This window comes from Cellulophaga sp. F20128, assembly GCF_023015805.1.
Taxonomy (GTDB): domain Bacteria; phylum Bacteroidota; class Bacteroidia; order Flavobacteriales; family Flavobacteriaceae; genus Cellulophaga.
The window spans coordinates 173,014-229,984 of the sequence record NZ_JALKBA010000006.1 but is presented as its reverse complement, the minus strand read 5'-3'; the positions used below and the strand labels follow the sequence as shown (position 1 = coordinate 229,984).

General features: G+C 34.8%; 58 protein-coding genes and 1 other RNA gene (2 of these 59 running past the window's edge). 22 read left to right on the top strand and 37 right to left on the bottom strand.

All coding sequences use genetic code 11. From position 1 onward, the window contains the following. The 6 genes from secA to MWU65_RS08615 form a co-directional block, all read right to left on the bottom strand. Positions 1 to 217: the 5' end (the start) of a preprotein translocase subunit SecA gene (secA, locus tag MWU65_RS08640; protein ID WP_247077028.1), read on the bottom strand. The gene continues 3,146 nt to the left of window position 1, outside the view; 217 of the gene's 3,363 nt are visible here — the first part of the coding sequence; it begins with the start codon at positions 215 to 217; the stop codon falls past the left edge of the window. 203 nt (positions 218 to 420) lie between these two features. Beyond that, the gene (locus MWU65_RS08635; RefSeq protein ID WP_013551418.1) at positions 421 to 645 is read right to left on the bottom strand and encodes a DUF2795 domain-containing protein; all 225 of its coding nucleotides are present in this window, start codon (positions 643 to 645) and stop codon (positions 421 to 423) included. Between the two features lie 135 nt (positions 646 to 780). Then, positions 781 to 1,356, bottom strand: a complete 576-nt coding sequence (locus MWU65_RS08630; RefSeq protein WP_247077027.1) for a cob(I)yrinic acid a,c-diamide adenosyltransferase — start codon at positions 1,354 to 1,356, stop codon at positions 781 to 783. A 191-nt stretch (positions 1,357 to 1,547) separates the two neighbouring features. Continuing rightward, positions 1,548 to 2,030: a hypothetical protein gene (locus MWU65_RS08625; RefSeq protein WP_247077025.1), complete on the bottom strand. Its 483-nt coding sequence runs from the start codon at positions 2,028 to 2,030 to the stop codon at positions 1,548 to 1,550. Between the two features lie 10 nt (positions 2,031 to 2,040). Continuing rightward, positions 2,041 to 3,915, bottom strand: coding sequence for an ABC-F family ATP-binding cassette domain-containing protein (locus tag MWU65_RS08620; RefSeq protein ID WP_247077023.1), 1,875 nt, complete (start codon positions 3,913 to 3,915; stop codon positions 2,041 to 2,043). Positions 3,916 to 3,928: 13 nt separating this feature from the next. Next, complete coding sequence (locus MWU65_RS08615) at positions 3,929 to 5,065, bottom strand: DUF4105 domain-containing protein (protein ID WP_247077021.1); 1,137 nt, start codon at positions 5,063 to 5,065, stop codon at positions 3,929 to 3,931. A 234-nt stretch (positions 5,066 to 5,299) separates the two neighbouring features. Here MWU65_RS08615 and MWU65_RS08610 point away from each other — a divergent pair, with 234 nt between their 5' ends. Next, positions 5,300 to 6,064, top strand: a complete 765-nt coding sequence (locus tag MWU65_RS08610; RefSeq protein ID WP_247077019.1) for a CDP-alcohol phosphatidyltransferase family protein — start codon at positions 5,300 to 5,302, stop codon at positions 6,062 to 6,064. Positions 6,065 to 6,137: 73 nt separating this feature from the next. On the opposite strand, the gene lptB is transcribed toward MWU65_RS08610, so the two are convergent. From lptB to MWU65_RS08595, 3 genes are all read right to left on the bottom strand, one after another. Further along, positions 6,138 to 6,878: an LPS export ABC transporter ATP-binding protein gene (gene lptB / locus MWU65_RS08605; RefSeq protein ID WP_247077032.1), complete on the bottom strand. Its 741-nt coding sequence runs from the start codon at positions 6,876 to 6,878 to the stop codon at positions 6,138 to 6,140. A 109-nt stretch (positions 6,879 to 6,987) separates the two neighbouring features. Continuing rightward, positions 6,988 to 7,836: a twin-arginine translocase subunit TatC gene (gene tatC / locus MWU65_RS08600; RefSeq protein ID WP_247077017.1), complete on the bottom strand. Its 849-nt coding sequence runs from the start codon at positions 7,834 to 7,836 to the stop codon at positions 6,988 to 6,990. Continuing rightward, positions 7,836 to 8,801 carry a KpsF/GutQ family sugar-phosphate isomerase gene (locus MWU65_RS08595; protein WP_247077015.1) on the bottom strand — a complete coding sequence of 322 codons (966 nt, stop codon included), beginning with the start codon at positions 8,799 to 8,801 and terminating at the stop codon, positions 7,836 to 7,838. Before MWU65_RS08595 ends, tatC begins: the two co-directional genes overlap by 1 nt. Before the next feature lie 194 nt (positions 8,802 to 8,995). Between MWU65_RS08595 and recQ the strand changes: the two genes are divergently transcribed. Beyond that, entirely contained in the window at positions 8,996 to 11,197 is a 2,202-nt protein-coding gene (gene recQ / locus MWU65_RS08590) for a DNA helicase RecQ (protein ID WP_247077013.1), read from the top strand. An 81-nt stretch (positions 11,198 to 11,278) separates the two neighbouring features. On the opposite strand, the gene MWU65_RS08585 is transcribed toward recQ, so the two are convergent. The 3 genes from MWU65_RS08585 to MWU65_RS08575 are packed head-to-tail and all read right to left on the bottom strand — an operon-like array spanning position 11,279 to position 12,194. Next, complete coding sequence (locus MWU65_RS08585; protein ID WP_247077011.1) at positions 11,279 to 11,593, bottom strand: CCC motif membrane protein; 315 nt, start codon at positions 11,591 to 11,593, stop codon at positions 11,279 to 11,281. Between the two features lie 10 nt (positions 11,594 to 11,603). Continuing rightward, positions 11,604 to 11,930, bottom strand: a complete 327-nt coding sequence (locus MWU65_RS08580; RefSeq protein WP_247077008.1) for a CCC motif membrane protein — start codon at positions 11,928 to 11,930, stop codon at positions 11,604 to 11,606. Between the two features lie 15 nt (positions 11,931 to 11,945). Next, on the bottom strand, positions 11,946 to 12,194 hold the full coding sequence (locus MWU65_RS08575; RefSeq protein ID WP_247077006.1) for a DUF2752 domain-containing protein: 249 nt from the start codon (positions 12,192 to 12,194) through the stop codon (positions 11,946 to 11,948). Positions 12,195 to 12,355: 161 nt separating this feature from the next. Between MWU65_RS08575 and MWU65_RS08570 the strand changes: the two genes are divergently transcribed. Next, complete coding sequence (locus MWU65_RS08570) at positions 12,356 to 12,901, top strand: Smr/MutS family protein (protein WP_247077031.1); 546 nt, start codon at positions 12,356 to 12,358, stop codon at positions 12,899 to 12,901. 19 nt (positions 12,902 to 12,920) lie between these two features. Here MWU65_RS08570 and MWU65_RS08565 read toward each other — a convergent pair whose 3' ends face one another. After that, a complete protein-coding gene (locus MWU65_RS08565; protein ID WP_247077004.1) occupies positions 12,921 to 13,418 on the bottom strand; it encodes a hypothetical protein in 498 nt (165 codons plus the stop codon). A 112-nt stretch (positions 13,419 to 13,530) separates the two neighbouring features. On the opposite strand from MWU65_RS08565, the gene MWU65_RS08560 reads away from it, so the two are divergent. After that, positions 13,531 to 14,679 (top strand): cysteine desulfurase family protein, encoded by a 1,149-nt coding sequence (locus tag MWU65_RS08560; RefSeq protein WP_247077002.1) that lies wholly within the window; start codon positions 13,531 to 13,533, stop codon positions 14,677 to 14,679. A gap of 12 nt (positions 14,680 to 14,691) precedes the next feature. Here MWU65_RS08560 and MWU65_RS08555 read toward each other — a convergent pair whose 3' ends face one another. Genes MWU65_RS08555 through MWU65_RS08545 form a run of 3 tightly spaced genes read right to left on the bottom strand, consistent with a single transcriptional unit; the run spans position 14,692 to position 19,516 of the window. Beyond that, complete coding sequence (locus MWU65_RS08555; RefSeq protein ID WP_247076999.1) at positions 14,692 to 15,342, bottom strand: hypothetical protein; 651 nt, start codon at positions 15,340 to 15,342, stop codon at positions 14,692 to 14,694. Between the two features lie 10 nt (positions 15,343 to 15,352). Further along, positions 15,353 to 17,818 (bottom strand): carboxypeptidase-like regulatory domain-containing protein, encoded by a 2,466-nt coding sequence (locus tag MWU65_RS08550; RefSeq protein ID WP_247076997.1) that lies wholly within the window; start codon positions 17,816 to 17,818, stop codon positions 15,353 to 15,355. Between the two features lie 6 nt (positions 17,819 to 17,824). Next, entirely contained in the window at positions 17,825 to 19,516 is a 1,692-nt protein-coding gene (locus MWU65_RS08545; protein WP_247076995.1) for a M23 family metallopeptidase, read from the bottom strand. A 196-nt stretch (positions 19,517 to 19,712) separates the two neighbouring features. On the opposite strand from MWU65_RS08545, the gene MWU65_RS08540 reads away from it, so the two are divergent. The 4 genes from MWU65_RS08540 (at position 19,713) to rny (ending at position 22,097) form a co-directional block, all read left to right on the top strand. After that, entirely contained in the window at positions 19,713 to 20,003 is a 291-nt protein-coding gene (locus MWU65_RS08540) for a hypothetical protein (RefSeq protein WP_247076993.1), read from the top strand. A gap of 16 nt (positions 20,004 to 20,019) precedes the next feature. Further along, positions 20,020 to 20,316, top strand: a complete 297-nt coding sequence (locus MWU65_RS08535; RefSeq protein ID WP_247076991.1) for a cell division protein ZapA — start codon at positions 20,020 to 20,022, stop codon at positions 20,314 to 20,316. Between the two features lie 57 nt (positions 20,317 to 20,373). Further along, positions 20,374 to 20,483: non-coding RNA, 6S RNA (gene ssrS / locus MWU65_RS08530), on the top strand. 42 nt (positions 20,484 to 20,525) lie between these two features. After that, on the top strand, positions 20,526 to 22,097 hold the full coding sequence (gene rny, locus MWU65_RS08525; RefSeq protein WP_247076989.1) for a ribonuclease Y: 1,572 nt from the start codon (positions 20,526 to 20,528) through the stop codon (positions 22,095 to 22,097). 47 nt (positions 22,098 to 22,144) lie between these two features. Here rny and MWU65_RS08520 read toward each other — a convergent pair whose 3' ends face one another. The 10 genes from MWU65_RS08520 to MWU65_RS08475 all read right to left on the bottom strand — a co-directional run bounded on the left by MWU65_RS08520 (position 22,145) and on the right by MWU65_RS08475 (position 34,052). Beyond that, positions 22,145 to 22,393: a DUF6095 family protein gene (locus tag MWU65_RS08520; RefSeq protein WP_247076987.1), complete on the bottom strand. Its 249-nt coding sequence runs from the start codon at positions 22,391 to 22,393 to the stop codon at positions 22,145 to 22,147. A 6-nt stretch (positions 22,394 to 22,399) separates the two neighbouring features. Next, complete coding sequence (locus MWU65_RS08515) at positions 22,400 to 23,215, bottom strand: DUF4249 domain-containing protein (RefSeq protein WP_247076985.1); 816 nt, start codon at positions 23,213 to 23,215, stop codon at positions 22,400 to 22,402. A gap of 5 nt (positions 23,216 to 23,220) precedes the next feature. Further along, the gene (locus MWU65_RS08510; RefSeq protein WP_247076983.1) at positions 23,221 to 25,596 is read right to left on the bottom strand and encodes a TonB-dependent receptor; all 2,376 of its coding nucleotides are present in this window, start codon (positions 25,594 to 25,596) and stop codon (positions 23,221 to 23,223) included. Between the two features lie 128 nt (positions 25,597 to 25,724). After that, positions 25,725 to 27,935, bottom strand: a complete 2,211-nt coding sequence (locus MWU65_RS08505) for an NADP-dependent isocitrate dehydrogenase (protein WP_247076981.1) — start codon at positions 27,933 to 27,935, stop codon at positions 25,725 to 25,727. Positions 27,936 to 28,591: 656 nt separating this feature from the next. Then, positions 28,592 to 28,942 carry a 50S ribosomal protein L19 gene (gene rplS, locus MWU65_RS08500; RefSeq protein ID WP_247076979.1) on the bottom strand — a complete coding sequence of 117 codons (351 nt, stop codon included), beginning with the start codon at positions 28,940 to 28,942 and terminating at the stop codon, positions 28,592 to 28,594. Between the two features lie 140 nt (positions 28,943 to 29,082). Next, positions 29,083 to 29,403 carry a hypothetical protein gene (locus tag MWU65_RS08495; protein ID WP_247076977.1) on the bottom strand — a complete coding sequence of 107 codons (321 nt, stop codon included), beginning with the start codon at positions 29,401 to 29,403 and terminating at the stop codon, positions 29,083 to 29,085. Continuing rightward, the gene (gene trmD, locus MWU65_RS08490; RefSeq protein WP_247076975.1) at positions 29,396 to 30,076 is read right to left on the bottom strand and encodes a tRNA (guanosine(37)-N1)-methyltransferase TrmD; all 681 of its coding nucleotides are present in this window, start codon (positions 30,074 to 30,076) and stop codon (positions 29,396 to 29,398) included. The genes MWU65_RS08495 and trmD overlap by 8 nt, the downstream gene beginning before the upstream one ends. 229 nt (positions 30,077 to 30,305) lie before the next feature. After that, the gene (locus MWU65_RS08485) at positions 30,306 to 30,923 is read right to left on the bottom strand and encodes a tRNA (guanine-N1)-methyltransferase (protein WP_247076973.1); all 618 of its coding nucleotides are present in this window, start codon (positions 30,921 to 30,923) and stop codon (positions 30,306 to 30,308) included. Positions 30,924 to 31,080: 157 nt separating this feature from the next. Then, the gene (locus MWU65_RS08480) at positions 31,081 to 32,529 is read right to left on the bottom strand and encodes a glyceraldehyde-3-phosphate dehydrogenase (protein WP_247076971.1); all 1,449 of its coding nucleotides are present in this window, start codon (positions 32,527 to 32,529) and stop codon (positions 31,081 to 31,083) included. Positions 32,530 to 32,651: 122 nt separating this feature from the next. Continuing rightward, a complete protein-coding gene (locus MWU65_RS08475) occupies positions 32,652 to 34,052 on the bottom strand; it encodes a trypsin-like peptidase domain-containing protein (protein ID WP_247076968.1) in 1,401 nt (466 codons plus the stop codon). A 118-nt stretch (positions 34,053 to 34,170) separates the two neighbouring features. On the opposite strand from MWU65_RS08475, the gene dapF reads away from it, so the two are divergent. The 4 genes from dapF to MWU65_RS08455 all read left to right on the top strand — a co-directional run bounded on the left by dapF (position 34,171) and on the right by MWU65_RS08455 (position 37,322). Further along, positions 34,171 to 34,944, top strand: a complete 774-nt coding sequence (gene dapF / locus MWU65_RS08470; protein ID WP_247076966.1) for a diaminopimelate epimerase — start codon at positions 34,171 to 34,173, stop codon at positions 34,942 to 34,944. Then, a complete protein-coding gene (locus tag MWU65_RS08465; RefSeq protein ID WP_247076964.1) occupies positions 34,938 to 35,462 on the top strand; it encodes a GNAT family protein in 525 nt (174 codons plus the stop codon). The genes dapF and MWU65_RS08465 overlap by 7 nt, the downstream gene beginning before the upstream one ends. After that, on the top strand, positions 35,462 to 36,505 hold the full coding sequence (mltG, locus tag MWU65_RS08460; RefSeq protein WP_247076962.1) for an endolytic transglycosylase MltG: 1,044 nt from the start codon (positions 35,462 to 35,464) through the stop codon (positions 36,503 to 36,505). The genes MWU65_RS08465 and mltG overlap by 1 nt, the downstream gene beginning before the upstream one ends. A gap of 160 nt (positions 36,506 to 36,665) precedes the next feature. Next, a complete protein-coding gene (locus tag MWU65_RS08455; protein WP_247076959.1) occupies positions 36,666 to 37,322 on the top strand; it encodes a hypothetical protein in 657 nt (218 codons plus the stop codon). Between the two features lie 55 nt (positions 37,323 to 37,377). Here MWU65_RS08455 and MWU65_RS08450 read toward each other — a convergent pair whose 3' ends face one another. From MWU65_RS08450 to dnaA, 3 genes are read right to left on the bottom strand one after another with little or no spacing between them, the layout of a single operon-like run. Then, complete coding sequence (locus tag MWU65_RS08450) at positions 37,378 to 38,100, bottom strand: SAM-dependent methyltransferase (RefSeq protein WP_247076957.1); 723 nt, start codon at positions 38,098 to 38,100, stop codon at positions 37,378 to 37,380. Then, a complete protein-coding gene (locus tag MWU65_RS08445) occupies positions 38,093 to 38,557 on the bottom strand; it encodes a low molecular weight protein-tyrosine-phosphatase (protein WP_247076955.1) in 465 nt (154 codons plus the stop codon). Before MWU65_RS08445 ends, MWU65_RS08450 begins: the two co-directional genes overlap by 8 nt. An 8-nt stretch (positions 38,558 to 38,565) precedes the next feature. Further along, positions 38,566 to 39,990, bottom strand: a complete 1,425-nt coding sequence (dnaA, locus tag MWU65_RS08440) for a chromosomal replication initiator protein DnaA (protein ID WP_247076953.1) — start codon at positions 39,988 to 39,990, stop codon at positions 38,566 to 38,568. Positions 39,991 to 40,192: 202 nt separating this feature from the next. Here dnaA and MWU65_RS08435 point away from each other — a divergent pair, with 202 nt between their 5' ends. Continuing rightward, a complete protein-coding gene (locus MWU65_RS08435) occupies positions 40,193 to 40,603 on the top strand; it encodes a thioesterase family protein (protein WP_247076951.1) in 411 nt (136 codons plus the stop codon). Here MWU65_RS08435 and MWU65_RS08430 read toward each other — a convergent pair. From MWU65_RS08430 to ribD, 4 genes are read right to left on the bottom strand one after another with little or no spacing between them, the layout of a single operon-like run. Beyond that, positions 40,600 to 41,214: a YigZ family protein gene (locus tag MWU65_RS08430; protein ID WP_247076949.1), complete on the bottom strand. Its 615-nt coding sequence runs from the start codon at positions 41,212 to 41,214 to the stop codon at positions 40,600 to 40,602. The two genes, MWU65_RS08435 and MWU65_RS08430, sit on opposite strands and share 4 nt — an antisense overlap. After that, entirely contained in the window at positions 41,214 to 42,077 is an 864-nt protein-coding gene (locus tag MWU65_RS08425) for a DMT family transporter (RefSeq protein ID WP_247076947.1), read from the bottom strand. The genes MWU65_RS08430 and MWU65_RS08425 overlap by 1 nt, the downstream gene beginning before the upstream one ends. Further along, positions 42,074 to 42,682 carry an HAD family phosphatase gene (locus tag MWU65_RS08420; protein ID WP_247076945.1) on the bottom strand — a complete coding sequence of 203 codons (609 nt, stop codon included), beginning with the start codon at positions 42,680 to 42,682 and terminating at the stop codon, positions 42,074 to 42,076. The genes MWU65_RS08425 and MWU65_RS08420 overlap by 4 nt, the downstream gene beginning before the upstream one ends. Continuing rightward, positions 42,675 to 43,727 carry a bifunctional diaminohydroxyphosphoribosylaminopyrimidine deaminase/5-amino-6-(5-phosphoribosylamino)uracil reductase RibD gene (ribD, locus tag MWU65_RS08415; RefSeq protein WP_247076943.1) on the bottom strand — a complete coding sequence of 351 codons (1,053 nt, stop codon included), beginning with the start codon at positions 43,725 to 43,727 and terminating at the stop codon, positions 42,675 to 42,677. The genes MWU65_RS08420 and ribD overlap by 8 nt, the downstream gene beginning before the upstream one ends. 41 nt (positions 43,728 to 43,768) lie before the next feature. Here ribD and MWU65_RS08410 point away from each other — a divergent pair, with 41 nt between their 5' ends. Genes MWU65_RS08410 through MWU65_RS08395 form a run of 4 tightly spaced genes read left to right on the top strand, consistent with a single transcriptional unit; the run spans position 43,769 to position 48,509 of the window. Beyond that, positions 43,769 to 44,254 carry a GNAT family N-acetyltransferase gene (locus tag MWU65_RS08410; RefSeq protein WP_247076941.1) on the top strand — a complete coding sequence of 162 codons (486 nt, stop codon included), beginning with the start codon at positions 43,769 to 43,771 and terminating at the stop codon, positions 44,252 to 44,254. Positions 44,255 to 44,314: 60 nt separating this feature from the next. After that, entirely contained in the window at positions 44,315 to 45,181 is an 867-nt protein-coding gene (prmC, locus tag MWU65_RS08405; protein WP_247076939.1) for a peptide chain release factor N(5)-glutamine methyltransferase, read from the top strand. Positions 45,182 to 45,234: 53 nt separating this feature from the next. Continuing rightward, the gene (ligA, locus tag MWU65_RS08400) at positions 45,235 to 47,229 is read left to right on the top strand and encodes an NAD-dependent DNA ligase LigA (RefSeq protein WP_247076937.1); all 1,995 of its coding nucleotides are present in this window, start codon (positions 45,235 to 45,237) and stop codon (positions 47,227 to 47,229) included. A gap of 29 nt (positions 47,230 to 47,258) precedes the next feature. Continuing rightward, the gene (locus tag MWU65_RS08395; protein WP_247076935.1) at positions 47,259 to 48,509 is read left to right on the top strand and encodes a sodium:proton antiporter; all 1,251 of its coding nucleotides are present in this window, start codon (positions 47,259 to 47,261) and stop codon (positions 48,507 to 48,509) included. A gap of 1 nt (position 48,510) precedes the next feature. Here MWU65_RS08395 and MWU65_RS08390 read toward each other — a convergent pair whose 3' ends face one another. From MWU65_RS08390 to fdhD, 4 genes are read right to left on the bottom strand one after another with little or no spacing between them, the layout of a single operon-like run. After that, positions 48,511 to 50,397 carry a hypothetical protein gene (locus MWU65_RS08390; protein WP_247076933.1) on the bottom strand — a complete coding sequence of 629 codons (1,887 nt, stop codon included), beginning with the start codon at positions 50,395 to 50,397 and terminating at the stop codon, positions 48,511 to 48,513. Positions 50,398 to 50,434: 37 nt separating this feature from the next. After that, entirely contained in the window at positions 50,435 to 52,744 is a 2,310-nt protein-coding gene (locus MWU65_RS08385) for an FdhF/YdeP family oxidoreductase (protein WP_247076931.1), read from the bottom strand. Next, positions 52,737 to 53,111 (bottom strand): hypothetical protein, encoded by a 375-nt coding sequence (locus MWU65_RS08380; protein WP_247076929.1) that lies wholly within the window; start codon positions 53,109 to 53,111, stop codon positions 52,737 to 52,739. The genes MWU65_RS08385 and MWU65_RS08380 overlap by 8 nt, the downstream gene beginning before the upstream one ends. 29 nt (positions 53,112 to 53,140) lie before the next feature. Next, a complete protein-coding gene (fdhD, locus tag MWU65_RS08375) occupies positions 53,141 to 53,977 on the bottom strand; it encodes a formate dehydrogenase accessory sulfurtransferase FdhD (protein WP_247076927.1) in 837 nt (278 codons plus the stop codon). A gap of 121 nt (positions 53,978 to 54,098) precedes the next feature. On the opposite strand from fdhD, the gene MWU65_RS08370 reads away from it, so the two are divergent. From MWU65_RS08370 to coaBC, 5 genes are all read left to right on the top strand, one after another. After that, a complete protein-coding gene (locus MWU65_RS08370) occupies positions 54,099 to 54,635 on the top strand; it encodes a hypothetical protein (protein ID WP_247076925.1) in 537 nt (178 codons plus the stop codon). A 50-nt stretch (positions 54,636 to 54,685) separates the two neighbouring features. Continuing rightward, positions 54,686 to 55,576, top strand: a complete 891-nt coding sequence (dapA, locus tag MWU65_RS08365; protein WP_247077030.1) for a 4-hydroxy-tetrahydrodipicolinate synthase — start codon at positions 54,686 to 54,688, stop codon at positions 55,574 to 55,576. 142 nt (positions 55,577 to 55,718) lie between these two features. After that, positions 55,719 to 56,531 carry an outer membrane protein assembly factor BamD gene (gene bamD / locus MWU65_RS08360; RefSeq protein ID WP_247076922.1) on the top strand — a complete coding sequence of 271 codons (813 nt, stop codon included), beginning with the start codon at positions 55,719 to 55,721 and terminating at the stop codon, positions 56,529 to 56,531. 13 nt (positions 56,532 to 56,544) lie between these two features. After that, positions 56,545 to 56,877, top strand: coding sequence for a DNA-directed RNA polymerase subunit omega (locus tag MWU65_RS08355; protein WP_247076920.1), 333 nt, complete (start codon positions 56,545 to 56,547; stop codon positions 56,875 to 56,877). Positions 56,878 to 56,879: 2 nt separating this feature from the next. Then, positions 56,880 to 56,971, top strand: partial view of a bifunctional phosphopantothenoylcysteine decarboxylase/phosphopantothenate--cysteine ligase CoaBC gene (gene coaBC, locus MWU65_RS08350; protein ID WP_247076918.1) — the start only. The gene runs 1,114 nt beyond the window's last position; the window shows 92 of its 1,206 coding nt (coding positions 1–92); the start codon lies at positions 56,880 to 56,882; its stop codon lies off the right edge, out of view.

Genomic DNA, 56,971 nt, shown 5'->3' with positions numbered 1-56,971 from the left:
CCTTTTTTAGGACCTCTATCTGGTCATTTAAGTCTTTGCAATCTGCCTGTAGTTTCTTTTTAAAACTATCCGTTTTAAGCCTGAGTTCATCAATACTTATGCTTTCTAAGTTTTGTTCAAAAGCCTTTATTTTATTAACTAAAGGTTGTAGAAGCTTAACATCTTTTTTTGCTTTATCACCCACAAAGGTTTTAAGCACGGAATTTAAAAAATTCATATGTTTTGTAATTTATAAAGTCTGCCATAAAAACTAATCAAGTGCAAACTGTTTAGATTAATTTCCGTATAGAGCGGAATATAATTGTTTATGCAAAAGGTATTCCAGTTTTAAAATAGAAGGAAATACAATTTATTACTGCCAAAATTACATAAAAAAAAAGCCTCCGAGGAGACTTTTTTAATGTAATTCTTTATAAAATATTAATATTCATCCTCGTTCCAGAGGTAATCTTCTTCTGTTGGGTAATCTGGCCAAATTTCTTCAATAGACTCATAAATTTCCCCACCTTCTTCTTCCATGGATTGTAGGTTTTCTACAACTTCTAATGGAGCACCGGTTCTTATGGCGTAATCTATTAATTCGTCTTTGGTTGCTGGCCAAGGTGCATCACTTAAATAAGATGCTAATTCTAAAGTCCAATACATGGTAATAGTTTAATTTTAATTTTTTGCAAAAATAAATTTTTAACCGAGAATGGCAAGCTTTTTTATGCTTATTTTATTTATTTTTTTAAAATAGTTGATATTCAGTACATTGATAACGAACTAAAAAGTGAATTATTAGACTTTTTTTTCAGGAAGCCATTTTATTTCGGCTGCATCCAAATCTTTTGATAACTTTCTAGCTAATACAAAGAGGTAGTCGGAAAGTCTATTGATAAATGACAAAATAGAAGCTTCAAAGGGTTCATTCTCGTTTAAATGAGATGCCAAACGCTCTGCTCTACGGCAAACCGTTCGGGCAATATGACAGTATGACACGGTTGTATGTCCGCCTGGAAGTATAAAATGTGTCATTTCCGGTAATTCTTCATTCATAGCGTCCATTTCTTTCTCTAAAAGTTCAATGTCCGCAGCACTTATTTTGTCAATATTTAACCTTTCCTTGCCATTTTTTAAAATCATTTTTTTAGGATCTGTTGCTAAAACGGCACCAACAGTAAATAGCTTATCTTGGATAATGGCAATAATATTTTGGTAATGCTTGTCTATCTTTTGATCGCGTATTAAACCCATCCATGAATTAAGTTCATCTATGGTACCGTAAGATTCTATGCGTAAATGATGTTTGGCTACTCTTGTACCCCCAAATAAGGCTGTGGTACCCTTGTCTCCTGTTTTTGTATATATTTTCATCTTGTGAGTATATTCGATATGAATTTAATCCTTTTTACGTTTATAGTGGTCCATAAATTTGCGCGATTTCCTTATTCTAGATTTTTTCTTGGTCATGATATTAATGGCAATAAAAATAACCAGGGCAACTCCACAAATTTTAATTAAGGTATAGTCCATAGGAAGTAAATTATATATTTAAAAATACAGTATTAAATTCTAATAGTAAAATGTTCTTTAGCTTGTTCCTTTCTAAAAAAAACTATAGCGAAATAAAATAGGTCTACCGTAACCCTAATAGTGTCTAAATTTTTTATTGCCTCCCACTGTATTTCAGTTTGCCTAGTGTTGTGAATATTATCTATAAAAACCACGGTATTATTATGGTATTTAATTGCTTTTAGCTTTGTAAGGCTGGGGCCTGGAAAATAAACGAAATCTGCAATTTCATTGGTGTAACTAAGATGGGGGTGTGTTTTTTCTAGCCTTATTGTTAAATCAGGGTATTTGATGTCAACGGCTGAAACATTAAAATAATCTATAGTTTTTAACAATGCGTTTTCACTTTTACCGGTACTTAAACGCTCCTTTGTATACAGACATTTAGTTATGTAGTTGTATATAAAAGGGGAGTGCACCCCATGGTGATTGGTTGCTATCACTAAAAATTTTAAGTATGCAATTGGCCTGAACATTTTTTTAAGATTAGCCTTCAACAATTGCAGACAGCGCAAACCAGCGTTCTGTTTTTGTTTCAATTTCATCTAAAACTTCTTGCAATTCCTTTGAAAGTTTATCAATGTCTTCGCCAGAAAGACTTGTGTCAGAGAATTTGTTCTGAAGGGAAATTTTTTGCTCTTCTAATTTTTTAATTTTATTTTCTATAGTATTATACTCCTTTTGTTCTTGAAAGGTTAAGGTTTTGGTTTTCCCTTCGGTCTTCCATGTTTTCTTCTCTGCTTTAACCTCTTTTTCTTTAGATTCTCTATTTTCTATAAGAACACTGTCTTCATAGGTTCTAAAATCGGAATAGTTGCCTGGAAAATCTTCCACCACAGCATCACCTCTAAAAACAAAAAGGTGGTCTACAATTTTATCCATAAAATAGCGATCATGCGAAACTACAAGCAAACACCCTGGGAAATCCATTAAAAAACTTTCCAAAACATTTAGTGTCACGATATCTAAATCGTTTGTTGGTTCATCTAAGATCAGGAAATTAGGGTTTTGGATTAAAATTGTACACAAGTATAGTCTTTTTCGTTCTCCACCACTCAATTTGTCTACAAAGTCATATTGCTTTTTTCGATCAAATAAAAAGCGTTCTAAAAGTTGTTGTGCAGAGATCTGTTGGCCTTTTTTTAGTGGAATATAATCACCAAACTCTCGGATAACATCTATGACTTTCTGACCTTCTTTTATTTGTATTCCTTTTTGAGTGTAATATCCAAATTTAATGGTTTCTCCAATAATTACTTTTCCACTATCGGGTTTATCTTCTCCTGAAATAATGTTCAAAAAGGTAGATTTTCCGGTACCATTTTTACCAATGATACCGATGCGTTCGCCTCTTAAAAAATTGTATTCAAATTTGTTTAAAATTGGTTTATCGGGGTACGATTTTGATACTTTAGCAAGCTCCACAATCTTACTTCCCATGCGCTCCATATTAATTTCCAACTCTACTTGGTGCTCTTTTCTGCGCTGGTGTGCCTTGGCTTTTATATCGTTAAAGTCGTCTATACGCGATTTGGATTTCGTAGTACGAGCCTTGGGTTGCTTGCGCATCCAACCCAATTCTTTTTTATATAAAATTTTAGATTTATGGTGTTCTACGGCTTCTTGCTCAATACGAGCTTCTTTTTTTTCTAAATAATAAGAGTAGTTGCCTTTGTAGGGGTAGAGCGTATTGTTGTCTAATTCTATAATTTCATTACAAACACGTTCTAGAAAATAGCGATCATGGGTTACCATAAAAAGAGTAATATTTTCTTTTGCAAAATATTGTTCTAACCATTCTATCATCTCTAAATCTAAATGGTTGGTGGGCTCATCTAAAATTAAAAGATCTGGTTTGTTAATTAGGGCATCTGCCAATGCCAGTCTTTTTTTTTGACCACCAGATAGCAATCCTACATTTAAATGGACATCATCCAATTTTAGTTTGGAAAGAATTTGCTTGTATTGGGTTTCAAAATCCCAGGCTTCAAACCTATCCATGGCATCAAAGGCCAATTGGTATTTCTCAGCATCTTCTGGATTGGCTAGGGCTGCCTCGTAATCTGACATTACTTTTAAAACTTCATTGTCAGAGGCAAAAATGGTTTCTTCAATAGTTAAGTCATCATTCATTTCAGGTTCTTGTTGTAAGAAAGAAACCCGTACTCCCTTTCTGAAATTTACTTGGCCAGTATCTGGCGTATCTATGCCTGAAATTATATTTAAAATCGATGTTTTACCAGTCCCATTTTTAGCAATAAGCGCTATTTTTTGGCCTTTATTTACTCCGAAGGATATGTCTGAAAAAAGAATATTTTCTCCGTAAGATTTTGATATGTTTTCAACCGTAAGTAGGTTCATTTTTTGTGTTTAATTAATTTTTTGTTTTGTGCCAAATAAAAATATATCTAACGGCAAGTGATAATATTATCGGAATAAAAGCTGGATGAAATTTTTGTACACCAAATAATTGGACCATCGGAATTATGGCAAGTAAAACAAGTAGAAGAATACAATATTTATAAAGCTGTTGGGGTAGTTTATTTTTAGTAATTAAAAGGTAAAATAAAATAAGATTAAAAGGAAAAGCCCAAAGTAAATTAAAATTATAAGCAGCTGCTGTATGGTTTGTAGCAATCCAAAGGTATACTAAAACAAGGCCAGCAATACCGGTTATGAACATTAAAAAGGCATCCAACCATTTGGACCACATTTCGTTTTTATAATCAAAATAAGTAATAAATAATACGCAAGCTAAAAGCAATACAAACCAAAATAAGGGGGCTCCCAAAAAGTTGATACTCATTACTTTTTGGTGTTCTTTTAAAATGGTTTTCTCTTGCAAAACCAAAGGTTTTCCGTTTATGGAGCTGTGTTGAATTTGTTGAAACACATAATCCGGTAAAAAGGTATGTTGTAAGGTAGTTGCTTGTTTGTCTATGGGTGAACCTAGAGCTAGGTTTATCCCAAAACTACCCCATGTATTTGTAGCAATTTTTTGACCCATTAACTCCCGAAAAGTGTATTTTTCTTTTAGGTATTCTTTTTTAAAGTCAACGGCGTCACCCAGAGATAATTTTATAACATCAATAATTTTGGTAGCACAGTTATTGTATAGATAGTCATAGATATAATCGCTATTTTCCGGTTTAATATTGTTTTCCAGATAATTGTATAATTTTATCTTTTGTGATGGTTCTAAGTCTAATACTTGTTCTTTAACCCATCTTTTTTCATATTGATATTCAAACAAAAATCTAGAAAATTCTTGCTTGCTTACTTTAAATAAAGGTCTTCCTTGAACAAAATTTAAATAGAAATTAGGAGCATTAAAATCAAAAATTCCATAATTGTAGACATAATCTGTTTTGTTTACAGGGTCCCAAACCCTAAAAGCACTATGGCCAAAGGCAGAATAGAGTTCCGCACCACTTCCACAAGTTAAGACGCTTATACGGGCATTCTTAGAAATTACCTGCTCTTGAGAAAAACCAAAACTGGTAATTCCCATAAGAAGGATTGAAAAAAAGATGGTAAAGTAATTTTTCAAGGTCATATTAATTAGCGGGAACAAATATCGAACAAAAAGGCAGAACTGAACCTACGTTTTTAAAAAAGCAGCTTTTTAAGTTGTAATTTTTAAAGAAATGGTATTTTTACGAAAATTGAAAGGACCGGAACAACTTTAGCTTTTAAGGAAAGGTTGTCCCGAAATTGTGTCCGTATCAACCCAAACAACTGAATAATGAAAAAACATGTACCAAATTTTATTACGTTATTGAATTTATTTTGTGGCTGTGTAGCAGTACTTTTTGCTGTTGACCGAATGTTTGAAATGGTTGCTTTGTTTGTTTTTTTAGGGATAGTATTTGATTTTTTCGATGGTTTTGCTGCGCGAATCTTAAATGTGAAGAGCGAATTGGGCTTGCAATTAGATTCTTTGGCCGATATGGTTACCAGCGGACTAGTACCAGGTATCGTTATGTATCAATTGTTAGAAATGTCTCTTTCGGGAGGGTGGAATACAGGGGCGTCTATTGAAGGGTCAGAGAATATGATGTTGGGTGGTCTTGCAATTACGGATCTTATACCATTCATGGGGTTTTTAATTACTCTTGCCTCCGGATACCGTTTGGCTCAATTTAATATCGACGAAAATCAAACAGATTCATTTATTGGGTTACCAACTCCAGCCAATGCATTATTAATTATTTCGTTGCCCTTGATCTTATGGTACCAAAACAATGATCTGTTGAACAGTATCATCTTAAATCAATGGTTTTTAATTGGCATAACGCTACTGAGTTGTTGGTTGTTAAATGCGAATATAAAGTTGTTTGCACTTAAATTTAAAAATCTCAGTTTTAAAGACAATGCACTGCGCTATGTTTTTTTAATTGTAAGTATTGTTATGCTTGCGACTCTGAAATATTTAGCCGTACCAGCAATTCTAATTTTTTATATACTAAGTTCTATTGTAAGTGAAAAGCTGAGCGTTGCTAAGAAATAATGTCAAGTAGATTTGTTAGTCTCTGTCTTTAATCCCTTATTTTTTTTAGTGATTAAAGACCAACTGACAATAGCTAAAAATCCAATTTCTTTTTACGCAATTCAAAGTTTTGCCCCAAATATACTTGGCGCACCATTTCATCAGCAGCCAAATCTTCTGGCACACCCGATTTTAAAATACCCCCTTCAAACATAAGGTATGACCGTTCTGTAATAGCAAGGGTTTCCTGCACGTTATGGTCTGTTATAAGAATACCGATGTTTTTATCTTTTAGCTGGGCTACAATGCGTTGTATGTCTTCTACGGCTACTGGATCTACCCCTGCAAAAGGTTCATCAAGTAATATAAACTTTGGGTCTGTGGCAAGAGCACGCGCTATTTCAGTACGTCTGCGCTCGCCACCCGAAAGTAAATCCCCTCTGTTTTTTCGAATGTGACCCAAGCTAAATTCTTCAATTAGAGACTCCATTTTCATGTGTTGTTCCTTCTTGCTTAGCTTGGTAAGTTGTAGCACACTTAGAATGTTTTTTTCTATACTTAGTTTGCGAAATACGGAAGCTTCTTGTGCCAAATACCCAATTCCATTTTGTGCTCTTTTGTACATTGGAAACTGCGTAATATTCATGTCGTTTAAAAAGATATTTCCTCCGTTGGGCTTAACAAGGCCCACTATCATGTAGAATGATGTGGTTTTACCCGCACCATTAGGTCCCAAAAGTCCAACAATTTCTCCTTGGTTAACTTCTAGAGATATCCCTTTAACTACTTGTCGGCCCCTGTAGGACTTCATGATATTCTCTGCTCTAAGCTTCATTTTTTCCATAGATTATCCAAATCTAAGTTATTCTTTTGTTTCACAAGAAGATTTACAGTTATTTTAACCTTCTTGCTTAATTAGCGCTTCCCAAATTTTATAAACAATATTAGCTCGATTTTGGGGCTTTTTTACTCATTCTTTTCTCCTCATTTTTAATTACCCTTTTAGAGATGTAGATACTAATTTGGTAAAGTATAAGTACTGGTATTGTTACTACAATTTGACTGGCAACATCAGGAGGAGTAATAACAGCCGAAACTATTAAGACAACAACCAATGCTATTTTTCTGTGTTTTCGAAGCACTTCAGGAGTAACGAGTCCAACCTTGGTTAAAAAATAAATAATAATAGGTAACTCAAACATAATTCCACAGGCAACTACCGAGGTTTTAACCGTTGAAATAAAGGAGCTTAAATCAAATTCATTTAAGACTTCCGCACTAACCACGTAGGTTCCTAAAAAATTGATTGAAAATGGAGTAACCACATAATAACCAAAAAGAGCACCGGTAAAAAATAAGAAAGAAGCTATAAAAATAAACCCTCTAGAGTTTTTACGTTCTTTTTCATACAGTCCAGGACTAATGAATTTCCATACTTCGTAAAGGACATAGGGAAAACCAATGATGAATCCTGCCCATATAGAAGTCCAAATATGTGCAGAAAACTGCCCTGCCATGGTTCTGCTCTGTAAGGTGAAAGGCAAGGTATCTGCACAAAAACCAGACTCTATTCCAAAATAAGTAGCAATATTGCAAAAGAATCGATAGGTGGGGAAATCCATATGTTTTGGACCTAAAAGTACGGTGTCAAAAATAAACCCCTTCATAGAAAATGCAACACAACCAATGATAACAATGGCTAGGGTAGATCTTATTAAATGCCATCTTAACTCTTCTAAATGATCCAAAAATGACATTTCATCTGGATTCTTTTTATTCTTCTTCTTTGCCATTATAAAATGCCTTCGTTTACTAGGTTATGTAAATGTACTACTCCTATGTAGTTGTTGTTGTTAACTGCCAATAATTGGGAGATGCCTTGTTTTTGCATTTGTGCCAATGCGTCTACGGCAAGAACGCTTGATTCAATGGTTTTTGGATTTTTGGTCATAATATCTTTTGCGGTAAGACTACCAATATAATCGTGTTTGTTTAACATTCTTCTAATATCCCCATCTGTTATAATACCAACAACTTTATCGTTTTCTAAAACAGCCGTGGCGCCCAACATTTTTTCTGATATTTCTACAATGACCTCCTTCACAGACTGGTTCGTTGTAACTTCTGGTTTTAAATTATTGATAACGATGTCATTGACCCGTAAATATAATTTTTTACCTAAGGCACCACCAGGGTGATTTTTGGCAAAATCTGTACTCGAAAATCTTCGGAGTTCTAAAAGTGAGATCGCCATAGCATCTCCCATTACCAATTGCGCTGTGGTACTTGTTGTAGGTGCTAAGTTGTTGGGGCAGGCCTCTTTTTCAACAAAGGTATTGAGAATATGGTTGGATTGTTGTGCTAAAAAAGAATCTGTATTTCCAGTCATTCCAATTAAAATATTACCACCTCTTTTGATTAGAGGAACCAATACTTTTATTTCTGGAGTGTTTCCACTTTTAGAAATGCAGATCACCACATCATGTTCTAAGACAGTGCCAAGATCTCCATGTATGGCGTCTGCAGCATGCATAAATATAGAAGGAGTTCCTGTAGAATTTAAGGTAGCCACTATTTTTTGAGCGATGATTGCACTCTTCCCAATGCCCGAAATAATTAAGCGGCCTTTAGAATGTAAAATACAATTTACGGTATCTGCAAAGTTTTCATCTAAAAGCGACGCTAAATGCTTAATAGCTTCAGCCTCATTAGAAATTGTTCTTTTGGCAATATCCAGAATTGTTTTAATGTTACTCAACGTAATGTGATAATTATTGGTTGTTTTTAAAAAAGAAATATTATCTTTAAGATTACAAAATTACATAAACTTATTTTTATGTGATACTCTAAATTTGAATGAAATTAAAATTGATTCAAATATAGGACTGAATACTAAAAAATGAGTATCTTGGAATTTATTATTTTAATAAAGTACAACTGCTATAATATCATATGAGTCTTTCTAAAATTGATTTACATGCTTCGCTAAAGAAGTTTTTTGGATTTTCTAAATTTAAAGGTCTTCAAGAAAGTGTTATCAATAATATTCTTCAAAGAAAAAATACATTCGTAATAATGCCCACAGGTGGTGGTAAATCGCTTTGCTACCAATTGCCAGCATTAATGCAAGAAGGTACAGCTATTGTGGTGTCTCCTTTAATAGCACTGATGAAAAATCAGGTCGATGCTATACGTGGAATATCATCGGAATACGGAGTAGCACATGTATTGAATTCCTCCTTAACAAAAACCCAAGTAAAGGAAGTAAAAGAGGATATTTTAAAGGGGGTTACCAAATTATTATACGTGGCTCCAGAATCTTTAACTAAAAATGAGTATGTAGAATTTCTACAATCCGTGAAGTTATCTTTTGTGGCCGTAGATGAGGCGCATTGTATATCAGAATGGGGACATGATTTTAGACCAGAGTATCGAAATTTAAAATCTATAGTAGATAGATTAGGAGCAGACATTCCAATTATAGGCCTTACAGCTACTGCGACCCCTAAAGTTCAAGAAGACATTGTAAAAAACCTTGGAATTACAGATGCCAAACTATATAAAGCTTCATTTAATAGGCCAAACTTGTATTATGAGGTTCGACCTAAAACACAAAATATAGAAGCAGATATTATTCGGTTTGTCAAGCAAAATTCGGGTAAATCTGGAATTATTTATTGTTTAAGTCGTAAAAAGGTTGAAGAATTGGCTCAAATACTTCAGGTAAATGGTATAAGCGCGGTGCCTTATCACGCAGGTTTTGATGCTAAGACAAGAGCTCGTTATCAAGACATGTTCTTAATGGAAGAGGTAGATGTAGTTGTTGCCACAATCGCATTTGGGATGGGAATAGATAAACCAGATGTGCGTTTTGTGATTCATCACGATATTCCTAAAAGTTTGGAAAGTTATTACCAAGAAACGGGTAGGGCAGGAAGAGATGGTGGAGAAGGTCATTGTTTGGCATTGTATTCGTACAAGGACATAGAAAAGTTAGAAAAATTTATGTCTGGGAAGCCCGTAGCGGAACAGGAAATAGGTAATGCTTTATTGCAAGAAGTAGTAGCCTTTGCAGAAACATCCATGTCTCGTAGAAAATTTCTCCTTCATTATTTTGGGGAAGAGTTTGATGAGATTAACGGTGAAGGTGCGGCGATGGATGACAATACTCGTAATCCTAAAGAAAAAGTAGAAGCGAAAGAGAATGTAATTAAACTTATTAAAGTAGTGCAAGGTACTATGGAGAAGTTTAAATCTAAAGAAGTGGTAAACGCATTAATAGGTAAAAAAAACGCACTTATTTCTTCGCATAAAACCGATGAAAAAGACTTTTTTGGGATAGGACGAGATAGGGATGCAGGCTATTGGATGGCCTTAATACGGCAAACCTTAGTTGCTGGATACCTACGTAAGGAAATAGAACAATACGGCATATTGCACACAACTGCTAAGGGAAAAGAATATATAAAAAACCCGGTATCCTTCTTAATGACCAAAGATCATGTGTACAATAAAGAAAATGACGATGCCATAGTTAGTGCTGCAAAAAGCTCGGGTGGAGTGGCAGATGTTAAATTGGCACAATTGTTAAAGCAACTGAGAAAAGCAGAAGCTAAAAAACACGGGGTGCCACCATTTGTTGTTTTTCAAGACCCATCGTTAGATGATATGGCACTTAAGTATCCAACAACAATGGACGATTTGTTAAATGTGCATGGGGTGGGAGAAGGCAAGGCCAAAAAATATGGAAAACCATTTTTAGCCTTTATTGCGAATTATGTTGAGGAGAATGAAATCATAAGACCGGATGATTTGGTTGTGAAAAGTACAGGTGCCAATTCTGGTTTAAAACTATATGTTATTCAAAATATAGACAGAAAACTACCATTGACCGATATTGCAGATGCCAAGGGTTTAACTTTGTCAGAATTAATTAAAGAAATGGAGCTCATAGTTTATAGTGGTACCAAGCTAAACATTAGTTATTGGGTAGATGAAACTTTAGATGAAGATCAACAAGAGGAAATACACGACTATTTTTTAGAAGCAGATACAGATAGTATAGAAGCTGCTATAGAGGAGTTTGATGGTGATTATGAAGATGAAGAGTTGCGGTTGTACCGATTAAAATTTATCAGTGAAGTGGCAAATTAAATACGATTTATTTAGTAAATAAAAAAAGTCCCGAAACCTAGGTTTCGGGACTTTTTATTTAATAACTACTTAAAATTAAAATTAGAATTGCATTTCACTTAGGCCACCGGCCGTAATAGCGGCAATTATAACCCCAAAATAAAGAATAAAAAACACCAAATATAATAGCGCTACTACTAAGCCAATAATAGATAAAATTTTACCTGTTTTAGCATTTTCATAACCTGTATATAATTCAGGATTTTGTTCGTATAGTAGTCTTGCTTTTTTAGCGTTAGACAATCCAATGAAACTAAAAATAGCAGCAAAGGGACCGCAACATACAAATGATGTTACTAAGGCAATGATGCCCATTGTTAGAGCGGTACTTGCCCCGGGTAATTCTTCTTTATGCATAGGTATCGTATTATTGTGCGTTTTGAATTTGTTCCATAGCATCTTCCCAAGCGTCCTGAATGGTATCAACACCACCGGTAGCAACCACGTAGATCCATCTTGCGATCATTAAAACATTTAAAATTAAAGCGATTAAAGCTACAATTTTACCCGTTTTTATTTGACCAGCATTGTCATAAGCTTCTGGGTTTTCAGCATAAATTTTTTCAGATTTTTTTGCCATAAAAAAGGCGATAGCAGATGGTATAACACCTAATCCTGCGAAACAGCAGCATAAGTATCCAAGAATACCAAGAACTATAATCATTGTGCCATTCGGCAGTTTTTGTTGTTCCATAATTTTAAAGTTTGGTTAAATGAATTTATATATATAATTAGTTAATATTAAAACGACACTAGTTATTGAAAGAACAGTGATGATTATTGCAGCGTACTTTATTTTGTAAAAATAGTTTACCCCTATAAAACCAAAAAGCAATAATAGCGCATAAATTGCAGGATACATTTGAAAAGCTCCTACAAAATCTCCTTGAAAAATCAAAGATAAAGATCGCTGTATACCACAACCAGGGCAATCTACACCAAATAATTTCTTATTCATGCAGGGAATCATATAGTTAGATAAGTCGGTTGTAAAAATTGGTAAACGCATTTTTGGTACTAATCAATTTATAACTGGAAAATTACTATTATTTTTGTGGAATGAAAATAAACCTCTTGTTTATTTTTTTTGAGATTAATGAAAAAGATGTAGTAGCATCATTGCAAATGTTTAAAATAGGAGATAAAGTAGAAGTTTTAGATGATACCATTAGTGGTGTAGTCACTAACATTGCAGGGAATGAAATTACGGTTGAAACAGATATGGGTTTTCAGATTTCCTTTGCGCCAAAGGAGCTTATTAAGGTTGCGGGTTCAAATACCATTCGTGTTTCTAATTACGATATCGCACAAGTTAAAAAAGAAAAAGAACAACCAAAACGGAAGAATAGTAAGGTTCTTAAGTCTAAAGAAAGAAATGTGCCAAAAATGGAGGTCGATTTACATATTAATCAGCTTCTAAAATCGAGTAAGGGAATGGGTAATTATGACATCCTTAATCTTCAATTGGAGACCGCCAAACGGCAACTAAATTTTGCCATTCAGAAAAGAATTCAGAAAATTGTATTTATTCACGGAGTCGGAGAGGGCATTTTAAAAGAAGAACTTTACTTCTTGTTTAACAGATATGACAATCTAAAATTTTATGACGCAGATTATCAAAAATATGGCTTAGGAGCCACCGAAGTTTATATTTTTCAGAATTGACAAAGATCGGTTTTAAATACTAAGGTGTTGTGGTTATTTCCGCAAATTCACTGATTGTTAAATCCGTAATCCGAGTCCCATCGCTTTTTAACAAGGTAATATCACTTAAGATAATTGTATGCACAAAAGAACCGTTGGCACCAGCTGCAGTTTCAATGAGAACAGTACCATTTGCAGCTTCAATTTCTCCGGTTACGGTTGGAGAGACTGGCGGTAGAGCATCACAGAAGTATTCTTTAGCAACAGTGTTAGAAAATGTACGGTAGGTGAGGGTAGACTGACTAGGGATGGTACTCGTAATAACCTCTGAAGACACTTCGTTTTTTAAAACTCCAGATTGCAATGTTAAAATTAATGCTTCGTTGTCATTAATTTTGAAAAAAAGCTCGGTGTCAATAGATAGCGTTCCACAGTTTTGGGCGGTTACATCATCAAAGTTTAATGTTTCTATTTGTAAATCACCATCACTACAAGAAAGTAATATAGTAATTATGCCTAGGAGATAAATTTTTTTCATAATTCAAATGTAAAAGTTTTTTGATTGATAAAGTATAGTTTTTACCCTTTTTAAGATTTTTTTAATTTTAAATCCACTATTTTTGGCGGATTATAAAATTTGATAATTACTGATGCAAAAAGTTTATTTAGATAGCGCTGCAACTACCCAAGTTAGAGACGAAGTTATTGCTAAAATGCAAGAAGCTTTAGCAAATTGTTATGGAAATCCTTCCTCGACGCATAGTTTTGGAAGAACGGCGAAAACGGCGATAGAAAAAACACGTAAAACAATTGCAAAATACTTAAATGCGCACCCCTCTGAAATTATATTTACCTCTGGTGGAACAGAAGCCGATAATATGATTCTAAGGTGTGCTGTAAGAGATTTGGGGATACAAACTATAATCACCTCTAAAATTGAGCATCACGCAGTATTGCATACGGCAGAAGAATTGGAAAAAGAATACGGAATTGCATTGCATTTTGTAAACCTAGATTCTAACGGAAGTCCAGATTTGATGCATTTAGAAACATTGTTGCAACAAGATGATTCTAAAAAATTAGTTAGTCTAATGCATATCAATAATGAGATAGGGAACAAATTAGATATCGATAAAGTTTGTGCGTTATGTGCTAAAAATGAGGCATTGTTTCATTCTGATACCGTACAATCTGTGGGGCATTACCCATGGGATGTACAAAAGACTCCAATAGATTTTTTAACTGCGGCAGCGCATAAATTTCACGGACCAAAAGGTGTTGGATTTGCCTTTATTAAAAAAGATAAAATCTTAAAGCCACTTATTTTTGGTGGGGCACAAGAACGTGGCTTTAGGGCGGGTACTGAGCCTTATCATAATATTGTTGGTTTGGAGGAAGCTTTTGTTTTATCCTATGAAAACTTAAATGCCGAAACGGCTTATGTTACAGGTCTAAAAGCCTACTTTATTGATAAAATAAGTAAAGAAATCCCTGGGGTTACCTTTAATGGTTTATCTGGGAATCTTAACGAAAGCACCTATACTTTGGTGAATGTTTGTTTGCCTATTGAACCTAAGAAAGCAATGATGCTACTGTTTCATTTAGACCTTAAGGGGATTGCCTGTTCTAAGGGAAGTGCTTGCCAGTCTGGGAGTAATCAAGGGTCACATGTATTAACGCAGGTCTTAAGTTCTGAAGACCTTGACAAACCGTCATTGCGTTTTTCTTTTTCTAAATTTAATACTGAGCAAGAAATGGATTATACTATAGCAGTGCTAAAAGAATTTATGGAAAACTAAGCTTGTTGTGCGTTAGTTTTTTTTCTTTTTCAGCCGTTCTTTATCATAGGGGAATTTTCGGGTAGCTTTTTTCATCATACCGTCTATCAAGTCTTGTGTGTTCTTGCCAGATTTCTTGTTAATTTCCTTCTCGTATTTCCATAATAATTTTCCGGAAGTTCCATCACTTACTTTAATACCGATACGGCCATAATTTGCATTGCCGTTAAAGTAATCCAAAAAATTAAAGTCTGTAGACACTCCGTTAGACAATAAAACGTTTAAATCAATATTGCCACTTATAATTCCATCAACGTTTAATAATTTAGAAAGCTCCTTAGTAGTATAGACATCTATTGTGCTAGAAGTAATGTTGTTTTTAGCTAAAAGAGCATTGGTGTTTTTTGTGTTCTGGAATTCTACTGCGTATTTTTTCTTTTTATTACCTCTAATAAAATACGTTTCTAAAGCATTCTGAACCGCATAACTTTCTTTCTCTTTTAATGTCTTTAGTTCTTGTTCAGAAATGGTGCTTTTTAGTGCTAAATTGGTTATAAAAGGTATTATAGCTAAGGTTTTGTGGTCCTTACTTAATGTTTCAAAATTTTGATTTTCATAGATGTTTGTTTGCGCTTGTGTAAAACATACAGCCAGTACTGCAATAAAAAGTAGTGTTTTTTTCATTTTCATTTTTCTAAAATTGCATTCCTATTTTTAAATTAAAAACCCTACTTGTCATAAAATTAGGAATCGCATATTGTTGCTTGCTAGTAGCATCCCTAACCCAGGTGTTTGTAATAGCGTTTTGGTTGTTGAATAAATTAAAGATTTCCACTCCTATCGTAAATTCTTTAAAATCATGCATCCATTGCTCCTTGGGAAAGGAATTATTTCTGTCTGCAAAAATATATGAAATTCCCAAATCTGCACGCTTATAATCTCTTAATCTGCTTTGATAAATATAAGGATCTGAATAATTAGGAGATCCACCAGGCAAACCACTGTTGTATACTAAGTTCAAATACATTTTTAAATTTGGAATGTCGGGCACATAATCCTGAAACAAGATTCCCAGTTTTACCCTTTGGTCTGTAGGCCGTGCAATAAATCCCTTATTGTCTATGTTTTCTTCTGTTTTTAAAACTCCAAGGCTTACCCAAGACTCAGTGCCAGGAACAAAGGCCCCGTTAAGTCTAGTTTCAAACCCATAGACATAAGCAGTTGTAGCATTGTTTGCAGCATATCGAATCCGAACATCTTCTAAGGTATATGAATTTATATTGGATAAGTCTTTATAATACGCTTCACTTTTTAAAGAAAATGGTCTTTCCCAAAGCAAAAAACTAAATTCATTACCAAATACGTAATGTATGGATTTTTGTGCTTTTACATTGGTATTTATGCTTCCTGTAGCATCTCTTAGCTCTCTGTAAAAAGGAGCTTGTTGGTAAACTCCTGCAGAAAAGCGGAATAACATATCTTTTTTCCAAAAGGGTTTAATTGCTATTTGTGCTCTTGGACTAACTATAAACTGTGAATTGTGAGAATTATTAGTAGTTACGGTCCAATGCTGGGTTCTAGCGCCAAAATTATAGTATAAATGACTCTTTTGTAAGGTGGATTGTTTGCTGTATTGTATATAGGTGCTAAACCTATTTATAGTGACTTCATTTTTGGCAAATAAACTGTTGTATGCAACAATCGGGGAGTTATTTGGAGTATAAGGTTGGTTTTTTTGAAAGTCAGTAAGCGGGGGGCGAATAAAATATCCGGCAGAATCAATGAATTCTGATTCCCGCAGTTGATCGCGAATATCTTCGTGTTTAAATTCTACGCCCCACTCAATAACATTTTTTTCTTTGGTGTATTTTCCAATATGCTTTAGGTTAAACAGTAAGGCGTCTAAATCATTTCGGGTGCGCTTAAACTGAGAACCAAATACTTTGGGAGCTGTTGGGTTACCAAAATTTACACTGCTTAAATCTTCTTCTACGCTGGTTATTTGGTATTGTGCAAAAATATCTGAGTATTCTTCTTCCGTTGTGTGATATAAGGATGATATAAATTTTAAATTAATATTTTCAGTAATAAAATACGAGGCTTTTAATGCAGCTAGCATTGTATTATAGTTGTTTTTCTCTTGGCCGTTATAATACACAACTAACGCTTTGGGGTCGTTAATGGTTCCAAAATTTGTCTGCCTTGTTAAGGGTTTATTTTTATAACTATTGCGCGAAAAGCTTCCTAGAAAATTTAAATGAAACTTATCAGAAAACTTATAGGTTGTATAGGTTTGAAAATCGGAAAAATTGGGTTTAAAATTAGACTTGGTTTGCGTACTATTTACCAATAGGCTATTGTCTCTATGTCTAAGACCTGTTACGGTTGTAAATTTTTTGTTTTTTGAAATGGTTTCCAGCGACGTTTTTACTCCTAGGAGGCTCAGGGTAATACTAGAATTAAAAGTGATGGGGTTTTTATAGGAGATGTCTAAAACGGAGGACAATTTATCACCGTATTTGGCTTGGAATCCTCCGGCAGAAAACTCTAATTTCTGTATTAAGTCTGTATGAATAAAACTAAACCCTTCTTGTTGTCCAGACCGAATTAAAAAAGGGCGGTACACCTCAATATCGTTAACATAGACCAGGTTTTCGTCATAATTGCCGCCACGAACTGCATATTGGGTACTGAGTTCATTGTTGGATGAAACACCGGGTAATAGTTTTAATATATTTTCAACGCCCGCATTTGCTCCGGGAATTTTACGTGCAATGGCAGGTGTAATTGTGGTAATGTGGGTCAATTTCTTAGATCCCGAAGCAGTTATCACTATCTCGTCTATCTGCTCCACATTGGTGTTTAAAACGGGGTAAAATTCAAATGTTTCGTTTGTGTTTAATACAAGTTTTTTTAGAATTATATTTTTGAATCCAATATGAGAAAAAGTAACCACAATTTCCTTATCAGACGTTACTTGTAAATTGTAAAACCCATCGGCATTACTGATGGTTCCAAAAGTACCAGAACTAATGTTTACATTGGCTATAGGCTTGTTTTCCGCATCAAAAATAACGCCAGTTATTAATGCGGTTTGTCCTATTAAAAAATTAAAGGAGCCAATGAAAACTAAAGTGAAGATGTGTTTTAGCCACTTCAAAATTAATTATTTTCTGTAAAAAGTACTTTCATAGGTTGTAGAATTGCCTACATTGTCTGTTACAATAACTTTTAGATTGCATTCTTTTTTATCAAGTATTTTATCGTCAAAATCGTAGGTAAGCGTATTGGTTTTATATTCATAACTCATTAAAATCCATTCCCCGTTAAGGTAGGCATTGTAGGTATTAATACCACTTAAATCATCAACAATTTTTAGACTGAGATATTGGTAATTGGTAAGCCATTGTTTTTGTTTAAAGTTTTTTGGGGTAATCACTGGGGCTATTGTATCCTTTGCCAGGGTGTAGGTGCCTAGGTTTTTTGTCCTCGTTGTAAAGGTGTTTTCTCTTTTGTAAGTGGTAGAATGACTTGGAGCAAGTCTATCATTGAGTCGTGCTATAAACAACTGCTTTTGTTCCTCTGCGCTATATTTAGATACATCAAAAGTAATCGTGAAATTACGATGGGCAGCAACTCTATTGTTGTGAATTTTAACCGTATCTGCTCCCTCTTCTAAATCTATATAAAAATCTTCGTAAAAAGTATTGGCAGGAAAGTAAACTTTGGCAATGCCTAAATTGTAATTGTTTGGTTTTTTTGCAATAATATAGTTCTCTGTTACGTCTATTGTTTTTGGTGCTTTTAACTCTAGTTTTTTACCTTCAACAGGTATATTAATGGTAGTGATATTCCCACTTAAGTCTTTTAGAAGTACAGTAACATTATAGGTTAGCCCTTCGTTTACCACTATTTTACCATCGTTGTGCAAGGTGTTATAAATGCTTAATCTGTTACTGGGTTCTTTAAAACATTTCACAATACGTTGACTATGCCTTCCAAAATAATCATAATCGATAAGGGTGTTAATATATCTGGTTTCACCAAAGGAGAATGTTTCAAAATCAAAATCGGAATATAACTTGCCATTAACCAGTTGTTGCACAGCATAAACGCCATTTTTATTGGCTGCCATATCTTGTCTGTCATAGCCATTAAAACCAATGCCAATGGTACCTGAAGCGTAAACCTTATCGGCTAAAAAAGAACCGTCCTTTTGTCGGGTAAAATTAATTTGAGTTCTATTCCCGGTAGTGTTAATTTGAGCATTTTCACTTAAAGGGTAAGCAAACAAGTTTAACAGGGTAGGGTCTGTAGCATCTCGTATATCATATCCATATAGTAATGGGTTAATTGGTTTGCTAGAGACGCTGCTTCTAATTTCAAAATGAAGATGGGGGCCAGAAGATCCCCCTGTATTACCAGAATAAGCAATAAGTTCCCCTTTGTCTACCTTTAACTCACCATAATCGGGAAAAGCTTCAACCTCATAGGATTGCTTCTTGTATTGTAATTTTTTTATGTAGGCTTCAATTTTTGGGGAAAACTTCTTTAAATGGGCATATACAGAAGTGTAGCCGTTTGGATGCGTAATGTATAGTGCCTTTCCGTACCCCCAATGCGATATTTTGATACGTGTAACGGAGGCACTCTCAATGGCGTAGACAGACAATCCTTCCCTTTGTTGTGTTTTAATATCAATACCAGAATGAAAATGATTGGACCGCAACTCGCCAAAGGTACCCGCTAAGATTAAGGGGATATCCAAAGGAGATTGAAAGGTGTTTTGAGGATATTTTTCTTGTCCATTTCCTTGGATAAATAAAAACAGTCCAACTATTAGTACGTAAATTTTCATAAGTATTTTTAATATTGGTACGAAAATAGCCAATCCCGCTTAATTTGAAAAAACTAATAGAGTTAAAAAAAATAAAACCCAATAAAACAAAGGATTAGCGTAATGGATTTAATTCTTTGCAAGAATAATTGAAAAAAGTATTGCGAAGTAATTTAATCTATGTTAACTTTGTGAGAAATGCATCGATTTATTGCAAATGAGCGAATTGGTTGAAATTGTTGATTCTTTAGAAAATAAAGTGAGTAAGCTACTTCATAAGTTGGAGTTATTAAAGCAGGCTAATGTTAGTTTAGATAAAGAATTAAATGCTCTAAAAAATGAGAATCGCACTTCTTCAACTTTAGTATCTGAATGGGAAGAAAAGTACAATGCTCTTAAAATGGCAAGTTCGATGCTTGGCAGTAATACAAATAAAACAGAAGCAAAGCTTAAAATAAATACGTTAATTAGAGAGTTAGATCATTGTATTGCTCAACTCGCTGAATAATGTACAATTAATACTTATGGCAGAGAAGCTAAAAATTAAACTTTCTATTGCAGACCGGGTTTATCCCTTAACGATTGATCCAAGTCAGGAAGAGGGTTTGCGAAAAGCTGCAAAAAACATAGAGCAGTTAGCAAAAAAGTTTGAGCAAAACTATGCCGTTAGAGATAAACAAGATGTATTGGCAATGTGTGCCTTGCAGTTTGCCTCTAAAATAGAACAGAAGAGTATTGATAAGCAAGAGGATAATTCAGAGGTTACAGAGCGTTTAAAGGCACTGGAACAGATAGTAGACTCTAAGCTAAGCATCATATAAAATACGTTCATTAAATAAAAATTTAAGTTACTGCCCACATTGGTATTTTTTTGACAAACTCAACATTAATTTGTTTTAAAGGGTGAGTTTAGTTTGTAAAAGCAAGCCTTACTTGTATAAGGATCCTTGATCAAATTGTTAGCCCTAATCCTGTTTTATAGGAGTTTGTACAAAACACCCCCAATGTGGGTTTTTTAATATATATAACCATGGAAAATAGCACGTTTTTAATTATAGCAATTATAGTAGGTTTGGCAATAGGTTTTATTCTTGCTAAATTTTTAGAAAAAGGTAAAGCATCTAAAACAATAGGATCTGCCAAGAGAGAGGCAGAGTCTATTTTGAAAAATGCAACCACGGAAGGTGAGAGTATTAAAAAGGATAAAATACTACAAGCCAAAGAGAAATTTTTAGAGTTAAAGGCAGAGCATGAAAAAGTTATTTTTAGTAAGGACAAGAAGATGTCCGAATCTGAAAAACGAACAAGAGATAAAGAATCGCAAGTAAGTAATGAGTTGGCTAAAAGTAAAAAACTAAATGATCAGCTGGAGTCTAAAATCCAGTCGGTTAATCATAAGGATGAGTTTTTAGAAAAGAAGCAAAACGAATTAGATAAGCTACATAAAAGCCAAGTACAGCAATTAGAGGTTATTTCTGGACTATCCGCAGAAGACGCCAAAAGTCAATTGCTGGACTCGCTTAAAGAGACGGCCAAATCTGATGCAATGGCTTATATGCAAACCGCATTGGAAGAGGCAAAACTTACCGCTGAACAAGAAGCTAAAAAAATAATAATAAACACCATACAACGTATAGGAACAGAAGAAGCGGTAGAAAATTGCGTCTCTGTTTTTAATTTAGAATCTGACGATGTTAAAGGACGTATTATTGGTAGAGAAGGAAGAAATATTAGAGCTTTAGAAGCTGCAACGGGAGTAGAGATTATTGTAGATGATACGCCAGAAGCAATTATTCTTTCTTGTTTTGACTCTGTTCGTAGGGAAGTTGCTCGTTTGTCTTTACATAAATTGGTTACCGATGGACGTATACATCCAGCACGTATTGAAGAAGTGGTGCGCAAGACAGAAAAACAAATAGAACAAGAAATTGTAGAGGTAGGAAAACGGACCATTATCGATTTGGGTATTCACGGATTGCACCCAGAATTAATTAGGGCAGTAGGGCGTATGAAATACCGTTCATCCTACGGCCAAAATTTATTGCAACACTCTAGGGAGGTTGCTAAATTATGTGGTGTAATGGCTGCTGAGTTAGGATTAAACCCAAAAACGGCTAAAAGAGCAGGTTTGTTACATGATATTGGTAAGGTACCTAATACAGAGGTAGAGGTTGAAACTCCACATGCTATCTTGGGAATGCAGTGGGCAGAGAAATACGGAGAAAAACCAGATGTATGCAATGCCATTGGAGCGCACCATGATGAAATTGAAATGAAAAATTTAATCTCGCCAATTGTTCAGGTTTGTGACGCCATTAGTGGGGCAAGACCTGGAGCAAGAAGGCAAGTCTTAGATTCGTACATACAACGACTAAAAGACCTAGAGGAAGTTGCATTTGGTTTTGTAGGCGTTCAAAAAGCCTATGCAATACAAGCGGGTAGAGAGTTAAGAGTTATTGTAGAAAGTGAAAAGGTGACGGACGATAAGGCAGCAGAATTATCGTTTGAGATCTCTCAAAAAATACAAACGGATATGACATATCCGGGGCAAGTAAAGGTTACGGTTATCCGTGAAACTAGAGCAGTGAACGTGGCAAAATAAACGCGAAGTAATAATAAAATAAAAAAAGCTCCCATTGGGAGCTTTTTTTATACTTGTTTCTTATTCTTTTTTTCTTTTTCTCCAAATATGGCGGTCATCATTAAGCGTAAACTGTAATAAAACACCCCAAGAGCTGCAATAGCCAATAAAAACCCTATGATAAGTACTGGAAGATAGAAAGGGTGGCTTTCGTTCTTAAAAGCCTGATAAATAACTATGGGGCCACTAAACATTAATACCACGGTAAGGGCAAAAAATTTGAGGCTTTTGTAAAATGAATTGGGTTGTGTAGACATACTAAATTAATTTAAGGTAAGGGTGTAGGCGTATGTTTCAGAGATACTGAAATACCCAAGTGCAAAATTAGCGCTATTTGAAGTGTTTACTATATTCCCCCGTATTGTGCTAGGAGTAGGCTGAAATGGAGAACCACCACCTTCACCACTTTGCTCTAAGATATTATTCATGTAATTGTAAAACTGTTCCTCTAGTCCCATTATTTTTATGGTCACTTCTTGGTTTGAACTTAAATTGTCATAAAAATATGAAAATACAAAGGTTTCTCCTTGATAAAACTCATCTTCAGTAGTTAGGAATTCATTAAAGTCCATATCAAATAAATAAAAGTCATTTCTGCTGGGGTCATCTGTAAACTCTACAATTATTTCTGTATCATCATTACCAAAAAGGGAGCCACTGCCTTCAGTTACTTTATGTATGGGCACGCTAGGTATAAGCACTGTTTCGGCACTGTAATTTTCATTAGAATACAAGATATTTAATCGGTATAGATTTCCAAATTCAGGAATAAAACTATCGTTTGGAGATTTATAATTGCCTGAATTGTCTATGGCTGTAAACGGATATACTGTGCCATCTGTTTCATTTGTAATACTAACTTGGGCATCATTAATCGGTTTTTTTTCAATATCAAAATAATCTGTAGTTAATGAAAGCTTTATAGATCCTTCTACCTGTGAAGGATTTTGATTAGTATACACATTAAAATTAGCATCAACTACAAGTCTAGGTGTTGTGGATGGGGTGTCTATTTCTATTACGTCTTGACAACTCGATAAAAGCAATAAAAAAAGAAAATAAACCAGCTGCTTTTTCATAACCATTAAAATTTAAAGTTATATGTTACGGAGGGAACAATGCCAAAGATAGATGTCCTTAATGCTTCATTGTTTGAAGTATCTTCATTTCTTCCAAAGCTTATAGATGCAGCATTTTTTCGATTGTATACATTGTAAATGCCAAAAACCCATTGCGATTGAAGTTTTCTTCGTTTATTCTTTCTTGGCGTTAATGTAGCTGCGATATCTAACCGATGATAGCTAGGAAGGCGTTGTTTGTTGCGTTCCCCATAAATGGGGATGCTTAGGTCTTGGTATTCGTAATTACCAATGGGGTAGTTGGTGGGTTGCCCTGTTTGAAAAATTAAATTACTAGTAAAACTCCATTTTTCATTTAAATCATAACTTGTGTTTAAGGATACGTCATGGGTTTTATCAAAGCTTGTCGTATACCACTTGCCATTATTGATTCCGGTTTCCAAAGCGGTTCTTCCAGGTGTTTTTTGTTCAGATCTAGAAAAGGTATAGGATAGCCAACCATTAAAATTACCGCCGCTTTTTTTAAGCATAAACTCTAAGCCATACGCTCTCATTTTTCCATTTAAAAGCACTTGTTCTATAGCGTCATTTGCAATAAGATTTGCACCGTCTATATAGTCAATTCTGTTTTTTACATTTTTATAAAATGCTTCTGTCTCAAAGGAATAATCTGAGTTTTTTAAATTTTTAAAATATCCAATTGCAAATTGATCTAATATTTGAGGTTGAATAAACTTGCCACTTGGTGCCCAAACATCCAATGGGGTAGGAGAGCTTGTATTGGATAATAAATGAAGATATTGCGCCATGTGATTATAACTGGCTTTTACTGAATTTAAATCATTTATTGCGTAAGAAAGTGCTAGTCTGGGTTCTAGGTTGTTAAAGCTGGCAATTTGAGCATCTCGCTCAAAACGTTCAATACCAATAGGTTCTGCGCTTTCATATATTTGGAAATCGGAATTAAAATCAACAGCTTGGTCATTTTCATATATAAATAGCTTCTCTTGTCCTAACCTAATAAAGTTACTCCAACGCAAGCCGTATTGAAGGGTGATGTTTTTTGTTACCTTATGTTCTGCATCAATATAAGCGGCAAATTCATTTGCGTATTTGTTTATTAATTCCCTAGGTGTAATCCCTGAATCACTTCTATTGGGTTCTATTTCACCAGGATTAAACCTGTAATAGGTGTTGTTAACACCGTAATTCAATTTTAAATCATTGGAGATATAATGTTTAAAATCATATTTTACATTAAAATTCTGAATCCCGGAATTCCATTTAAAGCCAACAAAATCCAGTTCCAGCCCATAGAAGTAATCAGAATATATAAGCGATAGATTGCTGAAAATCTTATCAGAAAATAGGTGATTCCACCGCAGGTTAATTACAGAGTTTCCGTAGGTGTTTACAAAACTATTGGAAATACTAAAAACGTCTCTACCAAAATATCCAGAAACATATAGGTTGTTGTTTTTGTTAAGGCGATAGTTTAATTTGGTATTTAAATCATAAAAATAGGCTTTGTTGTCATTGTCAAATAGTGGTAAAAAAAGGTGAGCATACGAACTACGCCCCGCTAATAGAAAGGCACCTTGGTCTTTTTTTAAAGGACCTTCAAGGAGTAACCTGCTAGATACAATACCAATGCCTCCATTGGCTTTAAATGTTTTACTGTTTCCTTCTTTTTGATAAATATCTAAAACAGAAGAGACTCTGCCTCCATATTTTGCGGGAATTCCGCCTTTGTATAGTTTTAAGTCTTTAATAGCGTCTGGGTTAAAAACCGAAAAGAAACCAAAAAGGTGAGAGGAGTTATAAATGGTAGCCTCGTCTAATAAAATTAAATTTTGGTCTACAGAGCCACCACGTACATTAAAGCCAGAAGCTCCTTCCCCGGCACTTGTTACTCCGGGTAGTAGTAAAATTGATTTTAAGACATCAGCCTCCCCTAAAATAGCAGGAATTTTCTTGATACTACCAGCGGAAAGTGAATTCACGCTCATTTGTGGTTTTCGGATATCTAATTTTTCAATATCTTCCGTAAGGATAATTTCTTCCAATTGTTCTGCCTCTTCTGTAAGTTGAAGATTTAAGGTGGTGTCTTTGGTTAAGTTAATCGTCTTAATAATTTCCTTAAATCCAATAGAACTTATACTAATTTGGTAACTGCCTTGAGGAAGTGTGATGGAGTAAAATCCATATTCGTTTGTGATAACCCCCGCTTGTAGTTCGGGTATTGCTATAGTTACGCCAATTAAGGTTTCATTACTTGCGGCGTCAGAAACGGTTCCATACAATGTGAATTTCTCTTGCCCTATTAGGGTTTGTAGGGTGCATAGGAGGCTAAGAAAAAACCAGACAAGAGGTCTGTTCATAAAATTGGGTTTTTGTAAAAGTAATCCCTTTTTTTTCGACTAGAGAATAGTTAACATTTTTTTAAAAGAAAAGTCCTTTCAAATGAATGAAAAGACTTTTCTTTTAGACTGTTAATTATAGGTAAAAACTACAATTGATCTATAATACTATTAAAGGTTTTGCTTGGTCGCATAGCAGCTGCTAAAATAGTAGCATTGGGCATATAATAACCGCCTATATCTACCTTAGAACCCTGTGCATTGTTTAGCTCTTCAATAATTTTGGTTGTGTTTTCTAATAAATCTGCATACACTTTTTTGAATTTCGATTGTAATTCTGGGCTTTTTGTTTGGGTGGCTAATGCCTCTGCCCAATATAGTGCCAAATAAAAATGACTTCCTCTGTTGTCTAATTCGTTTACCTTTCTAGAAGGTGATTTATCATTTAATAAGAATTTTTCGGTAGCATCACCAAGTGCTTCTGCCAATACCAAAGTGTTTTTATCCTTATTTTTTTCACCTTCATACTCCAAAGAAACTTCTAAGGCTAAAAACTCACCGAGTGAATCCCAACGTAAATGTCCTTCTTCCATAAATTGTTGAACATGTTTGGGGGCAGAACCTCCAGCACCGGTTTCAAACAAACCGCCACCGTTCATTAGGGGAACAATAGAAAGCATTTTGGCACTAGTACCAACCTCTAAAATAGGAAATAAATCTGTTAAATAATCTCGAAGTACATTCCCCGATACAGAAATAGTGTCTTTGCCATCTTTCAATCTAGCTAAGGTAAATTCTGTTGCTTTTAAAGGGGATAAAATATGAATTTCTAAACCACTAATGTCATGGTTGGGTAAATAGGTATTTACTTTTTTGATTAATTCAATATCATGAGCTCTTTCATCGTCCAGCCAAAAAATAGCAGGTATATTGGTTGCTCTTGCTCTAGAAACAGCTAATTTAACCCAGTCTTGTATTGGAGCATCTTTCACCTGGCACATTCTCCAAATATCTCCTTTTTCAACCCTGTGCTCTATTATTACGGTATTGTTAGCATCTATTACTTGTACAACGCCATCAGAATCAATCTCAAAAGTTTTGTCATGAGAACCGTACTCTTCTGCTTTTTGAGCCATTAAACCAACATTAGGTACAGTGCCCATCGTGGTAGGATCAAAAGCGCCATGTTCTTTACAGAAGTCAATAGTAGCGCTATAAATAGCAGCATAGCTGCTATCTGGAATTACAGCTTTAGTATCTTGAGATTTTCCTTCTGCATTCCACATTTTCCCTGAATTACGAATCATTGCAGGCATAGAAGCATCTATAATAACATCACTAGGTACGTGTAGGTTGGTAATTCCTTTGTCTGAATTTACCATAGCCAAATCTGGGCCGTTTGCAATGGCTTTTGCTATTTCCGACTTAATTTCCTCACCATTAGGTAAATTATTTAACTTGTTCAATAAGGTTTCCAAACCATTGTTAGAGCCAATACCATTTGCTTCAAATATTTTACCGTATTTTTTAAATACATCTGAAAAGAAAACTTCTACCGCATGACCAAAAATAATGGGGTCAGATACTTTCATCATTGTTGCTTTCATATGTAACGAAAACAAAACTCCCGCATCTTTAGCTTCCTTTATTTGTTCCTGTAAAAAAGCGATAAGTGCCTTTTTACTCATAACAGTAGCATCAATAATTTCACCAGGAAGTAAAGAGATTTTTTCTTTAAGAATAATTTTAGTTCCATCCTTTTTAACCAATACAACATTTACATCAGTTGCCGTTGCCAGGGTGACAGATTTTTCATTGGCTTTAAAGTCTCCAGAAGACATTGTTGCTACATGAGACTTAGAGTCTGCACTCCAGGCACCCATAGAGTGTGGATTAGCTTTTGCGTAATTTTTTACGGCTTTGGGGGCTCTTCTGTCCGAGTTGCCTTCACGTAGTACTGGGTTTACAGCACTCCCTTTAATTTTGTCATATCGAACCTTTATTTCTTTTTCTTGTGCATCCTTAGGCTCGTCAGGATAACTAGGAATAGCATACCCTTTGGATTGTAGTTCTTCTATTGCTTCTTTAAGTTGAGGGATAGAAGCGCTAATATTTGGAAGTTTAATAATATTGGCCGTCGGACTTTTTGCTAATTCTCCTAACTGAGCCAAGGCATCTTCTATTTGTTGCTCTTTGGTCAAGAAATCTGGAAAAACAGCCAAAATACGTGCTGCTAAAGAGATGTCTTTCGTTTCTATTTTTATTCCACTACTTTTTGTAAAGGCTTGTACTATGGGTAAAAAGGATTGCGTTGCTAAAGAAGGAGCTTCGTCCGTTTTGGTGTAGATTATTTTAGGCATATTAAAACTTGATTATATATATTTTAAGCAGAGCAAATATACAATTTTAAGATTGCTTACATAATACATATGTTTTAAAAATAACGGCCTTTATACGATAATGCGATAAAAATTTAAATAACAAAAGCCATATCATTGTAATATATACATTGATATGGCTTTTAGAAACAATCTTTTAACTTTTTGTTTTGTTACTGGAACAAAACGGCAACCATTGATTGCATTAAATTTTTGTTTCTACGTTTAAAACACAGAACATACTGTAGTTTAGTAACAAAGCTATGTTTGTGTCTCTTCTTGTTGCTACTTTTTAGTTAAATGTACTTCTACAATTGAAATAAAAAGCTTACTGTTAAATTTTATCAACTCAAGGTAAGCCTACTTGTTAAAGTAATTAAGCATGTGCATTAATTAGTTTATATGAGGTCTTGCAACAATATAAAGAACGTGACTTTATAATAATTTGATAAAAGTTCAAACCATAAAATGATTCCTTTATCAAATCATACTCCAATGTAGTAATAAATTAAGTGATAAGCAAAAACTTTAACATATTCCTTTGTTTGGAGCTTGTTTGTTGTTGATGTAGCAAATAGGGAGTATAAAAAAAGCCTACCAAAGGGTAGGCTTTTTTATTTGGAATAAGGAGACGTAAATTAGTTACGTACTTCTTTAATTTTAGCTTTTTTACCAGTAAGACCTCTAAAGTAGAAAATACGAGCTCTACGTACTTTACCTTTCTTATTGATTTCAATTTTTTGTAGTGCAGGTAAATTTACAGGAAAAATACGCTCAACACCTATAGTACCAGACATTTTACGGATCGTAAAAGTTTCAGTAGCACCGCTACCTCTTCTTTGAATTACAACACCTCTAAAGAACTGAGTACGAGTTTTTTCACCTTCCTTAATTTCGTAGTATACTGTAATTGTATCACCAGCAGAGAATTTTGGAAAATCTTTTTTTGGAACAAATTCGTCTTCAACAAATTTAATTAATGCTTCCATCTTGTTTATTTATTTATATAAGTTTATTAAAATCAACAGTTCACGGATTTCGCCAGAGGTTAATTTAAATCGAGTGCAAAAATACGTTATTAATTATATTAAGCAAGATTTAAATAATATATTTTACTATTAATCTCAAGTTAAGACGCTTTTTTTAGCTTTAGCATAGCCATTACAAAGCCGATAGCAAAAAGTATAGAGAATAAACACGAAATACTATTTATTGCATAATGTATATAAATTATACGTTCACTATCTAAGCCTACTGTATTTGCTAATGCTGATACTATGGGGTTTGCTAATATACTTAGAAACTGTACTATGCTTCCTATGATCATAAATAGTCCGGCAAGCCCTTTCCTTTTGGTATAGTATAGTATTGCCCCTGCAATAATACCTATGGTTAATAGGCCGTATAAAATAGAGGTTATACCGTAAAGAAGTTGTAAATTATCAATCATTATCAAGTAAGTCTGGTCTTAGTTCCTTGGTTCTTTTATAGGCCTCATCTTCTCGCCATTTTTCAATTTTTGGAAAGTTGCCATTCAACAATACTTCCGGAACCTTTAAACCTTTATAATCGGCTGGTCGTGTATATACCGGTGGGGCTAGTAAATTATCTTGAAACGTATCGGTTAGGGCAGAGGTTTCATTGTTTAAAACTCCAGGAATTAACCGTATTATGGTATCACATAATACTGCAGCTCCTAATTCTCCGCCGGAAAGTACGTAATCTCCAATGGAAATTTCTCTTGTAATTAAGGTGTCTCTTACTCTTTGATCAACACCTTTGTAATGTCCACATAGAATAATGATATTATTGACAAGAGATAAGCTGTTCGCCATTTTTTGATTTAAAGTCTCGCCATCTGGGCTCATGTATATAACTTCATCATAGTCTCGTTCAGACCTTAGTTTAGAAATACATTTGTCTATTGGTTCTATCATCATGACCATACCAGCACCTCCGCCAAATTGATAGTCATCTATTTGGTTGTAGCTTTTGTCTGTATAATCTCTTAAGTTGTGAAAATGGACCGAAACAAGCCCCTTTTCAATGGATCTCTTTAGAATTGAAGCTTCAAAAGGACTCTTTAGTAATTCTGGTAATACCGTAATAATATCTATTCTCATGACTATTTCTTCCCAGCAAAGATACACTAATGATTTTTCAATTGAAGTGGACTAAAAATAAAGTCTATCAGGATTTCCTCCCAATTAAATCCTAGGGTTTTGGAATTCTAATTGATTTATATGTCGCGTAGTTACTGCATTGAACAAAAATCAAGTATCGTTAAAGTGGTGTAAATTTAGTAGGTTTTTGTGGTTTGAATTAAAAAAAAAGCTCCGAGTGGAGCTTTTTTTATTTTTTATGTTTGTTTAGTTCGTCCATTAGTTGCCTGCTTACTTTTTGTTCTCGTTCTAGGGACCTTCTTCTGTGGTCTTCAAACTCAACTTCAAGTTCGGATAAATTGGTCTTCGCCTCCTGTGTTAATACATTGCTTTTTCTAAACTTGTATATGAAAAGCAATAAAAGGATAACCAATCCTCCAATAATAGACCACAACATTAAATTGTATGTAATTTTGGCAACTTGAATGCCTAAGAAAGACATACTGTCTTTTTCTTCGGTAACCGTGGTTAGATTTTTTGTGGTTAAATCTAATTTCTGGTTTAAATCAGTAATTGTTGCTTCGTGCTGATTAATCGTGTTTTTTAATGAAACCTCTGTTTTTCCGTAGGCCGAAAGCGTATCTAATACATTCTCTCTCAGTTTGGTTAAGTACGTAATTTTAACTATTTCATATTTTACGCCAGCAGCTCCCCAATTACCTCCTTTATCAAATACATATTCAAATTGACTATCAATTGTGCCGCTATCTAAAGATAGGGCCTCTTCTTCTTTATCTGCTTCTTGTGCAAATTGGATATTCCATACAAGTAAAGCAATAAATATAGGTAATAGCTTTAAGCCTTTCATATTGTGTTTTTTTAAAATCTTATTGAGTCGGCTAAAGTAATTTAATATTTTCAGATTAGAAAAAAACTCCGTTGAAACTTGACGATTTTTTATGAGTTAATACCTGTAAAAAGCATCAATTTGTGGCATTCAACGAAGTTTTCAAACACATAATCGATTAATAGTAGGTGAATCTTCTAACTTTAGAGATGTATTTTGCTAATCGTATCACTTGATGGGAATAGCCGTATTCATTGTCATACCAGATATACAAAACAATACTTTTACCATCTTTAGATACTATGGTTGCAGGGCTGTCATAGATAGAAGGTGCAGAGGTGCCTACAATATCCGAAGAAACAAGTTCATTGCTTAAAGAATATTTAATTTGCTCTACAAGATCGCCTTCTAAAGCATATTTTTTAAGAATTGTATTTATACTTTCTTTAGATGTTTTATTTTTTACTTCGAGATTTAATATAGCCAAAGAGCCATTGGGAACAGGAACTCTAATGGCATTAGAGCTTAGTTTGCCAGCTAAGCTAGGGATTGCCTTAGAAACAGCTACACCGGCTCCGGTCTCCGTTATCACCATATTTAGAGCAGCTGCCCTGCCACGGCGATACTTGCTGTGCATATTATCTACTAAATTTTGATCGTTAGTATAAGCGTGTATCGTTTCTAAATGCCCTTTTTTAATTCCTAAAGAATCTTCTATAACTTTAAGTATTGGGGTTATAGCGTTTGTAGTACAGGATGCTGCCGAGAATATTTTTATGGTATCAGGATCGTATTCCAAATGGTTTACACCGTGTACAATATTAGGAACTTCTTTTCCCGGGGCCGTTAACAATACCCGAGACGCTCCTTTCGATTCTAAGTGTCTGCTCAATGCTTTTTTGTCTCTAAAAGCCCCGGTGTTGTCAATGACCAACGCACTAATAATTCCATATTTTGTATAATCTATATCTTCTGGTTTTTCTGCAGAGATAATATGCACTGTTGTCCCATTTATAAGTAAAGCGCTATTTTTCAAATCTACATCAATGGTTCCTGTAAATTTCCCGTGAACAGAATCTGTTCGTAAAAGGCTCGCTCTTTTCTCTAAAACATCTTGGGTTATAGGGCCTCTGGTAACTATAGCTCTTAACCGTAATTGATTTCCTTTCCCGGTTTTAGCCATCAATTCTCTAGCAACCAATCTACCTATTCTTCCAAAACCATAAAGGATCACATCTTTCGGTTTTATACCAGCAACCCCATTTGCATCTTTTAGTTTGTCAAGGACAAATGCTTTAACATTTCCGTAATTATTCGTATCGGCATGGTATTCATAGGTTAATTTACCAATATCTAATTTTGCAGGCGGCAATTTAATATCGTTTATAGCTCTTAATATTTCTACAGAGTCAAAAATTGAAATCGGTTTTTGTACAAATTCTCCCGCATATTCATGCAAGTTAATAATGTCACTAACATTTTTATCGATGATTTGATTTTTGAATAGAACAACTTCAATTGATTTGTCATACCAAAGATTACTGACAATTTTTATGAACTCTGTAGTGGCTTTTCTACGGTCTGCTTGAAAAGCTAATTCTTTTTCATAGGACGTATTGGAACTCATTAAATAGAATTTAAATGATTAGTTTTTTGCAAAAGTACTATATTTCAAACGTTTTCGTAAGTGGTTTAAAAAAAAATGCAGATTTTTAAAAAATCTGCATTTTTTTTAAATTAGAGCATTTCTTATTGGAAAATAAGGCGTTCTCTTTCTCCTTTTTCATTGACCATAGTAATACTCGTATATTCATACTTACTTATGGAGCCAAATAGGTTTTTAGCATCGTAAATATTATTTATTTCAGTTTTTCCAACAGCGATAAGGACCTTGCCTTCTAGGTTGTACATGCTGTGTACTTCTGGAACACCAATGATTTTGACACCTTTTTTTGTCTTAAACTTTTTCTTGTCCTTTTCATTTAGGTTTTTTACCGTAAACCCTAGAGGAGGTGGAAGGTTGATGGTTTGTCTTTCTTTGAGGACAACAGGCGTTGAAAGTTCTTCTTTTTCTCGTACATACGCTACAGAAATAGTATCTCCTGGCCTTTTCGTCGATAAATACCCGGTTAAGTCTGCAAATCGGTGTATTTTAATTTCATCCATTTGCTTTATAATATCCCCTTCTTGCAGTCCTGCATCAAAAGCGCCCGAATCTTCCATTACTTCGTCAACATAAACTCCGTCAATGTCATTTAAGCCTTTTTGAAATGCAAATTCAGAATTTATTGGTGGCGTTGTTATGCCTAAAATACCATCTAAAACACTCCCGTACTCTATGATATCATCCACTACTTTTTTCGCAATATTACTTGGTACAGCAAAGGAATAGCCTATATAAGAACCCGTTCTAGAACTAATGGCAGTGTTGATTCCTATAAGATTGCCATTGGTGTTTACCAAGGCGCCACCGCTATTTCCCGGGTTCACCGCGGCATCCGTTTGTATAAACGATTGGTTTTTACCCATATCCAAGTTTCTGGCTTTGGCACTAATAATACCAGCAGTTACCGTAGAGGTTAGGTTAAAGGGGTTGCCAACGGCTAAAACCCATTCCCCAACTTTAGCATTGTTACTGTCTCCAAAAGCCAAATATGGTAATTTTATTTTTGCATCTATTTTTAATAAGGCGATGTCTGTATTTGGATCTGTGCCCACCAATTCTGCAACATACGTTTTATTGTTGTTCAGGGTAATTTGTAAATGCGTTGCATTGGCAATTACGTGGTTATTGGTGACAATATATCCGTCTTCGGAAATAATGACCCCAGATCCTGTACCTATTTGTGGTTCTACACTGGCACTAGGACCATAAAAAAACTTTAAAACACGGTTTTGCTCTTGATTTATGGATACGTTTTTAACGTGTACCACAGCATTTACAGTTTTCTCAGCAGCAGCAGTGAAATCTACTTCGTTAATGCCTGCTCCCTTATAGGACACGGGAGTGTTACTGGTTGTAAAAACTGAGGAATCAGTCTCTTGGGCTATAATGTGAAAATTTTCCTTCTCAAAAAATAATTTATAGGCTCCTAATGTAATGACACCAGCAAGGACTGAAACGGCTAGTAAGCTTGTTATTTTTTTCATAATCATTCAATATATTAACATTAATTACTGTAAAATTATAATTTTTATATTTCATAAGGTTCAATTTAACGTCATTTTAACTGCCAAAAAAACCTTAACAAATTATATCTTTGTCATTATGCAAATTACTTTTTATAAATATCAGGGAACAGGGAATGATTTTGTCATGATTGATAATAGATCTTTAAAATTCCCGAAACAAAATACAAAGTTAATCAATTCTTTGTGTGATCGTAGATTTGGCGTTGGTGCAGATGGATTAATTCTTTTGGAAAATGATGATTCAGTAGATTTTAAAATGGTGTATTACAATGCCGATGGTAATGAGAGTAGTATGTGTGGCAATGGAGGAAGGTGTCTTGTTGCTTTTGCCAGCTTTTTAGGCGTAATTAAAGATAAAACTACATTTACTGCAGTAGACGGATTGCATAATGCTACAATTGCAAAAGATATCGTTAGCCTTCAAATGATAGATGTTGAAAACATTAAGGAAAAAGAGAATTACTCCTTTTTAAACACAGGTTCACCACACCATGTGCAATTGGTGAAAAATATTGATACATTTCATGTTTTTGAAGAAGGTAAAAAGTTAAGATACGGTTTGTACGGAGCCTCCGGAAGTAATATTAATTTTGTGGAAGAGACTAGTAGTGGTTTTGCGGTAAGGACCTATGAGAGGGGAGTAGAAGATGAAACGCTGTCTTGTGGAACTGGGGTAACGGCCGTTGCTCTGGCAATGTATAACAGCGGAAAAACAAAAGCAACCAGAATACCTATTAAAGCAATGGGGGGTAATTTAGAAATAAGTTTTGAACCCACTGATAGGGGTTATACAAATATATTTTTAATAGGAGCTGCAAAGCAAGTTTTTAAAGGAGAGATAACATGTTAAAGTTACAAGGGGAACATATTTATTTGCGTGCCATAGAGCCAACCGACTTGGATTTTTTATATGAGTTAGAGAATAATACGTCTATTTGGGAGATTAGTGGAACCACTGCTCCTTATTCCAAACAGATTTTAGAGTTGTATTTGAGAAATGCCTATAAGGATATTTATGAAGCCAAACAATTGCGCTTGTGTATTTGTGATATTACCGATACGGTGATTGGCTTGATAGATTTGTTTGATTTTGACCCAGCTAATAAAAAAGTAGGATTGGGGATTATTGTATCCGAGAAAAAGAATAGAAATAAAGGTATTGGGACAGAGGCGCTAAGTTTGGTTTGTGATTATGCTTTTAATATACTTGATGCGCATCAGGTATATGCTAATGTAATCGTTTCTAATACAGCCAGTATTCACCTGTTTGAAAAATTAAATTTTAAAGCAGTTGGAGTTAAAAAGGACTGGATTTTTGCACATGGGGCATTCAAGGATGAAATATTATATCAAAAGATAAATAACTAATGTATATAAAGAGAATAATAATAGCTGTATTGTTGCTAGGTATAGTGGCTTGTGCTGTGTTTGCTTATATGGTATACGGTGTGTTTTTTACACCCAATACAAGTTTCAATAATGAAACAGCTTATATTTATGTAAAATCTAATGATGATTTTAATAGCGTAAAAGCTTATGTACAACCCCTTCTTAAAAATGTGGATGATTTTGAGGCAACTGCAGAACGAAAAGGATATACTTCTAATGTAAAGGCAGGCAAGTATGGAATTAAAAAGGGAATGAATAATAATGAGATTGTCAATGCCTTACGCAGTACTAACATTCCAGTGAAAGTTTCTTTTAATAATCAAGAAACAGTAGCTGATTTAGCCGGCAGAATTGCGGCTCAAATTGAAGCGGACAGTGTTTCTTTGTTAACTGCATTTACGGATGTCGACTTTTTAAAGGAAAATAATTTTACTGCAACTAGTAAATTAGCGTTGTATATACCTAATAGTTATGAGTTTTTCTGGAATACTTCCGCTGAAAAGTTTCGCGATAAAATGTTGAAGGAGTACCATCGGTTTTGGAATGACCAACGACTAGAAAAAGCTAAGGCGTTAAATTTAAGTGCTGTTGAGGTTATTACGTTGGCGTCTATAGTGCATAAAGAGACCGCTAAGGTAGATGAGCGACCAAGGGTAGCCGGCGTGTATTTAAATAGACTTAGAACAGGAATGTTGTTGCAGGCAGACCCAACCGTTATTTATGCTTTAAAATTACACCAAGGCAATTTTAACCAGGTCATTAAAAGAGTATTGTACAAGGATCTCGAATTAGATTCCCCTTACAATACGTATAAATATGCTGGTTTACCTCCAGGACCTATAGCAATGCCTGATATATCGGCCATTGACGCAGTGTTAAGCCCTGAAAAACATGGGTATTACTATTTTGTTGCAAACGTTGAAAATTTTGGATATCACAAGTTTGCAAAGACTTTAGTGCAACATAACCGAAATAAGCAACAATATATCCGATGGATAAACGAGCAAAAAATTAATAGATAGGTAATTTAACTGTTAATTCTTACAAGATATCCAAAAAAACGCATCTTTTATACATTTTTAACATTAGGGTCTCAAAAACACCTCTAACTTTGCAGCGAGAAATTTAAGCAAACTGAAGTATTTTAATACTGCGACTGTAAGTCTTAAGAAATAAAACTATATGAGAAAGTGGATTAGTACATTAATCCCCGTTATCATGATATTTATTTTAACAAGTTTTAGTTACAATATAATGGAGCCGTTGGTAGCCATTGAGGAAGTGCCTAGATTGCTTAAGATAAATGAACCTACTGAAGTTTTACACCCCAAATGTGAAACTGACATAATAAATGATGTTGCACCTATTGTTACTCCGCCGTTTTTAGGAGAAACTTATATAGGATTTAGAGAAGCTCTTGCTTTTAAAGAGTCTCAAGGCGATTATTTTGTTACAAACGATTTTGGATATATTGGTAAATATCAGTTTGGAGCAGAAACCTTGCAATTAATGGGAGTAACCAATATAACTTCCTTTCTAGTCAATCCAATTTTACAGGAGAAAGTATTTTTCGCTAATTTATCTAGAAACAAATGGATATTGCGTAAAGATATTAAGCGTTTTGCTGGACGTAAAATTGCGGGTTTAGATATCACTGAATCGGGGATGCTAGCTGCAGCCCATTTGGCCGGTGCAGGAAACGTTAAAAAGTTTTTGCGGTCTAGAGGGGGGCATACTGTAAAAGATGCATATGGTTCTAGCTTAAGCTACTATATGAAAATTTTTGCGGGCTATGATGTTTCTGTGGTAAAAGCGATAAGAAAACCTAAAATATTATAATATTACACTTTGAAAATGAGTAATCCCTAGTAAAGAATGTTTTGCTAGGGTTTTTTTATGCTTGAAAAATAAATATTGTGGGCCTTTTACTTAGATCCAAAGCAATCTTTTTCCATTCTGCGATGGTGTTTGTCGCTATTTGCTCAGAGGCAAGAGTGATGTCTGTGGCAATACACAACAGTGTCTGATTGGACAATGTCTTCAGGAACTCAGCTAATAATTTTTCGTTTCTATAGGGGGTTTCAATAAAAATTTGAGATTGATTTAAATCTTTAGAAATACGTTCCATTCTTTTAATAGTAGATTTCCTTTCGTTAGAATCTATGGGTAAATATCCGTTAAAAGCGAAACTTTGACCATTTAATCCGCTAGCCATAAGCGCTAGGAAAATGGAGGATGGTCCAACTAGAGGTACTACTTGTATCTTTTTCTGATGGGCAATTTTAACCACATCGGCACCGGGATCTGCAATACCTGGACAGCCTGCTTCGGAAATTATTCCAATATTCTTTCCTTCAAAACAAGGATCTAGAAAACTAGGAAGTAATAAGGGATCGGTAAATTTATTTATTAATTCAATATGTAAACTAGGTTGCGATTTGCCAGAGCTTATTTTTTTTATAAACCGGCGAGCAGATTTTTCATTCTCAACAATATAGTAATCTATGTTTTCAATGGCTCGTTTTATGGAAATGGGTAATACTTCCAAGGGTTCATTATCCCCCAATGTGGTAGGTATTAAGTATACTTTGCCTAAAGTTGTAGCGCTATTATTCATTGCTTTGTGTCATTTGTTTGGCTATTTTAGAACACGCCTTGTCAATGAGGTTGTAGACATTTTCAAATTCTATTTCCCCGCCATGATAAGGATCTGGTACTTGACTGATACCGAGCTCCACTTCGTTTAAGAGCAGTCTTACCTTTGCACTTTCTACTTTGTTTTTGGCTTGAGTGATAATATTGGCATAATTGCTTTTGTCCATAGCGTAAATAACGTCAAACGTTTCAAAATCGCTTTTGGTAAATAGGCGACACAATTGTTGACTAATATCTATCCCATTCTTTTTTGCAACCGCAATAGATCTTTTATCTGGTGGACTTCCAATGTGGTACCCCGCGGTTCCAGCAGAATCTACAGTACAAAAATCTGGTGATACCTTACTTTTAAGAATACCTTCAGCCAATGGGGACCTGCAGATATTTCCTAGGCAAACCATTAGAATTTTTGTTTTCATCTTAAAAATTAGGAGAATTTTTTAGTAAGGTCGTCTATGTATTTGCGAAACTGCTTGTCCGTTTCTGCTAAATTATCAACGGTCTTACAAGCGTGTAAAACGGTAGCGTGGTCTCTTTTGCCAATTTGAGATCCGATACTTGCCAAAGAGGCTTTCGTAAATCTTTTGGCAAAAAACATAGCCAATTGTCTCGCTTGTACTATATGTCTTTTTCTTGTCTTAGATTGTAAGGTAGAAACATCCATTTCAAAATAATCGGAGACTACCTTTTGTATGTAGTCTATAGATACTTCTCTTTTGGTGTTTTTAACAAATTTTTCTACAACTTGCTGTGCTAGCTCTAGGGTGATTTCTTTTTTATTGAAGGAAGATTGCGCAATTAATGAAATAACAGCACCTTCTAATTCCCGTATGTTTGATTTAATGTTCTTTGCAACATAATCTATGATGTCATCAGGCATTTCTACCCCATCTCTATACAATTTATTTTTTAAAATAGAGATTCTAGTTTCGTAATCCGGAGTTTGTAATTCTGCAGATAAGCCCCATTTAAAACGAGATAATAAGCGTTGCTCTATATCTTGCATGTCTACAGGTGCCTTGTCTGATGTTAAGATAACTTGCTTTCCGTTTTGATGTAAATGATTGAAAATATGGAAGAAAACATCTTGAGTTCCTGATTTTCCTGATAAAAATTGAACATCATCAATAATTAAAATATCAATTAATTGATAAAAGTGAATAAAATCATTCCTCGTATTTTTCTTAACAGACTCTATGTATTGTTGGGTAAATTTTTCAGCAGAAATGTATAAAACAGTCCGTTCAGGGTATTTGTCTTTAATTTCAACACCAATAGCGTGTGCCAAATGTGTTTTACCTAAGCCAACACCGCCAAAGATTAAAAGTGGATTAAAAGAGGTGCCACCAGGTTTATTAGCAACAGCCATTCCGGCAGATCTTGCCAGTCTATTAGAATCACCTTCTAAAAAGTTGTCGAAATTATAATTCGGATTAAGCTGAGATTCAATTTTTATATTCCGAATCCCTGGAATAACAAACGGATTTCTTAATTCTGGGTTTTTAGACTTTATAGGTACATCCAATTCTTGTGCAGAAACCGTGCTTCTGTTAGAGCTTGGAATTCGCTCTGTAAAAGGTTCTCGATTACCGTAAGTGTTTTCCATTTTAATGATGTACACCAATTTGGCATTTTCACCTAATTCTTTGGTAAGGGAAACTTTTAAGAGTTTTACATAGTGTTCTTCTAACCATTCGTAGAAAAATTTACTAGGTACTTGTACACTTAAAGAATTATCTGATAATTTAACCGGTTTTATTGGCTCAAACCATGTTTTGAATGCTTGTGGTTGAATGTTGTCTTTGATAAAAGACAAACAATTATTCCATACTGATTCTGCAGTAACACCCATTATTAAATTATCTTTTTTTTTGGTTAGTATTGTGTGTTCGTTTTAGAGAAAACAATAATTTTGTTCCTTCTAATTGGGTCGACAAATATGTGAACAAAATTCCTAAAAAAAAAATCAATTACTATTGAATTTGAAGTTTTTTTTTCGCATGTTGTGCTAACGAAGGTACGAGCCTTAAATATATAATTTTTGTTGGGATATTATGCATAAAAATGAAATTTCTTTTAGAGTAAGATATGGTGAAACAGATCAGATGGGTGTTGTGTACCATGGGAACTATGCACAGTATTTAGAGATGGGAAGATTAAGCTGGTTGCGGGATTTGGATGTGTCTTACAGAGTTATGGAAGATAACGGAATTATATTGCCAGTAATTTCTTTACAAATTGGTTATAAAAAATCTGCTTTGTACGACGATTTAATTACGGTTGTTACCAAATTAAAAAAAACACCTTCTGTTAAGATAGAATTTGATTACGAAATTTACAATGAGAAGAAGGAACTTTTGGTTACGGCAAATACGGTTTTGGCCTTTTTAAATAAGGAAACAAAAAGACCTATGAAATGCCCAGATTACGTTTTACAAAAAATTGAGAAGTTTTACGATTTTTAACTTTCAATTTCAATTTCAATTTGCGGTATGGTATTAAAAATATGCCATATCGCATCTGAATTACTTTTCCGTGTAGCAATTTTATAAGTACAGTTTACTTCTAATTTCTGAGAGATTATGTCTAGGTTGTTTTGTTTTATCACCCGCATCACTTTATTTATATCCTTGTATTCAAAAGTTAGTTTGTAGTGCTGTGTTATGATTTTTTGTTTGATGTTAGCTTCGTCTAAGGCCAATTGCGCAGCAGTTCTGTAGGCAGCTATAATTCCGCCAACACCAAGTTTAGTGCCTCCAAAAATTCGGGCAACAGCAATCAGAATATTAGTTACATCATAAGATTGTATTTGCCCGTATATGGGCATTCCGGCAGAATTATTGGGTTCGCCGTCATCATTTGCCCTGTACTGTTTGGTGTCTGTCCCTAATTGCCAGGCGTAACATACATGGTTGGCATTATGGTGTTTTTTTTTTAGCTGATCAATAATTGCTTTTACGTCTGCCTCTTCTGTAATAGGAAAAGCATAACCGAAAAATTTACTTTTCCTGTCCTTGTACAGTATTTCTGCAGATGGCTTGTCTATAGTATTGTATGTGTCTTCCTTTTTCTGCATTAATACAAAGTCATTAATAAAATGCTGATCACGGCAAGCGTAATGCCTAGCCAATTTTTTAGGCTTAGTTTTTCTTTAAACAGTAAAATGCCTATTAGGGTGGTAAAAAGCACAATAGACACATTGTTTATCGTAAAAACGGTTGAACTATTAAATACACTCCCTCTTAAAGCTTTAATTAGGAAATATATAGAGAAATAGTTGGGGATTCCCAACGATATGCCAGCAATGATGTTTTTTATATTTAGTTGTAATGGGTGTTTATGAGCTCTTGAAAGTACATAAAGAACACCCGATACCCCGGCGGATAAAAAAACGATAGATGAGAATAAAGGAATTTCTATTTCGGGCACATGTGCTTCTTCTAAATATTTAATACTAGCATCTATAGCGCCAGAGCCCAAGAATACCAAAAAAGGAAGGAGGAGTGCCTTTACTTTAAAAATAGTATTAGTTTCCTTAATAGATGCCAAATATACCGAGCTTAATGCTAAAACAATACCGATGACTTTAAATGCACTCAATTTTTCATCGTAAAAATAAACACCTAATATTACTGGAACAACCAAGGACATTTTAGTAGCAACGGAAGCGACAGATACACCAAATCTCTGGGATGTTTTTGCCATAATGTTGAAAACTAGGATAAACAACACTCCCAAAAAAGCAGTGCCCAAAAACCATGGCTTTTCAGGGATACTAGAAGGTATTATTTCTTCATTGTAAAAGAATAGTCCAACACTACAGGCTACAAAATAATTTACAATAATAGCGTATAACGTCTGCACTTTATAAGTGTCAAACAACTTAAAAATTATAAAAATTAAACTTGAAAAAAGGACACTTAGCGCTAAGGAAATCATACCGGTATTTTAGAGTTTAGGTCCATAATATCCTCTATACCAACCCTGAGGTTCCAAGTGTGTATTCCCAATGTTTTAGCTGCCTCAGTATTTTCTTTGGTGTCATCAATAAATAAGCTTTCGGTTGCTGTTAAATTGTTTGTGTCAAGGACAAATTCATAAATATCCACATTGGGTTTTCTAAAATGAATTTCATGGGATAAATAGAATTTTTCAAAACAATTTTTAAACCGTTCGTACCGAGAAGTACCCATATTTTGGATCGCTTTTTCAATGTGCAAAGCATTGGTGTTGCTTAATAAAAACAAGCGGTATTTTTTTTCTTTGGCAAGTGCTTCTAGAAACAATAGGCGCTCCTCAGGAACGTCTAAAATGATTTTATTCCAAGCGGCTATTAATTGACTTTCTGTCGCTTTGGGTACTATTACATTCGTTTTTTTTACAAAATCATCAGTGTGTAACAGTCCTTTTTCATAAGCGTGCATCAGTTTTTCTAAATCGTTACTTAGTCCTGTAAAGCCATAATTCTTTAAGGCTGTTGCAGTTGCAGATTTGTCCAGGTCAATAAAGATATCACCAAAATCAAAAATAATGTTTTTAATCATTTGAGTATGTGGTTAAAGTGTCTTTGCCATAACAGTTTTTACTACTTATTTTACCTGTAAACAATGGAGCTTTAATACCCTTTATAAAGTTAGAAGTCCCCTTAAAGATTCGTGCTTCATCCCACAGATTTGCCGCAATAAAAGTCGTTAAAGTTTGGGTGCCTCCTTCTACAATAAGGCTAAGTATATTGTGTTTGTAACATACATTGCAAAGTTGCTGAGCTACATTGCTCTTAAAATCTATTTCTTCATAAATAACACCCTTAATAGCGCTATTTTTATTCGCCTTGGAGGTAATGATTATGGTTTTTACTGTCTTATTAAAAATAGCATGGGTACTGTTAATTCTTAAATTGGGGTCTAATACAATTCGTATTGGTGGTTTTCCATACCAATTTCTAACATCTAATTTGGGGTTGTCAGCAATAACGGTATTGGTGCCAATTAATATTCCCTGTTCTTCACTTCTCCATTGGTGAACTAATTGGCGGGCTTTGTTTGAAGTTATCCAAAACGGTTCTGCCTTTAAATTTCTTTGGTCATTGGTCGGCGCAATATAACCATCGTTCGTTTCTGCCCATTTCAATATAACGTACGGTCTTTTTTTCTCGTGGAAACATAAAAATCGTTTGTGATGTATCCGACATTCTTTTTCTAATACCCCAGAAACAACGGTGCAACCCGCATCTTTTAATTTTTGAATGCCTGCGCCAGCAACTTTTTTATGTGGATCCATTAGACCTATAATAACATTTGGTATTTTGTGTTTTATAATGAGGTCTGCGCAAGGTGGTGTTTTTCCATAATGAGCGCAAGGTTCTAATGTAACATAGATGGTTGCCTTTGTTAAAAGCGATTTGTCGTGTACCGAATTAATTGCATTTACTTCGGCATGTGGACCACCATAAGGAGATGTATATCCTTCTCCAATTATAGTTTCGTTATACACAATGACAGCACCAACCATTGGATTTGGGAATGTAGTTCCCAAACCGTTTTTGGCAATTTGTATACAACGTAAAATGTATTTTTCTTGTATCTTCACCTCGCAAAAATAGAACAATAATAAGATATAGTATTTGTTAAATGGATAATGTAAGTATTCGCCCCATACTACAAAAGGATAATGCAGCAGTTGCTAGGGTGATTCGGGGTGTTTTAGAAGATTTAGGTGTGCCCAAAGTAGGGACAGCTTATGCAGATAAGGCACTAGATAAAATGTATGAAAATTACAACGTACCAAAAGCTACATACTTTGTGGTAGTCCATAATGGTGTTATTAAAGGATGTGCTGGTATTGCACAATTAGAAAATTATGAGGGCAAAGTATGTGAGCTTCAGAAAATGTATTTTTTAGAAGATGTCAGAGGAAAAGGTTTGGGGCGTAAAATGATGGAGGTTTGTATCGCTAAAGCAAGTGAGTATGGTTTTCAGAAATGCTATATAGAAACGATGCCTTATATGAAAGAAGCTCAAAATCTATATAAAAAATCAGGTTTTGTTACTCTTGATGCACCCATGGGAAATACTGGTCATTATTCTTGTCCGGTTTGGATGCTTCGAGAATTGTAGCGTTGTAAATAATTGAATATAACCTGTTTAATAGGTTAATCTAAATAGTTAGTTTATAAAATGTTATTGAGAGCGATAAAAAATATTTATCACCAAGAATTGGATGCTTTGTATCCTGTAGAAGAAGTAAATAGTTTTTTCTATATGACGATAGAGCACTATCTTAAATTAGAGCGATTTATTCTTGCGTTACAACCGGAATTTATGCTTTCGAAGGAAGAAGAAACTCCTTTGTTTGCTACGATTGAAAAATTGAAACAAGAAATACCAATTCAGTATATTTTGGGAACGGCTCATTTTATGGATCTAGATTTTGCAGTAAATTCCAAGGTGTTAATTCCTAGGCCAGAAACGGAAGAATTGGTGCGTTGGATAGTAGAAGATGTTACCCCTAGTGCAAGTGTCAGTATATTAGATATTGGTACGGGTAGTGGTTGTATTGCCATTTCTTTGGCGAAAAATTTACCCAATGCTTCCCTTTATGCGTTGGATGTATCAGAAGAAGCTCTCGTTGTTGCCCAAAAAAATACCGAAGCAAATCATACTATTGTTACATTTTTGAAGGATGATATTCTCAAGGAACCAAACCTTCAACAAAAATTTGATATCATCGTTTCTAATCCGCCTTATGTAAGAATGTTGGAAAAAGAACAAATGGCAGATAACGTTTTGAATCACGAACCTAGTTTGGCACTTTTTGTTTCCGATGAGAATCCGCTGTTGTTCTACAAGGCCATAACTAATTTTGCAGGGAAACACTTAAAAGAAAATGGGAGTTTGTATTTTGAAACCAATCAGTATTTAGGAAAAGAAACTCAAGCGCTTTTAGCGCATCAAAATTTTTCAGAGATAGAACTTCGAAAGGATATCTATGGGAATGATCGGATGTTGAAAGGGAAAATTAAATTAAAAAGTATACACAAATAGAAATCTAGGGAATAAGAATTTCTTTTGTTTGAAATTGAAATATTACAATAAAAATGTCTGTACAGGAAAAAATAGAAGCATTGCGACTCGAATTACGTCAGCACAATCATAATTATTATGTGTTGGATAATGCTACCATCTCTGATTATGAATTTGATGTAAAATTAAAAGAACTACAGGATTTAGAAGAACAGCATCCAGAGTTTTATGATGCGAATTCTCCTACTTTGCGAGTTGGGGGGCAAATCACCAAGAATTTTAATACTGTGGTGCACGAGCACAGAATGTATTCGCTAGATAACTCTTATTCCCAAGAAGATTTGATGGACTGGGAAAAGAGGATTGAGAAAATATTGGGCGACTCTAATGTGGAATTTACTTGTGAATTAAAATATGATGGAGCTTCTATTAGTTTAACTTATGAGGAGGGCCAACTTGTTCGTGCAGTGACTCGTGGTGATGGTTTTCAAGGCGATGAAGTGACAACAAACATTAAGACCATAAAATCGGTACCCTTACAGTTACACGGAGATTTTCCAGCAAAATTTGATATTCGAGGCGAAATTGTATTGCCTTTTGATGGGTTTCATAAAATGAATGAAGAGCGTATTGCCAATGGTGAAGACCCGTATATGAACCCAAGGAATACAGCTTCAGGTAGTTTAAAACTACAAGACAGTGCATTGGTGGCTCAACGCCCTTTAGAGTGTTTGTTGTATGGGGTAGTTGGAGAAAATACGGGTATTACGTCCCAGTTTCAAATGTTAGAAAAAGCGCGCGAATGGGGTTTTAAAGTACCTACAGTTGCTAAACTATGTAAAAGTGTAGCTGAAGTGATGGCTTTTGTGGCACATTGGGATGTACATCGGCATCAGTTGCCCTATGAAACAGATGGGGTTGTTGTTAAGGTAAATTTATTGCGCCATCAAGAGGAACTAGGGTATACTGCAAAGTCGCCCCGTTGGGCTATGGCGTATAAGTTTAAAGCAGAACAAGTTACTACGGTATTGAATGAAATTACCTATCAAGTAGGAAGAACAGGGGCCATTACCCCGGTGGCAAACCTGGAACCAGTATTGTTGGCGGGTACCACCGTAAAAAGGGCATCCTTACACAATGCAGATCAGATTGAAAAGTTAGACATTAGAGAGGGAGACACTGTTTTTGTTGAAAAGGGAGGAGAGATTATCCCCAAAATTGTTGGGGTAAATAGGGACTTACGGCCTCAAGACTCAGAAGTAACCCAGTATATAACAGAATGTCCCGAATGCCACACCCCATTGGTTCGTTCCGCAGGTGATGCCAAGCATTTCTGTCCTAATGAATATGGCTGTCCGCCTCAAATAACTGGTAAAATTCAGCATTTTATATCCAGAAAAGCCATGGATATTGATGGGTTGGGGAGTGAAACTGTGGAGTTGTTATTTAAAGAGGGCTTGGTGACAAATTATGCCGATTTGTATGCGCTTAGTGTGGAGCAAATTCTACCTTTAGAACGAATGGCCGAGAAATCTGCTGTAAATTTAGTCCAAGGTGTGGCTAAATCTGTAGAGGTGCCGTTTGAGCGTGTTCTATTTGCTTTAGGAATTCGTTTTGTAGGTGAAACGGTAGCTAAAAAATTGGCAAAGGCTTATAAGAATATAGACGCCTTAATGTATGCCTCTGCACTAGAATTGGCAACTGTAGATGAAATTGGGGAGCGTATAGCGACTAGCGTTGTTGACTTTTTTCAAAATGAAACAAATTTGGAAAGTATCAATAGGTTGAAAAGTTATGGACTGCAGTTTGAGTTATCTGCTGATAAATTATTAAACCAGACTGAAAAACTTAAGGGACAAACCTTTGTTGTTTCGGGTGTTTTTGAAATGAGTAGGGATGATCTTAAAAAAATGATTGAAGATAATGGCGGTAAGGTGGGGTCTTCTATTTCATCTAAGACTGCGTTTTTGGTTGCAGGTGATAAAATGGGGCCAAGCAAGCGAACTAAAGCTGAAAATTTAAAAGTGCCTATCATTACAGAGCAAGAGTTTTTAGATAGTTTAACCTAACTCGATTTCTCAGAACCTAAAAAATTAAAATGGATTATTTTGTAATTTCAGCAATACTAGTGTTTATTTCGGCCATTTTTGGTTACATAAACGTACGCTTCCTAAAACTGCCTAATACCATTGGGCTGATGCTAATAACCATTGTCTTTACCTTGGTTGTATTTGCTATAAGTTACTTTGATTCTACCTTATTGGATGCTGAGCGGTTTATTATTTCACAAATTGATTTTAAATCGGTTTTATTGGATATTATGCTAAGTTTCTTGCTTTTTGCTGGTGCTTTACACACCAATTTTGAGCAGTTAAAAGTGCAAAGATGGCCTATTTTTGTTTTTGCGACCTTGGGGGTGCTAGTTTCTACATTTTTAGTTGGAACCGCTGTTTTCTTTCTGCTTCAACTCTTCGGATTTTCGGTAGAATTTATATATTGTTTGCTATTTGGAGCCTTAATTTCACCTACAGATCCTATTGCTGTTCTGGGTATTTTGAAAAAAGCAGGAGTTCCTAAAAACTTGGAAACTAAAATTGTTGGAGAATCGCTTTTTAATGACGGTGTTGGCGTCGTTGTTTTTTTAACTATTTATCAATTTGCTTCTTCCGGAGCAACAGAAACTACGGCCTTGGATGTTTTGGAACTATTTGGCGTTGAGGTGTTGGGAGGTATAGCTTTTGGTCTGCTTTTAGGATGGTTAACCTATCGTTTTATGAAATCTATAGATGATTACGATATAGAGGTAATTATAACGTTGGCAACGGTAATGGTGGGTACTGTTGTAGCTCAAAAATTGCATTTATCCGCACCGCTTGCAATGGTAACCGCAGGTTTGGTTGTTGGTAATGATACCGTTCGGGATAGTGCAATGTCTGCAACTACTGAAAATTACGTAGACAAATTCTGGGAACTTATAGACATTCTCCTAAACAATGTGCTTTTTGTGTTAATAGGAATGGAAATGCTTGTGTTATCATTTCAAGGTGAATTTATCTTGATAGGGATAGTGACTATTCCAATTGTATTAATGTGCCGGTATTTATCATTAATGGCACCCATAAACTTTTTTAAAAACAAACTAGATTTTGTGCCCAAAACCAATTTAATCATGACCTGGGGAGGGTTGCGAGGGGGTATTTCTATTGCCTTGGCTTTGGGATTGACCCAAGAAATGCACAGAGACTTGTTTTTAGTAATTACATATATAGTAGTTGTCTTTTCAATACTGGTTCAAGGCTTAACCGTTGGTGCATTGGTTAAGAAAGTAGAGAAAAGGAAATTAGGTTAATTTACTTAGTACAATTTTCACAATATGTATTTCTTAAATAATCATCTTCCAATAATTGAAAAGTTACACCACCATCATTAGACGGATTGAACAAGCGACAAAATTTTTCTTTATTCATATTTAAGGCATTGAGCATAATAGTTCTGTAATCTGGGGTTTGTGTTAATTCGGTATCAATTAAAGTTAAGTTAATATAGTAAAATAGCAGATTTTCATCAACTTCTATGCTTTTTACTTTGTCCTCCAAAATCTTAATAGCTTTAGAGTGGTTAGAGTAATAGGATAAATATTGTGCTAGACTTAGGTAGTCATAATCTGTTAAAGGAACACTTTTGTAGTTTTCATAGATGTAAGCAACAGATTTGTCTTTATTGATATAATCTCTTTTTTGCATTAACAACTCGCTTTTAGTAATATGAAAATTTACCATCATCCGCTTTATTAATGGTGCTTTTATATCGAAGTTTTTTAATTCGAGTATTTCTTTTTTTAGCGTTTCTTCTTTAATCGGCAGGGCCTTAAAACGCCATAGTTGTATTTTAGCAGCTATTAAATTGTATTGAATTCTAGGGTCTTTAGGGCTTAAATTAGAAAGCTCTAAAAAATCATTGTAAGAAATAAGTAATTGCTTTATATCCATTAATGCTCTAAATGCAGAGTTTTTGTTAAAAATTTGAACGAATTTAAGCTGTTTTGGAACAATCATTTTTTGCAGAAAATCTGGGTTTTTCTCTTTTCCTTTTAGCCTTTCAAATAAAGAATTTTGAATTGCTAAGGCATTGTCTAAATTATCTTCTATAATGGTTTTGTTAAAGGTTGACATAAGTTCGTCAGCTGTCATTTTATTATAGGGATCCTTTTTTTCTAGCTCTAATGAAATGATTGCTTTTCTGTGGTTTTTTAAATACTTTTCGAGGTCAGAAGCAGATCCATTGGCAAGCTTAGATTTTATTTGGGCTTTACTTAATTCTTTGTAATTTTCATACTCGGTGCCAGTAATGTCATTTAAAAATTCGACCCAGTTTTCAGATGAATTAACTTCAGTTACAATGGTAGGTTGTTGAAATGATTGCATGGCACTAACAATACTATTCGCTCTTTGTTCTTGTAATTCAATATTTCGTTCTAGATTACCTTCTATGGAGGAGTAGGCTCTAATATGTATTTTTTTAATATTGAAATCTGTTAATCGTAAAGAATCATACAACGGTTTGATGTCTTCTTGAGAATATTCAGATTTATTTTTTTGAAAGGGTATTTTAAATTTTAAGGTCTTATACTTTAAAGTATAACTCTCTTGGTCTAGTTTAACTCTTAATTTAGTTTTATAGGTCAAAGAATCTAAATAGAATCCCATATCTAACAATTCCCATTGATACGATTTTATATCATAGATGTTATAGTACAAGCATAGGTTTTTATTGCTTAAGAATAGAATATTAAACTCTAAGTCTTTGCCTATTAAATCCGATGGAATGCTGCCAAGCCTTACTTTGAACATTCCTTTTTCATCCTGTTTTAATATTTTGTGTAAAGCACTTGAGTAAACCGGTTTTAATAAGTGTCCTTTAATTTGGGATTTTTCAATTTCATCCTCTGAACAATTGTAACGATCTTTACTAACAATATCAACTGCTAAGCCATCACCAGCATTTTTAAATAACTGTTGAAACCATTCTTTACTGTTAGTTTGAAAAAAAAGCGTATTGTTTTCATCTTTTACTATTGAGAAACCAACCTCTTTTGGTCTTTGGTTAAATAGTTGAATGTATTTTTGACAGACTGCACCCCTATTGGCGTTCGGGAATTCAATATCGAAATAGTGCTGCGCAAAGGCTGAAAAAACCGAGCAAGTGGCAATGATTAGGAGAATTGTTTTTTTGTACATGGTCTTTTTTTTATAATCAAGTTTTATTTCTATTAAATTAGCTGTTATGTTTTTTAATAGTTACCACAACCGATTTTGAAGTAGGAGTGTTGCTGTGATCGGCCGTACTTTTAATAGGGACCAAAACATTGGTTTCAGGAAAATAGGTGGCTATACATTGTTGCGGAATGTTATAAGCTACTAGGATGAATTTTTTAGCAATCCTTATGGTGTCATCGGCAACATTGTATAAGTCTACAACAGCACCTTCCGCTAGGTTTAACTTTGCGATATCCCTGGGGTTTATAAAAACAACACGTCTTTCGTTGTAAACCCCTCGGTACCTATCATTTAAACCGTAAATGGTGGTGTTAAATTGATCGTGACTACGCACTGTCATCATTAAAAATTCATCAGCCTGTAAGGGAATAGAGGTTACGCTAGAAACGGTAAAGTTCGCTTTGCCAGTTGCAGTGTTGTAATCGTTGTTTCGTGGGCCATTTGGCAAATAAAATCCTCCTGGTTCCCGAACTCTTTTATTGAAATCGTTAAAACCTGGAATACATGCTTCAATATGGTCTCTAATGGCATCGTAATTGTTTTCAAATAGGGACCAAGAAACTTTTGAGTTGGGGAGGGTTTCTTTTGCCAAGCGGCAGACTAATTGTGGTTCGCTTAATAATTTATCAGAAATAGGGTTTAGGCTACCCTTAGAGCTATGAACTACACCCATAGAGTTTTCTACGGTAACAAATTGAAGTTCGCCGCCACTCCTATCTTTATCCGTTCTACCCAAACAGGGTAAAATTAGGGCTTCTTTACCGTGAATTAGGTGACTTCTGTTGAGCTTGGTAGATACTTGCACTGTTAAGTTGCAGTTTTGTAAAGCCTTTGCAGTAAAAAGCGTGTCTGGCGTGGCCGATAAAAAATTACCCCCCATCCCAAAGAATACTTTTGCCTTATTGCTGTGCATTGCTTCTATACTTTGCACCGTGTCAAAACCGTTTTCTTGAGGTGGGAGAAACCCAAAAACTGCTTCTATTTTATGAAGTAAATCTTTGGGAGGTTTTTCGTAAATACCCATAGTACGATCGCCTTGTACATTGCTATGCCCGCGAACAGGGCATGTGCCTGCACCTTCTTTGCCAATACTGCCTTTTAAAAGTAAGAGGTTTACGATTTCTTTAATCGTATTCACTGAGTTTTTGTGTTGGGTTAGTCCCATTGCCCAGCAGGCAATTATTTTTTTCTTTTCCGATAGTAAGGCAACCACGACTTTTAATTGTGCTAGGGATATGCCACAAGCCTCAATTAAAGTGTTTAGGTCTAAACTTCGGATATGACTTAGGTATTCTTCAACACCATTAGTTTTTAGATTGATAAAATCCCAATCAAAAACAGAATGTGCTATCGCATCTTCTTTTTCTAGTAGTAATTTGGTTAAGGCCTGTAGTAAGGCCATATCACCATTTAACTTAACTTGAAGATAAAGGTCTGTTAGCTTGGCAGAGATCCCGAGGGCACCTTTTAGTTTTTGTGGATTTCTAAAATTTAACAAGCCCGTTTCAATAATTGGATTAATAGCAATTATTGTGGCACCATTTTCCTTGGCTTTTTGCAAGGCAGATAGCATTCTTGGGTGGTTTGTTCCTGGGTTCTGACCCAAAATAAGAATGACCTCCGTTTTGTAAAAACCAGCCAGGGTTACAGTTCCTTTACCAATACCAAGGGTTTCTGTTAGGGCCACACCGCTACTTTCGTGACACATATTGCTGCAATCTGGCAAATTGTTGGTTCCGTATTCCCTTACAAACAATTGGTATAAAAATGCAGCTTCATTGCTGGTTCTTCCAGAGGTGTAGAAAATTGCTTCGTTGGGAGAGTCTAATGCATTTAAATGCTTGGCCGTTAATTTAAAGGCGTCTTCCCAAGAAATCTCTTTATAATGTGTGCCTCCTTTTGGTACGTACATGGGTTGGGCAATTCTTCCTTTCTTGCCAATTTCATAATCGGATAAATTAGAAAGTTCTACAATGCTATTTTTGGTAAAAAAATCGGGCGTTAATTTTTTTGTTGTGGCTTCTTCAGCAATTGCCTTCGCGCCATTTTCACAGTATTCTGCAATTGCACTGCGTTCATCATCTGGATCTGGCCAAGCGCAGCCAGGGCAATCGATACCGTCTTTTTGATTGAGGTTTGCTAAAGCTTTTAGTCCGCGAGCAATTCCCATTTCGCTAAAAACGTGCTTGGCAGAAGAGATAACAGCAGGGATGCCAGCCGCTACTTTTTTTGGTTCGCTAGTGTTTAGTCCTGTGAATTTCTCTGGTGTTTCAGGATTTGGAAGGATGGTTTTTTTAGTTTTAGCCATTCTTTTTTTTTGCTAAAGGGTTGGGGTAATTGTCAGATTCATCTTCCCCGCGTTCATCCAAGCAGGTAAAATCTTTTTCAATTAAGATGGCTAGGGTAGTCTTGTCATCTAAAATAAGGGTGTTTTCTAAGCCTATGACAGTATTTGTGTCCCAGTTGGCAAGCATGGCTTCAGGAACCTGTACGGTAATTGTGTTCTCAACAAAATGAGCCGTAATACGGCTTAGTTCCGATTTTTTTATGAGGTAGGTAAAGGTGCTGGTGTTAAAATTTGTAGTTTCTATTACGCTACCCTTACTACATAAGGCAGTAACCTCAGAACGAGTTAGTCTATATCTAATAGTGTTGCCTTTTATTCTTATTTTCAATGGCCTTCGGTTGTGATTAATACCTCAATTTACTCAAAAATAAGGTTTTCTACCCTCTTTTCTCCACAATAAATATTGAATTTGTCTTTTGTTAAAAAACCGATGAGCGTTATGTCAAATTCAGTTGCTAATTCTACGGCAAGGCTAGATGGCGCACCAACTGCCATTATAAATTGAATGCCTGCCATAGCGGCTTTTTGTATGAGCTCAAAACTTGCCCTACCACTTAAAAGTAGCAGATGTTTGGATAAAGGCATTAAGTTTTCTGTAAGTGCATGGCCAATTAACTTGTCTAATGCATTGTGTCTACCAACGTCTTCCCTTAAGAAGAGTAAGTCTCCTTCTAATGAGAACAAGGCAGCCGCATGTAAACCTCCGGTAGATTCAAAAACCTCTTGTGCCACTCTTAATTTAGCAGGTAAATCTTGTATGCATGTGCTATCTACTTTAAAACGCTCCTTTTTGGTATCAATGGTACACACTGTTTTTATGGAATCAATACTCGCTTTTCCGCAAACCCCACAGCTACTGCTTGTGTAAAAATTCCGATCTAAAGTGCTGAGGTCAATTTGGGAATCATTTTTAAGAAAGAGGTTAATTTTGTTTTCTGATGGTATAATTTGGGTTACCGCGGTATGGACTGAGATTATTCCTTCTGTAAACAAAAAACCAAGGGCTAAATTGGCGTCATTATTTGGGGTACGCATAGTAATGGATATATTTTTGTTGAGGACAGCCGGGGTGGCAGTAGGGATACTTATGCTTATTTCTAAAGGTTCTTCAATTGCTAAAAAATCGCTTACTAACCTTTTTTTTGCCTTATTAACTTTTATTATTTTCCTAGTTGTTATAGCGGTTGTGTCCATTGGCTTATGAGTGTTTTGTTATATTTATAACAAAATGTTGTATATTTAATAGTATCTTGCTGCCTATCTTTGCGTTAAATTGTGGTAGATAATAATTACATTTGTGTAAATGTAAAAGTACATGTTTTTAAAAGGCATTAAAGATAAATTTAAGCGTAAAGCAGGATTAAAATACCTCAATCAGAGCAAGAAGAATAAAGTAGCTTGTTCAAGGGTTAATAAGGGGGTGCGTAAAATAGGCTGTATTGTAGATTTAGACAGGGTAAAAGACGCCGCGATGTTTAATCAGTTTATTACGGAGTTTTCTTTACAGCCAAACGGGTTAAAAATTATTGGCTATAAAAAGGAACAAGACAAGAATTCACCCTATGCTACACCAGTTTTTTCGGAGAATGATTTGGGTTGGGGCGGTAAGATTGTGAATAGTTACGCATTAGAGTTTTTAAGTAAAGAGTATGATATACTCATAAGTTATTATACGGATGATAATTTGGTATTGCAATTAATGACGTTGCAATCTAAGGCTAGAATTAAAGTAGGCTTTGGGGAGATTGACAAAAATTTAAATGATTTAATCTTGAATACACCAATAACGGATTTTAACATTTTTAAAAATGAACTGAGAAAGTATCTTTCAGTTTTAGGGGAGATTAAATAGGGTCTAGGGTATAACTAGGTTCTTTAGTGATAATATTAAAGATTAAACAAGTGAAGGAATTGGTTGGTACTGGCGTTGCACTTATTACGCCTTTTAAAGAAGATTTATCTGTAGATGTTACAGCCTTAAGGAATATTGTTGAGTATACTATTTCTAATGGAGTAAATTATTTAGTGGTACTTGGAACTACAGGAGAACCAGCTACGTTAACCTCAAATGAAAAGCAATTGGTGATCGACACTGTTGTATCTGTGAATGCAGGGAGATTACCTTTGGTTCTGGGAGTGGGTGGCAACAATACTATGGCGGTTGTAGCCGAATTAAAAGAGAGGGATTTAAGCGATTTTGTTGCAATACTATCGGTGTCACCATACTACAATAGACCAACTCAAGAAGGCATTTATCAGCATTTTAAAGCCATTTCTGCAGCTTCACCTAAACCTGTTATCGTTTATAATGTCCCTGGCAGGACTGGTAGTAATATGACCGCCGATACAACACTTAGATTGGCCAAAGACTGTAGCAATATAATTGCAATAAAGGAAGCTAGTGGTGATATGGTTCAAATTCTATCCATTTTAAAAGAGAAACCCACAGATTTTATGGTTATCTCTGGGGATGATGCTACCGCACTTGCTACGGTTTTAGCGGGAGGATCGGGAGTTATATCTGTAATTGGACAGGGTATACCAGCAGAGTTTTCTAAAATGATAGCGGTGGGTCTAGAAGATAGAGCAGCGGCAGCACAGCAATTGTACCAAGCAATGCATGAGGGAATTGACTTGATTTTCAGAGAGGGAAATCCAGCGGGGATAAAAGCAATCTTTGAAAATCTGAATCTTGCATCAGCTAAGGTGAGGCTCCCTTTAATTGAGGCTTCTGACGATTTAAAGTCGAAACTAAATGCATATATGAACAACTTTAAAAAAGAGCTAGTTTAGATTTATTTGCCCGTTTAAATGGATTTTAAGTTAAAACTTAGCCAAAAACTTCGTTCAACTATTTTCACATTACTATTTTAGCACTATAAAAATGTTTTTTATATCCGTATAGAATCACTAATTTTGCAAAATGTTTTTAAGAATGAAGAAATTAATACCCCTTTTGACGTTAGTAGTAGTGTTGGTTTCATGTAATGAGTACCAACAAGCTCTAAAAAATGAAGAAGTAAAGGTCAAGTATGAGCTCGCTGAAAAGTTTTATAATGATGGCGATTTTAAAAGAGCTAATCGTTTGTTTGAGCAAATAGCGCCAAAATATGTTGGAAAGCCACAAGGAGAACGTGTTATGTTCTTTTTTGCGAATACCTACTATGAAATAGGACAGTACAACGATGCTGGTTACCAATTTGAGCGATTTTTAAAAGCATATCCTCGAAGTGAAAAAGCACAAGAAGCTTCATTTATGAGTGCTAAGAGCTATTATCACTTGTCTCCCGTGTATTCCTTAGACCAAACAGATACGGACAAAGCCCTATTAAAGTTGCAAAACTTTATTAATACCTACCCAGATTCTGAATATTTAGCTGCTGCCAATGAAATTGCTCAGGAGCTAACAACAAAAAAGGAAAAGAAAGCGTTAGAGATAGGGAAGCAGTTTACCAAACTAGGAGAATTTTATACCTTAGAACATTCTATTTCAGCCATAAAGGCTTTAGATAACTTTGTTATAGATAATCCAGGATCGGTATATAGAGAAGATGCTTTGTATTACAAGACAGCTGCAGCATCTAACTTGGCATTAAACAGTACCCCTCGAAAAAAAGAAGGGCGTTTAAAGGATGCAAAAACCGCTTACAATACATTACTAAAATATTTTCCTGATACCAAGTACGCTAAAAAGGCCGATAACCTTGTGGAAAAGATTGATAAAGAATTAGAAAATTACACAAAATAAATATATTTAAGCTATGAATATGAACGATTTGAAAAATTCAAAGGCAGATGTATCTACAACAACCATTAATAAAAATGAGTTTGATGCAGCTACAGGTAACATATATGAAGCAATTTCAATAGTTTCTAAAAGAGCAATTCAGATTAATGCTGATATTAAAAAAGAGCTTTTAGAAAAATTAGAAGAATTTGCAACGTACAATGATAGTTTGGATGAGGTTTTTGAAAACAAAGAGCAAATAGAGGTTTCTAAGTTTTACGAAAAACTTCCTAAGCCACATGCTTTGGCAGTAACAGAGTGGTTAGAAGATAGAATATACCATAGGAATACAGCGAAAGACTTATAGAAATGCTAAGTGGTAAAAATATTCTTTTAGGAATTACTGGGGGAATAGCCGCATATAAAACAACATTTCTTGTTCGTTTACTCATAAAAGCTGG

What these genes read in the sequence shown, in the direction of transcription:
- MWU65_RS08495 (WP_247076977.1), bottom strand. Translation starts at nt 29,403, where the DNA reads ATGATTGATAATTTACAACTTCTTTACGGTATAACCTCTATTTTATAC.
- ligA (WP_247076937.1), top strand. Translation starts at nt 45,235, where the DNA reads ATGTCTGTACAGGAAAAAATAGAAGCATTGCGACTCGAATTACGTCAG.
- MWU65_RS08545 (WP_247076995.1), bottom strand. Translation starts at nt 19,516, where the DNA reads ATGAAAATTTACGTACTAATAGTTGGACTGTTTTTATTTATCCAAGGA.
- MWU65_RS08615 (WP_247077021.1), bottom strand. Translation starts at nt 5,065, where the DNA reads ATGGGAATTACCAGTTTTGGTTTTTCTCAAGAGCAGGTAATTTCTAAG.
- MWU65_RS08370 (WP_247076925.1), top strand. Translation starts at nt 54,099, where the DNA reads ATGTTTTTAAAAGGCATTAAAGATAAATTTAAGCGTAAAGCAGGATTA.
- rplS (WP_247076979.1), bottom strand. Translation starts at nt 28,942, where the DNA reads ATGGAAGCATTAATTAAATTTGTTGAAGACGAATTTGTTCCAAAAAAA.
- MWU65_RS08630 (WP_247077027.1), bottom strand. Translation starts at nt 1,356, where the DNA reads ATGAAAATATATACAAAAACAGGAGACAAGGGTACCACAGCCTTATTT.
- bamD (WP_247076922.1), top strand. Translation starts at nt 55,719, where the DNA reads ATGAAGAAATTAATACCCCTTTTGACGTTAGTAGTAGTGTTGGTTTCA.
- MWU65_RS08625 (WP_247077025.1), bottom strand. Translation starts at nt 2,030, where the DNA reads ATGTTCAGGCCAATTGCATACTTAAAATTTTTAGTGATAGCAACCAAT.
- MWU65_RS08505 (WP_247076981.1), bottom strand. Translation starts at nt 27,935, where the DNA reads ATGCCTAAAATAATCTACACCAAAACGGACGAAGCTCCTTCTTTAGCA.
- MWU65_RS08520 (WP_247076987.1), bottom strand. Translation starts at nt 22,393, where the DNA reads ATGTCTACACAACCCAATTCATTTTACAAAAGCCTCAAATTTTTTGCC.
- MWU65_RS08445 (WP_247076955.1), bottom strand. Translation starts at nt 38,557, where the DNA reads ATGAAAACAAAAATTCTAATGGTTTGCCTAGGAAATATCTGCAGGTCC.
- MWU65_RS08555 (WP_247076999.1), bottom strand. Translation starts at nt 15,342, where the DNA reads ATGAAAAAAACACTACTTTTTATTGCAGTACTGGCTGTATGTTTTACA.
- MWU65_RS08450 (WP_247076957.1), bottom strand. Translation starts at nt 38,100, where the DNA reads ATGAATAATAGCGCTACAACTTTAGGCAAAGTATACTTAATACCTACC.
- MWU65_RS08430 (WP_247076949.1), bottom strand. Translation starts at nt 41,214, where the DNA reads ATGCAGAAAAAGGAAGACACATACAATACTATAGACAAGCCATCTGCA.
- MWU65_RS08515 (WP_247076985.1), bottom strand. Translation starts at nt 23,215, where the DNA reads ATGAAAAAGCAGCTGGTTTATTTTCTTTTTTTATTGCTTTTATCGAGT.
- MWU65_RS08610 (WP_247077019.1), top strand. Translation starts at nt 5,300, where the DNA reads ATGAAAAAACATGTACCAAATTTTATTACGTTATTGAATTTATTTTGT.
- MWU65_RS08395 (WP_247076935.1), top strand. Translation starts at nt 47,259, where the DNA reads ATGGATTATTTTGTAATTTCAGCAATACTAGTGTTTATTTCGGCCATT.
- MWU65_RS08475 (WP_247076968.1), bottom strand. Translation starts at nt 34,052, where the DNA reads ATGAAAAAAATAACAAGCTTACTAGCCGTTTCAGTCCTTGCTGGTGTC.
- MWU65_RS08390 (WP_247076933.1), bottom strand. Translation starts at nt 50,397, where the DNA reads ATGTACAAAAAAACAATTCTCCTAATCATTGCCACTTGCTCGGTTTTT.
- MWU65_RS08635 (WP_013551418.1), bottom strand. Translation starts at nt 645, where the DNA reads ATGTATTGGACTTTAGAATTAGCATCTTATTTAAGTGATGCACCTTGG.
- MWU65_RS08425 (WP_247076947.1), bottom strand. Translation starts at nt 42,077, where the DNA reads ATGATTTCCTTAGCGCTAAGTGTCCTTTTTTCAAGTTTAATTTTTATA.
- MWU65_RS08485 (WP_247076973.1), bottom strand. Translation starts at nt 30,923, where the DNA reads ATGAAAGGCTTAAAGCTATTACCTATATTTATTGCTTTACTTGTATGG.
- MWU65_RS08355 (WP_247076920.1), top strand. Translation starts at nt 56,545, where the DNA reads ATGAATATGAACGATTTGAAAAATTCAAAGGCAGATGTATCTACAACA.
- recQ (WP_247077013.1), top strand. Translation starts at nt 8,996, where the DNA reads ATGAGTCTTTCTAAAATTGATTTACATGCTTCGCTAAAGAAGTTTTTT.
- MWU65_RS08620 (WP_247077023.1), bottom strand. Translation starts at nt 3,915, where the DNA reads ATGAACCTACTTACGGTTGAAAACATATCAAAATCTTACGGAGAAAAT.
- fdhD (WP_247076927.1), bottom strand. Translation starts at nt 53,977, where the DNA reads ATGGACACAACCGCTATAACAACTAGGAAAATAATAAAAGTTAATAAG.
- mltG (WP_247076962.1), top strand. Translation starts at nt 35,462, where the DNA reads ATGTATATAAAGAGAATAATAATAGCTGTATTGTTGCTAGGTATAGTG.
- MWU65_RS08565 (WP_247077004.1), bottom strand. Translation starts at nt 13,418, where the DNA reads ATGAAAAAAATTTATCTCCTAGGCATAATTACTATATTACTTTCTTGT.
- MWU65_RS08435 (WP_247076951.1), top strand. Translation starts at nt 40,193, where the DNA reads ATGCATAAAAATGAAATTTCTTTTAGAGTAAGATATGGTGAAACAGAT.
- MWU65_RS08575 (WP_247077006.1), bottom strand. Translation starts at nt 12,194, where the DNA reads ATGAATAAGAAATTATTTGGTGTAGATTGCCCTGGTTGTGGTATACAG.
- lptB (WP_247077032.1), bottom strand. Translation starts at nt 6,878, where the DNA reads ATGAAGCTTAGAGCAGAGAATATCATGAAGTCCTACAGGGGCCGACAA.
- MWU65_RS08510 (WP_247076983.1), bottom strand. Translation starts at nt 25,596, where the DNA reads ATGAACAGACCTCTTGTCTGGTTTTTTCTTAGCCTCCTATGCACCCTA.
- MWU65_RS08560 (WP_247077002.1), top strand. Translation starts at nt 13,531, where the DNA reads ATGCAAAAAGTTTATTTAGATAGCGCTGCAACTACCCAAGTTAGAGAC.
- MWU65_RS08420 (WP_247076945.1), bottom strand. Translation starts at nt 42,682, where the DNA reads ATGATTAAAAACATTATTTTTGATTTTGGTGATATCTTTATTGACCTG.
- MWU65_RS08535 (WP_247076991.1), top strand. Translation starts at nt 20,020, where the DNA reads ATGGCAGAGAAGCTAAAAATTAAACTTTCTATTGCAGACCGGGTTTAT.
- MWU65_RS08385 (WP_247076931.1), bottom strand. Translation starts at nt 52,744, where the DNA reads ATGGCTAAAACTAAAAAAACCATCCTTCCAAATCCTGAAACACCAGAG.
- MWU65_RS08580 (WP_247077008.1), bottom strand. Translation starts at nt 11,930, where the DNA reads ATGGAACAACAAAAACTGCCGAATGGCACAATGATTATAGTTCTTGGT.
- MWU65_RS08480 (WP_247076971.1), bottom strand. Translation starts at nt 32,529, where the DNA reads ATGAGTTCCAATACGTCCTATGAAAAAGAATTAGCTTTTCAAGCAGAC.
- MWU65_RS08585 (WP_247077011.1), bottom strand. Translation starts at nt 11,593, where the DNA reads ATGCATAAAGAAGAATTACCCGGGGCAAGTACCGCTCTAACAATGGGC.
- MWU65_RS08410 (WP_247076941.1), top strand. Translation starts at nt 43,769, where the DNA reads ATGGATAATGTAAGTATTCGCCCCATACTACAAAAGGATAATGCAGCA.
- dnaA (WP_247076953.1), bottom strand. Translation starts at nt 39,990, where the DNA reads ATGGGTGTTACTGCAGAATCAGTATGGAATAATTGTTTGTCTTTTATC.
- dapF (WP_247076966.1), top strand. Translation starts at nt 34,171, where the DNA reads ATGCAAATTACTTTTTATAAATATCAGGGAACAGGGAATGATTTTGTC.
- tatC (WP_247077017.1), bottom strand. Translation starts at nt 7,836, where the DNA reads ATGGCAAAGAAGAAGAATAAAAAGAATCCAGATGAAATGTCATTTTTG.
- trmD (WP_247076975.1), bottom strand. Translation starts at nt 30,076, where the DNA reads ATGAGAATAGATATTATTACGGTATTACCAGAATTACTAAAGAGTCCT.
- MWU65_RS08540 (WP_247076993.1), top strand. Translation starts at nt 19,713, where the DNA reads ATGAGCGAATTGGTTGAAATTGTTGATTCTTTAGAAAATAAAGTGAGT.
- prmC (WP_247076939.1), top strand. Translation starts at nt 44,315, where the DNA reads ATGTTATTGAGAGCGATAAAAAATATTTATCACCAAGAATTGGATGCT.
- MWU65_RS08455 (WP_247076959.1), top strand. Translation starts at nt 36,666, where the DNA reads ATGAGAAAGTGGATTAGTACATTAATCCCCGTTATCATGATATTTATT.
- MWU65_RS08465 (WP_247076964.1), top strand. Translation starts at nt 34,938, where the DNA reads ATGTTAAAGTTACAAGGGGAACATATTTATTTGCGTGCCATAGAGCCA.
- rny (WP_247076989.1), top strand. Translation starts at nt 20,526, where the DNA reads ATGGAAAATAGCACGTTTTTAATTATAGCAATTATAGTAGGTTTGGCA.